The sequence below is a fragment of the Roseibium sp. TrichSKD4 genome (genome assembly GCF_000148725.1).
GTDB lineage: Bacteria > Pseudomonadota > Alphaproteobacteria > Rhizobiales > Stappiaceae > Roseibium.
On the sequence record NZ_GL476319.1, the window covers coordinates 334,024 to 391,382 of the forward strand.

The window sequence follows — 57,359 nt, forward strand, 5'->3', positions numbered from 1 at the left end:
GATGAAACTTCAAATCGCTAAGTCGAGAACAAGAGTCATCGGATAAATGCCCTTGGCACGGTTCCAGGATTGTCATTATGAATTTTTCAGACCTTGAGGAGCTTTGGGATACCCTGACTGAAGCCAGAACACGCACGCGCCCTGAGCGCGAACAGCAGATACTGGATAAAGTAGAGAAATTCGATTCCATTCATTTGCTTGAAGACCTGCTGGAACAGCATTTTCAAACCACGAGTATAAAGGACATTTCTGAGACAGACTTTGACGCTGCCACGACCCTTGCATGGATCTTGATCCGGCGTTTACGGAAATCCGAGAGCGGGTCGGTCCATTGAACAGCGTTTTTTCCCTAAAAGCGGACTATCTGGAAAAGGGGCTGGCCAGAGAGCAGACCGCCGCCTTCTGGAAGGTTTTTTGGGAAAACCGAAAGGGTCACCCGTCGCTTCCCGAATTTTCGTTGAGTTTGCGGTGTCGAATGACCTGCAGCGCTTTTTCCTGCGAAGGTGACGTATCTCCACCCTTGCTGGCAATAGGCCGACACTCATTTGTTGTCGAGTGCTTCGGAGAAGAATGGGCCATGTCTCACGACAGCCCAAACAAAACGCCCGATGACGAACTGGAGCGCCTTGTGGCTCCCGGATACAAGTCAGCTTTGGAAGGTGATCCAAGTCTCGACATCGTGCAAGTATCAACCAGCGACCTCAAGGGGCGCGCCATGAAGCTGCTCTATGAGCGATTGATTGTACCTGTGCGGGTTGGCAAATACCGCCGCGTATTGTGTTGTATGACCGCTCCAATCAAGCCGATCGAATGGTTGCCCAAGCAAGCCTGACCAAATTGTGCGGCTGGTTCCAACACAAATAATCGTCTGTTGGAATGTGTGACGGTGGCCTGATCCAGTCCGTCCCGAACGGCTCGCAGTTCTGATAGCCTTGTGCAGCCGTAAAGCCCTTATGGTGCAGGACATCGGAAATGAAGCAGTAGATATAGTCAAAGTCCCATTTCAAAAACGCCAGAAGCTGACCGATCCGGCAAATGGGACCACCAAGTTTCCGCCCTCCACGCAGATCGGGATGCAACCACATCTCACCGTGATACACGACCCGTCCCGTGATGTGTTCAGTGGCGTAGGCATGATTTACCCCCAGTTCCGGCAGCTCGTCCAGATAAGGATCGCAATAGATGCGCTGCTGTTGGGCCGCCCAATGCTGCTTCAAGGATATACCGGTCAGATGGTCCAGCCGGGCTGCTTGAAACGACAGGATTTCGCCCCGTCGATTGGTGACACAAACCCAGAATGAATTGTCGGGTGTAAAGTCAAAATATCGCGGCGAAAATTGCTCACTCAACCGATGTTCATGAGCCTCATCGCATATCTCGGCCAGATAGTTGAAATCATGCTCTTGGGTGACGGTCAGTCCAAGGTCTTCAACCATGTCAGTATAGATACCAAGTGCTTTCACAAGCTCCATCTGGTTCTTCTTGACGATGTACCCCATCCCTTCCCCCTATAGCAAAGTGGACCAAGCCAGCACTCGGGAAGGAGTTCCTCCCGTCATACTTTCAATTGTTCTTGTTTTTTGGAACCAGATCGGCCGCGCTTCCCGACTTTCGTTAAACGCATGAAGTTCAAAGCAGATTCAATCGCAAATGAGAAGCGACTAGGCCGTGTAGACGTGCATAGATCTGTAAAAAGTACCAGGGTTAGGTTGTAATCCGATACGAAGGCGACTGAAAAGACGCCTCAAACTAGCCTTGCCACTTCTTGCTTCAACACTGGCAGCAGGTCAGTTTCAAACCATGGGTTCTTCTTGATCCAGGCATTGTTCCGCCAAGATGGATGTGGCAGCGGCAAGACCTTTGGCTTGTTATTGGAAGAGCATTCGTCCCAAAAGTCTCGCCAGTGCGCAACGGTTTCTGTGAGCGATTTTTTACGCGATTTTCCAAGATGGTAACCTTGGGCATACTGACCGATTACGAGGATCAATTCGATCTGAGGCAGAGCCTCAAACAGGTCATCATGCCACGCCTTGCGGCACTCGGGCCGTGGCGGCAAGTCTCCCCCTTTTGCATCTAGACCCGGAAAACAAAACCCCATTGGAATGATGGCAAGCTTCTGCGGGTCGTAAAAGATATCTTCCCCGATACCCATCCAGTCTCGCAGGCGATCACCAGATGGGTCAGTAAAAGGCCGGCCACTTTTGTGAACCCGCGTGCCGGGCGCTTGCCCACAAATACAAAGCCGTGCCGTCTCTGAGACCTGCAAGACTGGGCGAGGATCATGCGGAAGCGGCAACTTGTCCGGATTATCTGCACAAATCCGGCATGCCCGAATGTCTTCCACCAACGCTGGCAATTCAGCCAATTTCCTCACCCCCCATTGAACACTTTGATATTGTTACACTTTATTTACCATGTGTCTGAGGACGATCTTAAGAAACTGTGAGTCAAAACAGATGAACCGCATGGGTTGCGGAAAGAAAATGACAACAGTTGCACCGGTTCATGACCTCAGGCTCCACCAAGCAGGACGATACCAAGAACGTCATCAACCTCAAGCGGGCAGAACGCCGGCGCGAGGTTGCTCGGACCTTGAAGAACGTCAAACTGCATCTGGGTGCCCCTGATCCGACAGCTGCCCAATTCCAGATCGAACGCCTGCACCTTTTTGCCGACACACGCATCAGCGCCGCGTATGCCGTGCCCATGTTGGCTCTCATCATCGCAGGCATTTCTACACTCTGGATCCAACCCATTCATGTCGCGATCTGGTGCTCGATCACCATTGGCATGCACGCTTTCATGGTGTTCACCTGCTCCAGTTATGAGCGCGCATCCTCTGAAGACCGCGCCCGTTCACGCTGGTTACCCAGATTCACACTTGGTGATTTTGTGTACGGCGCGTGTTGGGCCAGCTTCTTTTTGCTGCCACACAGCGCAGCGGCAACGGACGGATTTATGGTCTTCCAGTTCGCCGCCATGTTGATTGTGGTCGCCATGAACACAATGCAGGCCGCAACAATTCCGCGCGCTCTGATGGCAAGCACACTGCCAATCACCATCGCGATTTCCGCAAGTTTTCTGCAGCAGCCGTCACCGATCCACTACACATTGGCCGCGATGGCAATTGGTGCGCAGGGCTTCTTCCTGATCCTCGGCAATCAGCTCATCAAGAATGCCAACATGATCCTGGAATATCGCGCCGAGAAAGATCATCTGATTTCCGAGCTGGAAACGGCAAACGCGCTTTCTGATGAATCAAGGCGCCGCGCGGAAGCTGCCAACATGGCAAAATCCCGCTTTTTGGCCACCATGAGCCATGAACTGCGGACGCCTCTCAATGCGATTCTTGGCTTTTCAGAAGTCATGAAGGACGAAGTGCTCGGCCCCATGCAAAACGAGCAATACAAGTCCTACGCCGCAGACATTCACGGCTCTGGCCAGCATCTCCTGAACCTGATCAACGAAATCCTCGACCTTTCACGCATCGAGGCCGGACGGCATGAGTTGCAGGAAGAAGAAATCAGTGTCACGGAAATCGTCGAAGAATGCCTCAACATGATGCAAATCCGAGCAGATGACCGGAACATCACGTTGCACAACCACCTTGAAAAAGAAATGCCAAAGGTCTGGGCAGATGAGCGCGCGGTGCGACAGGTTGTTTTGAACCTTCTCTCCAATGCAGTGAAATTCACCCCGATTGGCGGCGATGTTCGCATCACCGTTGGCTGGACTTCTGGCGGCGGTCAATATGTATCCGTCAAGGACAACGGCCCGGGAATTCCCGAAGACGAAATTCCGGTGGTCATGGAAGCCTTTGGCCAAGGCTCGATGGCCATCAAGAGCGCAGAGCAAGGCACCGGTCTGGGGCTATCCATTGTTCAAGCTTTGGTCAATATGCATGGCGGCAAATTCACCCTGCGCTCAAAGATGCACGAAGGCACAGAAGCCCTGATGACCTTGCCTGCATCCCGCGTCTTGAAGAAAGACGGCACCTTCTCAAACGCTGAAAGCGTTCGCAAATCGGCTTGATTAGCTGTCTCTGAGGCCCAAAGGCCGGCACTTAACTCTCAGACTTCTCAGAAACTCCTGCATCGGCGAAGGTCGCCATGCCGGAATGTGTCTCCAGAGCTGCCTTGACAATGCCCGCGGCCAGCGCGCCGCCAGACCCCTCGCCCAAACGCATGCCGAAATCCAGAAGTGCGGTCTTGTCCATCATCTGCAGGGCGCGTGGATGTGCGGTTTCTGCAGAAACATGCGCAAACAGGCAATGATCCAGTCCTTCCGGATCCATGGCATAAACAACAGCTGCTGCTGCCGTTGCAACAAACCCGTCCACGATTAAAGGAACGCGCTGCAGGCGAGCGGCCACAATCAATCCCGCCATCGCGGCAATCTCACGCCCGCCAATACGGCGCAGGATTTCAAGCGGGTCTTTTTCGCCCTGCAGGCGGCCAACTGCCTCGCGAACAGCCTCTGCTTTGCGTTTCAAACCCTCATCATCAACGCCAGTTCCGCGTCCGACCCAATCCTCTGCTTCACCGCCAAACAGCGCAGTATAAATTGCAGCCGCAACGGTTGTGTTGCCAATGCCCATTTCGCCAAGACACACGAGGTCGATGCCACCTGCCAACGCTTCCATCCCATAGGCCATGGTAGCCGCGCAGTTAGGTTCATCCATCGCATCTTCCTTGGTGATGGACGGTGTAGGAAGATCAACGGCCAGATCAAAGACCTTCAGACCAATGTCATGGACACGGCAAATCTGGTTGATGGCAGCGCCCCCTGCTGCAAAATTATCGACCATCTGCCGATTAACTGCGGAGGGGAATGCGGAAACGCCTTCTTCGGCAACGCCATGCGCTGTTGCAAAAATGGCTACGAGCGGACGGGTGATTTTGGGAGCGCCCTTACCGGACCAACTCGCATACCACTCGACAATCTCTTCCAGCTTGCCAAGTGACCCGGCTGGTTTTGTCAGTTGAGCGTCACGGGCCCTCACTTGCGCCAGCGCTTCTTCATCCGGTCCCGGCATCGCCTTGACGAGATTGCGGATGTCTGAGAAAGGCATTGCAGATTCAGCGAGTGACATCAGGGACTAGCTCCAGCTGGAATGGAAGGCGATTGGCGTTCATGGACAGCCGATCTATAACGGCGAGCGATTAAAAGACAAGCCAAGGGCGGTATGGATGGCCTCTGAAAACGACACCAATGCACAAGAGGACGCCCAAGGCGCAACATCTTCCTGGCGCATGACGACAAACCCGATTGCTCTGTTCTTTGCAGATACAGCAGCCTGCATTCGCTTCTTCTCCCGTATGCCATTGGCTCGCGTGAACAACGTTGACGATCCAATGTCTCTTCCCGATTTCACTCGCGTTGCTCGAGCAGCACCCCTGGCCGGTGTCTTTGTCGCCTTGCCCGCTGCCGGATTGGGACTTGCATTGGGTTCGACATCCTTGCCTCCGCTTGCGACAGCCCTTGTAGTCGTTGCCGCGCTTGCCATTATCACCGGTGCGCTTCACGAAGATGGCTTGGCTGATGTCGCAGACGGCTTCTTTGGAGGGCATACGTCAGAACGTCGGCTGGAGATCATGAAAGACAGCCGGATCGGTGCTTTTGGAACCATCGCGCTGGTGCTGTCTCTCGGGTTAAAGGCAGTCCTGTTAGCGACCCTGATCACACGTTTTGGCGCGGCAGATGCCATGGTGACGCTTTTGGGTGTAGAAGCTATCTCGCGCGCACTCATGGTCTGGCAATGGAGCATACTTCCCCCTGCTCGGCGCGATGGTTTGGCAGCGCGGTTTGGCACACCAAACCTGAACAGCAGAACCTTTGCATTGGCCCTTGGCAGCTTTTGTCTGATCCCATCCCTCATTGAGCTGCCTGTTTTGGCAAACTTGACCGGTCTTGGTCTTTCAATCCTAGCCTCGCTTGCCGTGGCACGGCTGGCCGTTGCCAAAATCGGAGGTGGAACAGGAGATGTGCTCGGTGCCATCCAGCAAATCAGCAGTCTGGCTTTTCTCCTTGGCCTCTTGCTTCTGCCATAATCACCAAGCCAATTACCTGCGCTACGGAATAAGGTTTGCAAGGCGCGCTCAAAATTGCCATTGATGCCTTTGAGTGAAGTGAGGAAGGACTGCAACGTGGTGTTGTGCACGAAAACAAACCATTATTGGCCGAGCAAGGCGATGGCCATGGTCCTTCTCTGTTTCGTGCTGGCCGCATGTGGCAGCCGCCCAACCACAGGTGCTCTGGAAGTCAACCTCGAGCCCGCCCCCGGTGCCAAAACCCACGACATCCTGATTGCCACCACCCGCGAGCGTGATGAAACCCCCGGCACTTTTTTCAATGGCGAACGCCGCGACAAGGGAATGGATTTTGCTCAGGCCAGCAATTCCGTTCCGCCAAGCCATAAGCCCGGACAAATTGAATGGCCCGACAGTGCACCGGGAAATCCAAAAACAGATTTCGTGACCCGGCAAGCCGGATATATAGACGGTGATGACGCCTTCAAGGCAAAGCTGAATGCCCGCCTTGCCCAATTACCAAAAGGGAAACGGACAGTCTTCCTGTTCATCCACGGATACAACACACTTTTCGCAGAGGGGCTATACCGCTTCACCCAATTCGTTCATGATTCCGACTACGAAGGTGTCCCGGTTCTGTTCACTTGGGCGTCTCGCGGCCAACTCCAAGACTATGTCTATGATCTGAACAGCGCCGCGATAGCCCGCGACTCCCTTGAGCGTACGATCCACGCATTGGTGAACAGCAACGCAGAAGAAGTTGTCGTTCTTGCCCATTCCATGGGCAACTGGCTGATGATGGAAACAGCCGCGCGCATTCCGCTCAAAGAGCGTAAGCATTTGGACGGCAAAATCAAACGCGTGATTCTAGCCGCTCCGGATATCGATATCTATGTTTTCAAGGCCCAACTGCGCCGGTTGGGCAAACCGCCCAACCCCTATCTGATTGTCGTCTCAAAGGATGATCGCGCTCTTCGGCTTTCCCGCGCAATCGCAGGCGGAAAGGAACGTGTAGGCGCCTATTCCGATGATGAAGAACTGGCGGAACTTGGCGCAATTGTCGTTGATCTGACCGAACTCGACTCGCTCGATGGTGCCAACCACAGCAAGTTTGCCCAGTTGGCCGGCTATGCCCCGGAATTGGAGGCGCTGTTCAAGCAAAAGTCCATCACGCAGCATAATGACGCTGGAGCTTTGGCCCAGACCGGAGCAGACCTCGGTTCGTTCATTGGTTGCACTGTCCAGACAGCGGTAACACTCCCCATAAAGATCGTCACAGCACCATTCGGTGGTCTTTCCCAATAACATCAGAATTACAATTGAGAATATACCTCTCATGAAGCACAACTTAAAATAATTAATAAAGAGCAAAAAAATACCAATAATACAGTAAATACTTCAACTTCTACATTGATGTTAACGCACTACTCTGAAATGAGTTACCAACAGGTAGAATTCACTACATCACGGGGGCGAGCAAAGTGTGCAACATCAACTGGGAATTACTATTCAACATAAGCAGAACTCTGTCTTCTCGGCGCAATCATAGTTTTGTCGTTTTACTTACCGTGTGTGTCACACTTGGCGCATGCGGCAGTCGTCCGGAAACCGGGGCTCTCGCTGTTAGTCACGACCCAGCCCCCGGCGCGAAAGAGCATACGCTATTGATTGCTACTACCCGGGACCGCGACGCAACACCGGACACCTACTTCAATGGCGAGAGGACAAAGAAGGGGGTGGACTTTGCCAAGGCAACAATCTCTGTCCCACCAAACCACAAACCTGGAAACATTGAGTGGCCATCCTCCCCTCCAGGTAATCCAAACAAAGACTTTGTGGTTCGTTCTGCTTCATATATCGACAGCGAAAAGCAGTTTCTGAATGACTTGAACAGACAACTGGAGAAGCTGCCGCCCAAAGACCGAAATGTTTCTCTATTCATCCACGGCTACAATACAAAATTTGCCGAGGGCTTATACCGTTTCACACAAGTCACTCATGACGCTGACATGCCAGAGGTTCCAGTCCTTTTCACATGGGCATCAAGCGGTCACTTGAGTGATTACATCTATGATTTGAATAGTGCGGCAATTGCGCGAGATTCGCTGGAACGAACACTTGTTCTTCTTTCCAAAAGCCGCGCACGCAACATTTCGATCCTCGCCCACTCAATGGGCAACTTTCTTTTGATGGAGATGGCTGCGAGAATAGATCCAAAAAACAAGCGACTGTTAGAAGGGAAGCTTCGGCTGGTAGTCATGGCGGCACCAGACATCGATATTGACCTCTTTAAAGCAAATCTCAAACGCATTGGTGTCTCAGGCCCACCTTATGTCGTCGTACTTTCCCATGATGATCGTGCACTCCAGCTGTCTCAAACTCTAGCAGGCGGCAAGGAACGTCTTGGAGCCTTTTCGAACGACGATGAACTGGCCAAGCTGGGCGCGGTGGTGTTCGACCTAACCGATATTCAGGGCAATGACGGAACCAATCACGGAAAATTTGCCCAACTAGCTCAATACGCGCCCCAAATTGAAAATCTTATCAAAAACACGCAACTCAAAGACTTGAATATCGACAATTCATCCACGGCAGAGGCTGGTGTCAGCAATCTAGGAAATCTGGTCAGCGGGGCGACCTCTTCCTTCCTGAATTTGCCACTTCGACTGACCACACGGCAAAACCAACTCATTCAAGGAAACTGAACACTTTCTGTCGTTCAAGCCTTGGCATTGCCGCAATGGAGACCCTATATCGGCATTATGGAGTCACCTTGCATTAAATTGTGCCAGATCGATCAAGCCACTCGCCTGTGCCAAGGGTGCTTTCGCTCACTGGATGAAATCGCCGGTTGGTCCCGTATGAGCGATGCCGAGCGCAGTGCCGTTATGGCAGTTCTTGACGAACGCCGTTTGGTCTCCGCAGAGGCTTGACGCATGAGCGGACGCGAGATTGCCCGTTTTGTTGTTCTCGCTGTCATCATTGGTGCCTGTGTGGCAGCTGGCCTTTATGCAGTTGCCAATTGGCCCACCCAACCGGAAGACTTCGACTTTGACGACACCGGCCCCCGTCTCGTCGCCTTGTCTGCCCTTGCCATCGTCTTTCTTGCCAGCCTTGTGTTTGGCCAGCCTAAAGTCCGCGACATACTGAAAGGCATCGTGTTTTGGGGTGGCCTCACCGCCGTTCTCGTCACGGGCTACACCTACCGGGCAGAACTGGTTCAAGGCGGGTACCGGGTTTTGGGAGCGCTGGCTCCGGGCCTAGCGGTTACACAGGAAGATGGAACAATCCTGATCGTGCGCGATGCCACCGGGCATTTTGTGCTGGATGGCAAGGTGAACGAGGCCCCGGTTCACTTCCTGCTCGACACAGGAGCATCTGCCGTTGTTCTGACCTATGAAGACGCGCGCAAGGCCGGTTTTCTGGACACTGAACTGGTCTTTAGAGTGCCCGTTTCTACCGCAAATGGCCGCGCTCTCGTCGCTCCGATCCGGATTTCGGAAATCCACGTCGGCGACGCCACCTTCCGCAACATCCGCGGCTTTGTCGCTCGCGAGGGCGCGCTGGAAAACAGCCTCTTCGGCATGACCGCCCTCGACCGCCTGCAACGCTGGCACATCGAAGGCGACAAACTCGTCATGGTGCCTTGAGGGCGCAGTTATGCCGTTCGCAACCGACATTCTGTGCCGCCCCGGACACTGATCCGGGGCCTTTGTCGCATTCAGATAGCAGATCCAACATCAATTCGGGGATGACCACCTTGGGCGCTGCCCACTCTATCCGTCATGCCATGACTTGATCATGGCATCCATTCCGTTCAAACTCAGATTGTTTCGTGGGCGGTAACATCACGGGGTGGATCACCGGATCAAGTCCGGTGATGACCAATTCAGATTTGCGTTAATCTGGACGAATAGCTTCTCAACTCACAAAGCTTGCAACCGTTAATATTCGCGCGCGCCCCTAACCCAACATCCCGAATAAAAACCGAGCAGCCACCACCAGCAAGAACACGCCGAAGAACACTTCCATCTTTCGGCGGGGCAAGGCGTGGGCAAATTTGACGCCGTAGGGGGCAGCGAAGGTGGTGACGGGGATGATCAGCAGAACGCCGAGAAGGTTGACGTAACCCGCGGAGAACGGCGGCAGGAAATCTGCACCCCACCCGGCCCAGATGAGGCCGATGGTTCCGGGAATGGAAATCATCAGTCCCGTGCCGGAGGAGGTCGTTACGGCCTGATGGATCGGGCGGCCGTAGAGCGTCATGAAAGTGTTGTTCATCGTGACCGTCCGGCGAAGGCGCTCTGGCGCGACACCGATGCGGCCTGTTACGCTGCCTGAGCAGCGTAACGCCAGGGCAGAAGTTCGTCGAGGCGTGTGATTTTGTGGTCGGCGACTTGACCGAGGACCCAGGTCAGCCAGGCCTGAGGGTCAACACCGTTGAGCTTGGCCGTTTCGATCAGGGTATAAGCGATAGCCATGGCTTTGCCGCCGCCTTGGGAGCCTGAGAACATCCAATTTTTGCGTCCGATGGCGACGGGTTTAACGGCGCGCTCGGCGGTGTTGTTATCCAATTCCAGATGGCCGAGCTCAAGGTATGGGCGTGCTTTCGGCATTCGGCCCAAGGCATAGCGGATGGCCTGCGCGAGTGGTGACTTTCCCGAGATTTTGGGCAATTGCGTCTGCAACCATTCTTCCAAGGCGTCAAAGATCGGTTTTGCCCTAGCCTGCCGGATGGTAGCGCGGTCTTCGGGGGGCATGCCCCTGATCTCTTTCTCGATAGCGTAAAGCTCAGCAATCCGGCGGATGACTTCTTCGGCAATGGCGCTGCCCTGCGAGGAGAAGACATCCACGAACTTGCGTCGTACATGCGCCATGCAGGCCATCTCATCGGCTTTGTCGTCACCGAACACACCGTTGAACCCGGAATATCCATCCGCATGGACCCAGCCCTTGTATCCCGACAAATGAGCAACGGGATGCTCTCCTTTGCGATCCACCGTGAACTGATACCATGCACAGGGTGGCGATTGGCCAGACCAGGCACGCTCATCCCGCACATAGGTCCAGACCCGCGCCGTTTTGGTCTTCTTGTTGCCGGGGGCCAGCATTTTGATGGGCGTATCGTCGGCAAAAAGCGCAGGTCCTTGCCGCACCATCCGTCCGATGGCATCGGCAAGAGGTTCCAGCAGGGCCGTCGAGCGACCAACCCAGTCGGCCATGGTCGAGCGGTCCAGATCGACGCCTTCACGGGCAAAGATCTGGCTCAGGCGATAGAGGGGTAAATGATCGGCATATTTGCTTACCAGAACATGGGCCAACAATCCCGGTCCGGGCCGCCCACGCTCAATGGGGCGCGATGGCAGCGGCGCTTGCACAATCGCCTCGCACCATGAACAGGCTTTGCGGGGCCGGATGATCCGCTTCACCTTGAAGCGTCCCGGCACGTATTCCAACTCTTCGGTGACATCCTCACCCAGGGTGCGCAAGTTGCCACCACAACGACCGCATTCATCACCGGGAGAGAGCTCCTCGTCTTCCCGATCCAGATGATCCGGCAAGGGCTTGCGGCTGTGTTTGCGCTTCGGCTTTGGATCAACTCCCTCCTGCGACGGGGCGGGCTGTTTTGCCTGGTCTTCAGCGGCCTCAACAATCTCGGCGTCCTCGAGCAGATCGAGATTGAGCTGATCCAGACCCTCAGACTTGGAGCCGAACCGATGCCGATTGGCCCCGTGCAACTGGTGTTGAAGCTGCTCGACCTTGAGGCTCAGAGCCTTGACCTCGTCGGCCAGAAGGCGGTTCACCGCCCTCAATTCGGCGGGGTCCTCCGGGGTGATATCAAGGTCCTTCAGCATCTTCGATCTTATATCAGATCAAGGGCGTAAGTTGAATCCCGAGAGGCGCGCAAACGCCAATATATTGGCCTATCCGACGCTCAGGGGCCGCCATGTTTTTTGCGGCATCCGCCAGTCTATGCCTTCAAGCAACATCGACAATTGCGCGGGCGTCACGCTGACCTTACCGTCCTTCGCAGCAGGCCAAACAAACCGGCCCTTCTCAAGGCGCTTGCTGAACAGGCATGCGCCCTGTCGATCCCACCAGATGATCTTCAGCAGATCACCGCGCCGTCCCCGGAACACAAACAGATGTCCAGAATAGGGATCAAGCTCCAGAACCTTCTCCGCCTGAGCCGCCAAAGTGTTGAACCCGCGCCGCATGTCCGTCACCCCGGCAGCCAGCCAAACCCGCGCGTTGGACGGCACGGGGATCACGGCATTAGACCTTCAACCAAAGCCAGCACCGTCGGCAGCGCCGTCGTCCCTTCCACCAATACCCGCCGCCCGTCCGACAGCGTGATATCAACCCGCTGAGCCGACAACGGCATATCCGAGGCAAGCGCCGCGATCTGGTGGCCTGGTGCGGCCTGCGGGCCCTCTATCTCCACTGGTAGAAACGCCGCTCCATCAAGGACGCAATCGCTGTCTTCTGGCGCAAACCGCTCATCACGCAGCCAGTTGTGGATCAGGTTCGCATTCATCGCAGAGCGGCGCGCAACCTGCGCAACCGAAACCCCCGGCACTCTGGCCTGCAAACAGATCGACCGCTTCTCGTCATCCGACCAAAACCGCTTCTTGCTGCCCTTCTTCGTACCCAAAATGTGCCTCACAATGTCCATTAACGAAAATGGACATTATCACCCCACTGCGCTCCCCGTCAGAGCGGGAATACCGAACGCTCACGCAGAAGCTGCGGATCGGGTTGCCCGGAATATCACTGCCCAGCCGCCAATGCGGCTGGTCGAACAGCATGCGCAGGCCGAGAACCAGTGCAATCACGCCAAAAATGCCCTTCAGCCCCGCCCCCGACACAGAGGCCGCCACCAGCGAAGCTGCCAGAACGCCAAGCGGCAGCGGGATCAGCCAGCTTTTCAGCAAAGACAAATCCGCCGCGCCTTTTTCTTATGCGCCAGAAATGAGCGGGTGGATGTCGGAATGATAATAGCCAAAGAGGTGGCAACGGAAATGTGCATCCGCACGCTCTCATCCACCTGCAAGAATGTGAGGAACTGGTAGAGCACGGGCACCAGAACCGCGCCCCCACCAATGCCGAACAGACCGGCAGCCAGAAGCGCGGCGCCCAGCCAAAGGGCCTCAAGGGAGAAAATGGCGGTTTCCATTATGGTTGATTCCGGGATGTGACAGGAGGAGCAGCGGATCAGGCCGCGTCATCGGCCCTGCTGCTCTGACCCGTGTTATCATCTTCAAACGCGTCCCGCACCCGATTTGGGGCGGAGACCGCTTCAAGCGCCTTTTGCACGACCTCAATCCCCGCCTCAGGCTTGATCGCCTCAACAGTCAGGATGCGCCGCCACGCCTTTGCCCCGGGCCGTCCATGGAAAAGGCCCAACATATGCCGCGTCATGTGCGGCAGACGCACACCGCGCGCCAGACCGTCCTCGATATAGGGGATGTATTTTCCGACCGCCTGCCAGGGAGACACGTCTTCCACGTCCTCACCGTAAAGCCGCCGGTCGACCTCGCCCATCAGGCCGGGATTGTGATAGGCCGCGCGGCCCAGCATCACGCCGTCCAGCGTGTCCAGAAACGGTTCGGCCTGATCAAGGTCAGCCAACCCGCCATTTAGGCCAATAAATTTCTCAGGAAACCGCGCTTTCAGCCGCAGAACCCGATCATAATCGAGAGGCGGCACGTCCCGGTTCTGCTTGGGCGACAGCCCCTGAAGCCACGCCTTGCGGGCATGCACCCACAGTGCATCGCTGCCGGCAGCAAACACCTTGTCCGCCACCGCATCCAACGCCTCTTCCGGGTCCTGATCATCCACGCCAATGCGGCATTTGACCGTGACGGGAATGGAAACGGCCGCCTTCATCGCGGCAACACACTCGGCAACAAGGTCCGGCTCGCGCATCAAGCACGCTCCAAAACTGCCCGATTGAACGCGGTCCGATGGGCAGCCGACGTTGATGTTGACCTCGTCATAGCCCCAGTCCTCGACAATCTTCGCCGAAGTCGCCATATCTGCAGGATCAGACCCGCCAAGCTGGCAGGCAATCGGGTGCTCCAGATCGGAAAACCCGAGCAGCTTCTCCCGGTCGCCATGGATCACCGCGCCCGTCGTCACCATCTCGGTATAAAGCAGCGCACGCGACGACAACTGCCGGTGAAATGCGCGGCAGTTTCGATCCGTCCACTCCATCATGGGTGCCACGGCAAAGCGCGGTTGATGGTCGGAATAAAGGCGAGACATCTTGGTCATGCCCGCCTCATATCATTCTCGGCGCCATGAGGCAAAGCAGGTGTTTTTGTCGCGATACTAATGAGCTAAATCAATATCAAAAACGATTTGCAAGTTCCAAAGTCACGGCATTTCCAAATTTGACAGTTTTTCAAGATTTTGCCGCAACTCCGCCTTTTGATCCTCAGAAAGATGTCTAAATCCCCATCCGGCCTGCAATATGTCATTTACAATGCGAGCCACCAACTTGGCAATTTCAAGCGTGCCGGAAATCTCAATAGCCCATCCGGTTGGCGAAAAATGTACAAACTGATTTCGGATTTCATCATGTAGTTTTGTCAAACGAGAAAGTTCATGATCACTCAGCGTGATCTCATTTGGGTAAGTGCTACCACCACAGCTATTGGGTTTTCGGATCTTTTTGAGTAAATCCGGAAGCGACATAAGATACGTTTGGGGCGGATCTATTTTTTCATTGACCCTAGATGCTTCAAAGTATTCCAACCATTTCTTTTCATTTTTCTTAGTCACAGCACCTATTGGCTGCGCTGTAGTGGTTAAATGGCAAACGCACGCTCCCTGCAATGCTGAGTGCAGCGCAAGAATCAGCCATTTCCATATTTGCTCATCCTCATTCAATAATGTTGCAAAAGCCAAAGCGTGACGGATCGAGTGAGCCGCATCTTCAGCCTCAGTCACTCTCACCCATTTTCCTTCATTCACCTTTTTATCTCCTAGACAGCTAAGCTGATATCGAAATTGCGCGGAAGAGGACAAACAGTATCCGTTTTTGGCCCCTCAAGCCGATGTCATCGCGCTTTCGAGATCCGCGATCAGGTCGTCGACATGCTCGATCCCCACGGAGAGGCGCAGGAGGTTGTCGGTGACACCCAACATTTGGCGCCGCTCCGGCGGCAAGATGGCGTGAGTCATGTTGGCCGGATGCTGCACAAGGCTTTCCACCCCACCAAGGCTGACGGCAAAGGCGAACAGTCTGAGAGATTGAGCGATCTTTTCCGCCCGCGCCTGTCCGCCCGTGACTTCCATGGAAATCATCGCGCCAAAACCCTTCATCTGGCGTTTCGCAACTTCATGCCCCGGATGGGAGGAAAGGCCCGGATAGATCAGCTTGGCGATGCCGAGACGCTCGACGTTTTCATCGAGATAGACAGCAATTTTCTCGGCATTCTGGTTATGCCGTTCCATGCGAATGGGGAGGGTTTTCAGCGACCGAAGCAAGGTTGAACAGGCAATCGGATCCATGACCGCGCCGGTAGCATTTTGCAGAAAGCGGATCTTCTTCACGATCTCTGGATCGCAATTCGTTGACACAGCGACTACACCGGCAATCAGGTCCGAATGTCCGTTCAGGAACTTGGTAGCAGAGTGCATGACAATGTCGACGCCCTGCTCCAGCGGGCGCTGGCAATAGGGCGAGCAAAAAGTGTTGTCGCAGACGCTCAAGGCCCCGACGCGCTTTGCCTCTTCCACCACGAAGACGATATCGACGATCTCCAGCAGCGGATTGGACGGCGTTTCAAACCAAAGCATGGCCGTATCCGGACGAATAGCCGCCCTCACCGCCTCCTTGTCGGAGAAATTCACGAAGGTAATATCAAGCCCGGCAGACTTGCTGCGCACCATCTCCAAAAGGCGGTAGATGCCGCCATAGACATCGTGATGCGCCACGACATGCGCGCCCGACTCCAGGAGCTCCAAAATAGTAGAGGCAGCGGAGAGACCTGACGGACACGCAATCGCCGTCTCAGCCCCTTCTAAGTCAGCCAGACAGGCTTCCAGAATCAGACGGGTCGGATTACCGGAGCGCGAGTAGATAAAACCGCGATTATCGCCAATGCCACCTTGCACAAAGGTGCTGGATGTATAGATCGGGGTGACCACCGCGCCGGTCTGCGGGTCGGGTTCTTGTCCGGCATGAATGGCGCGGGTTTCAAAGGCGTCCTGATTGCTGGTGCGGCGTGTCAATGGATTGGTCCCCAAACTAAAAATCACTGTCAAAACTGCTTAGATCATAGTTGCAGACGAGGGACAATGAGCGCCAGTCAGAGGCTTTAAACAAAGAAAAAGGGTGGCTGCGCTCCCCGCAACCGCCCTGCCCCTTCGTCTTGGAAGTGTATTACGCTGCCTGGACTTCTGTTAGGAATGTGTCCACCATTCCGCTCAGCGAAGATGCCTTTTCAGACAGCTCGCTTGCAGAGGCAAGCATGGCTTCAGCAGCAACACCTGTGCGTTCTGCACCGGCATTCATTTCTTCCATGCTCTTGCTGACAAGGTCCGTGCCAGAGGCAGCATGGTTGATGCTTTGCGCAATTTCGTGGGTTGCCGCGTTTTGCTCTTCCACCGCACCTGCAATCGCTGTTGCGATTTCAGCAACGATTTCAATTTCCTTCGCGATCTCCTCAATAGAGCCCATGGTCGCGTTGGTTTCTTCTTGAACCGCGCTAATCTGGCTGGCGATATCCTCTGTCGCCTTTGCAGTCTGGTTGGCCAGGCTTTTCACTTCGGAGGCAACAACGGCAAAGCCTTTTCCGGCCTCCCCAGCGCGTGCGGCCTCAATCGTCGCATTCAAGGCCAGAAGGTTGGTCTGCTCGGCAATGCCGGTGATCAAGTTCAGGACTTCACCAATATCCGCCACCTTGCGGGTCAGAGCTTGCATATGCTCGCGGCTGGCTTTGGTCACCTCAAAGGCATGAGCTGTCTTGTTGCTCTGCTCATTGACCTGGCCGCTGATCTCTTGAATGGAAGCACCAAGCTCTTCTGCAGCAGAGGCAACAGTCTGAACATTACCAGAAGCTTCAACAGCAGAGGACATTGCCCCGCTTGGCTGCGACTTGGAATGGTCGGCAGTGTTGGTCAAATCGCTAGCAGTGTTGTGCATATTCGCGGCAGAGTCGGACACTTCGTTGACAATCCCACCCACACCTTGCTGGAAGTCATTGGCGAGGCGCTCCATCATCTGGCGCTTTTCTTCGCGAGACCGTTCTTCTGAAAGACGAGTATTCTCCTGCAGCTCCGCTACCTCCTGAGCGTTCTTCCGGAAGACACCCACGCAGCGAACCATATCGCCAATTTTATCGGTCCGTTTTTCGCCTGTCAGCTGAATATCCAGATCCCCTTCAGAAAGGCGCGTCATGCCGTTTTGCAAGGACTGAAGCGGACGTGTCACAAACTTGCGAACGATAAACAGGGTGACCGCCCCCATGGCAACAGCCACACCAAGCAGCACCCAGACAAGTGTGTTGACGAAGCCGATTTCTGACACCAGCTCGGTCAGCGCTTTTTGCTCAGCTGCGATTGCTGTTGCTGCCAGGTCGTCAAGCTTGTCTTCCAGCGGAGAGAATACTTCATGCTCCAATCCGTCAATTGCCCCCAGAGCCTGCACCTTCTTGGAAGGGTCATAAGCGGCGAACAGCTCTTTGCCACCCGCGAACAGAACCTCAAAGTCAGCCTGAATTTTGTCCAATTTCTTGGTTTCGTCCGGTTTTGCTTCCAAGGGACGAATTTTAGCCATGTATTCACTAAAGGATGCAGCATCCTCCAAAAAGCCATTCGCAGCTAACCTGTTACCGGCCATGTAAGCATTTAGGGCTGACACCATATCGCCCGCCTCATCAACCATTTCCAGGTAGTACTGAACACCGGGCAGGTCGTCTTCAAACATTTCCTGCAAAGTCTCCGTCTCTTGGGCCCCTTTGATCTCGGCTTCTTTCATTTCATTCAGCAGATCTTCCATGGTTTCACCGACCGCAGTCAGATCTGCAACCGTCATGGCAGAGTCAACTTCGATGTCCGGGTTGTAGGTATCAAAGACCTTGGTTTCGACGGCAGACGTATAGCGCTCAAATTCCTGCCGGATCTCGACTGCTGATTGGTCTTCTTTGCCGACAACCTGAGTGTATTCCTTTAGAAAAGCGTCAAATTCTGCCTTATTGGTGTGGAAGCCCCCTACCTCGTCGGATTCAGCACTGACGTACTCCAATACGTTGGAGTTCATATCTCCAAGCTCATCAATGAGTGACAGGGTCAAAGTCGCCTTGGGAACTTCATAGTTTTTCACAGTGATCGCATTTGCACTTGCGTTTTCACCGCTTTGCTGAACCGCAATCGACACGGCGCCTATCATCACGACCAATCCCGCAACGGGTAGAATTATCTTTGCACCTACCGACAGCTTTATTCGAAACATCCCACTTGCCCTGTTTATTAGGTCAAACACAAAGATCGCCCCACCGCGATCAATTACATGAACATGAGATGCTCCTTCAAAATGAATAAAAGTATAATAAAATAGAGTTGTATTATCTACGTGAAATACTCAAGTTTATTACCCTGGATTAATTTGACATAAGTTAAATAAACAGGTTTTTCATATCAAACGGGATTAATATGTTACTTTATGATTGCTACTTTTGATTGCATTTTTGATGACACTACGGAATATTGATCTTGAGAGTATTTAATTCGGGACCTAAACTAACGTCGGAAGCCGCGAGTTGCACCGATCACCCGTAAAGAGCTTGGAATAAATACCAATCACAACCTTTGATCGCCTCAAGCGTGTATCGCTTTTTTCCCAAAGTGAATAAGCTGATCGAAAGGCGAGCATGGGAGGCATTATGAAAATTCTTTTCACCATCACAACAGCTCTTTTAACAGTGACTGCCCTACCCAACACGGCCTTCGCTGAGGCTCAAAAAAAATGTCAGTCGCTGACCAATGTGTTTCTGGATGGTGGTTTTGTAACCTCCGCTCGGATTGTCGAAGCGCAGGACAGCACACCTGCTTTTTGCCAGATTCGCGCACGAGCTCTTCCTGAAATTTCTATTGAAGTCCGCCTCCCCTTGGAGGGGTGGAACGGCAAATTCTATCAGGCTGGCTGCGGCGGTTTTTGTGGAATTCTGGGCAGAGCGGATGCTGGTAAAGGCTGGGTCAACGCCATGCGCCCCGGCCTTGAAAAAGGCTATGCAACAGCAACCTCCGACAGCGGGCACCATGGCCTTTCCGTCGTTGATGCCGCGTGGGCCAACGATAACCCCAACGCAGAACGGGATTGGGGCTGGCGCTCAATTGGTGAAACCAATCGGTTAGCTGGAGAACTTATCAAGGCATTTTACGGGAAACCGCAGGAGCAGGCGATTTTTCAAGGCTGCTCGACAGGTGGCCGGATGGCGCATATGGCGTCGTTAAAATATCCAGACATGTTTGACGGCATCATATCAGGCGCTCCAGCCATGGATTACACCGGGCTGGTTGCCACCAAGATGAGCTGGCTGATGCAAGCCAATATGGATTCAAGCGGCAATTGGATATTGAAACCGGGCAAGGATAGCCTGATCGGGGATGCTGTTATGGCCGCTTGCGATGGGCTGGATGGTAAGGAAGACGGCCTGATTGCGGACCCGAGACTATGCGAACCGGATTTGTCAGCTCTCCAATGCACCGCAGAAGCAACAGATACTTGCCTGACCGAAGCTGAAATGGGTGTTTTGGCCAAATGGCGACAGGGGCCTGTCAATTCCAAAGGGGAACAGCTGTATCCAGGCGGCGTCCCAGCCGGGTCGGAGCCATTCTGGTGGCTCTGGCTGACCGGCAATGAGAAAGGTGCTGGCCGACTGGTCAACGCGTTCACCACCAATTTCGGTGCCTATATGGCGTTTGCCGATGATCCTGGCAAAAACTGGTCTCCGCGGCAGTTTGACTTTGATGAGGATCCTGCGCGTCTGGATACGATGGCAGCGGTCTACAATGCCGACAATCCGGACATCTCTGCCTTTCGGGAAGCTGGCGCCAAAATGATCGTTTGGCATGGCTGGGCCGATGCCATCGTCACGCCTTTCAAGACAGTTGATTGGTATGAGGAAGCGTCAAAACAAGCTGGTGGCGAAGACAAGCTCAAGGAAAGCGTTGCCCTCTTCATGATCCCCGGCATGGATCATTGTGGTATCCTGCCCGGACCAGATGGTACCTCTCAAGGCAGCCTTGACCCTTTAACGGCTCTTGAAAGCTGGATGGAAACAGGCACACCGCCGAGCAATATTTCTAAAAATTGAAGTCTCCCCCTGAGCCTGTCACCAAGGCTCAGGGGCCATCGTTTCCCACCAAGAAAACGTCAGTATTTTGCAAGCTTGGGCTTTGCATTGGGCGGGGGAACATTCGCATTCGCCCCGTTCAAGTGGCGCGCCTGCGCAACCGCGCGGCAAATGATCCGCCGACGACGCTCACGGCGCGTTTCTGGCTTTGACTGTTTTTGATCTTCCCCGCGAATGCTGAACAGCCCCGTGACTGCATCGACAGTGCGCGCCTGGAAGAAACGCATATCAACATGATGAAGATCGTAGCCTGTCGCCAGCTTCAGGAACTTTGTGAAACCGCCTTCAACGCTGGACTTCAGACCATCCTTGAATTTCTGGATGCTGTCTGCCCCTGATTGAACGGTCGCGCGATTTAGCTCTTGCAATTTCGTCTGCAGGTTTTGAACCGGATTTTCTTGCGGAAAGACTGCCCAAGTACCGGTTGTGTCGCTCATATGGCCCGTTGTTTTCGTAATGAGCGTCGGGCCGATTGGTGCCTTAAAGGACATTGTGGCCTCTTTGTCGTCATTGGATGGGGGTGATGCCTCCGGAACGCAATCAACTTCTTCTCCAGGCACGCAAAATATTTCATCTATGCTTACAAATTCAGCGTCCAGCCTCTCATTGAGACCAAGCGCCCACAACGCGTTCACAAATATTCCGAGGCTGACCGAGGGGTCACCTCTTTCGAGCCGCGAAATCGTTGTTGGGGCAACAAAAAGACAGGTGGCAAAATCGTCTTCGCTCAATCCAAACCGGATACGAGCTTCGGCGATCTCGCGGCCCCAAACCGCAAGCATTTCATGTATATTCTCTGGAGTACTCTGAGACGCATGGGCAAAAGTAGCCATGTGTATTTCCGAAGACAGGGGTTGCACAGTTTTTTATTTTGCACCCAAACCGTAGCATCGGCTGTCAGACTCTTCGAAATGGAGTCTCGAAGTTATGAACATTTGAGAATCAGCGCGCAGTACTTTGCTACTACTGAGACCCATCAAACAAAGACTCTGCCCTGTCAAAATAGCGGCGAGCCTGTTTGGCTTCCGGACCTCCGAGCGCTTCAAGACGAACCAAGGCAGCCTCAGCAAGGGAACGGTCTTTGGCCAAAACACCTGCTTGTAGAACACGTCGCAACACTAAAGGGGAGTTCGGCCGAAGCTTCAGCAGCACATGCGCAGGGGCGACCATCTTTTTGTATTCCTCGGCTTGCTGGAAGGCAGTTAAAAGCGAAAGCCGAGAATTTAGCGAATTGGGCACTTGTTTGAGCGCGGCCTGATGCAGCGCGATGGCTTCCGGAAGGTGGTTTTGGCGGCCGAGCGTATCACCTGCTTCCTGAAAGAGACCGTAATTTTCAGACGAAAGACACAGCTCCGCCAATTCATCGGCCTGCCCGTTGGTCAAAGCAGCCTTTCGCTCCTTTACCGCTTCAAGCTCCACCTTACATTTGCGCAAGGTAGCCCCTAACTTCTCAAAGGTGCTGTAGGCATATGGAGACCCGCGCAACAGGATCAACTCGGCAACATCGTCCAAGGGAATGGCCTCGAACCGTCCCTGCCCGCCACTCGTTGCAATACCAATCAAATCGCCCTCAGCGTTCACCAACGCACCCCCGCTCACTCCCGGCTGCATGTGGGCTGTGACATGAAGACGACCAAGCGGTGCGCTATCTGCAGGCGCTGAAATCAACTCTCCCTGCGGAAACACCCGAACCTTTCTCTGGCTGATATCCGCTCCAACGGAATGAAATGGACCACTTAAACTGTCGGGGTCACGCACTTTCAAAATCAAGCCATCCTTAGGCAATCCTTTGACCCGAATGAGAGCCAGATCCCCCTCATAAGCTGACGGCAAAACTTCACCGGTCAATTCGCCAGTAGGCGTGTAAACGGTGACCTGCGTTTGATCCGCCGTTATGTGACGATTTGTGACCAGCAATTCCTCACCAATCCGCACGCTGCTGCCTATCGGATCAAAAGCTGACACCGGGAAAACGGCTTGGCGCGTTTTGCAAACGGCTGCCAGATGCGGGCAATCATCATTTGCAGCCTGGCGGTCAGTTTGTGGCTCCCGTTTCGCGGTTTGATCTGCAAACTGCAGCACCGCCGTTTGTTCTTGGCCATCGCGTACGAAAACAACTTCCGCCTGATCTCCCGGTGACACACTGGCAAGAGCTGAGAGCACATCGCGAGGAAATGTTACGGCCCTCCCCCGCACATTGACCAGCAAGTCCCCAATTCGAAGCCCGGCGTTTTGTGCTGGCCCACGTTCTTCCAGGCCAATCACCAAAACGCCAGCGCGTTTGGCCAGATCACTCCGCGGAGGCACGTCCAGTCCCCACCCGGCTGACACGAACTTAACAGCGCCACCATCTGACAATTCCCCAGCAACCCGTATCAGCAGCTCGGAAGAAACCGCAAAGTTGACCCCGATATTCATGCCGGACTTGGAGGCAAAAATCGCAGACATCATCCCCAACAGATGGCCTTGAGAATCAACAAGCGCACCTCCAGAACTCCCCGGATTGGCAGCTGCATCCGTTTGCAGGAAATCTTCAACCGGATTGAACCCGGCATTGGAAACATGCCGCGCTGAAATCACACCGCAGGTCACCGACAGATCAAGCCCGTAGGCGTTGGAGATCACACAAGCCGGACTGGCCAGCGCCGGACTATCAGCAACAGGCAAAACCGGGAGATCAGGTTCAATTTCAAGAAGAGCAATATCGGTTGGTTTGTCGATGCCGAGCACACTGGCTGGCACGATGCGTCCATCATGAAGGCGAACATCCACCCGTTCGGCAGGCTCGATCACATGGTAGGCCGTGACGATTTTTCCGCCCTTGGCAATCGCAATGCCAGACCCTTCGGGGGCCGCTCCCAGCGGTGTTCCGCCCCCTGCCTGCGGCTTGTCCGGCCAGACCGGCAACACCGACACCACGGATTGAAAGACGGTTTCGGGAACAGCAGCTGCCGGGCGACTGAACAAAGCCCCGACTATGAGCACCACGAAGGCAGTTACGGCCACCACAAGTCGTGAAACACGTTGCACCGCCATCCGGTACTCTCCCAAATTCCATCGATGATATTTCAGAAGAAGATAGTGCAATTGTACCAGATGGGCAGTCAATTCATGACGATTGGAATGACAGTGCATCACTTCGCAATTGTGAAAAGCACCCAGCTTCAAACGTCCCATTAATAATCCACATCGACGCGGCACTTGGTCTCTTGCCGCAGCGCAGCAAGTAGGCTACCCTAGCCCCGTAATTACCCGTAGTTGGTGGTTGTTGAGCGTGATTTGCCCTCCTCCCGCAGACCGCTTGATCGTCACGACTTCGGGGAGAAGCTTCATTTTTGATTTCAGGAGTACACCATGCTCGGCAAGAACGTACCGCTTGTCACCTTCCGCACCCGCGTGCGCGATGAGTCTATCGAAGGCCCGAACCCATTCCGTTGGGAAGACAAGACCAGCGACGACTATTTCAAGGGCAAGCGCGTTGTTCTGTTTTCACTGCCGGGCGCGTTCACCCCGACCTGCTCCACGTACCAGCTGCCCGATTTTGAAAAACTCTATGAAGAGTTCAAGGCAGAAGGCATTGATGAAATCTACTGCGTTTCCGTCAACGATGCTTTCGTCATGAACGCTTGGGCGAAGGCGCAGAACATCGACAATGTCAAAGTCATTCCGGACGGCTCTGGCGAATTCACCCATAAGATGGGCATGCTCGTTGCCAAGGATAACCTCGGCTTTGGCATGCGCTCCTGGCGCTATGGCGCAGTCATCAATGATGGCGCGGTTGAACTGTGGTTCGAAGAAGAAGGCTTCTCCGACAACTGCGAAACCGACCCATACGGTGCGTCTTCCCCGCAGAACATTCTGGACACCCTGCGCGCAGCAAAGTCCAAGGCAGCCTAACGTCTGCCACTATAAAAATTGAGAAATGCCCTGACCAAGTGTCAGGGCATTTTTGTAAGCTCTAGGGTCAGGACCCAAAGGCTAAAAGGCCCCGGAACAGTATTCCAGGGCAGAGTTTGGTTGAACAATCAGGCTTCCGTCTGCGATCTGCGTCCTGAGCCGATTGACAGCTGGTTCGATGTCCGCAACCACAAACTGGTTGTTCTCATCCACCGCCCAATCAACCCCATTATGAGCAAGCGCCAATCGCGTTACCCCCGGCTCCCACCGACCTGAAGCAACATCCTGCAAAGTGCGGTAGACAGCCTCATCGATCCGTTTAATCGCTGACGTCAGGACCTTGCCCGGGACATAATCATTCCGGTTCATGTCCACCATGATGACAAAACCTGCTTTTTCTCGGACAGCTTCTGCCACCCCTTCCGCGGCTCGGCCCGCTGGCGCAAAGAGAACATCAGCTCCAGCATCCAACATGAGATCAGCGACAGACCGGGCCTTCTCCGCATTTCGGAATGCATCCAAATTGTCTCCCAGAAAAGAAGACAGAATTTCCACGCTTGGATTGGCGTGCATTGCACCGACAGCAAATCCACACATGAGACGCCGAACTGCCAGAAGGTCCATGCCACCAATCGAGGCAACTTTATTTGATTTGGTTTTCAGACCTGCAGCAAAGCCAACAAGAAATCCCGCTTCCTCGTCAGCGAACATGATGGAGCGGACGTTGGCCAGACCCTCAACATGTCCGTCAATGAGTGTGAATTTGGTCTTGGGAAACGCCAGCGCAGAAAGGCGCACAGCGTTTTCGTTCGTCTGACCCAACACGATAATGTGTTCCAGACCGTGTTCAGCAAGAGCCCTCAAGGCGACGATGGCTTCGTCATCACTCATCGCGACCCGTTCACGCATTAAAACGTGAAGCTCTTCCTGCGCCCGTTGCACGCCAATGCTCGCGAGCTCATTAAAAGCTCCGTCGAACTTGTAACTGTTGTAGACAATCGCGTTGGTCGCATCGGCTTTGGCCATAAGCGGCAGCATAAAACAAGACAGGAACGTGAGAGCGAGCCGCGAAATTCGGGCAAAGGATAGCATGGCATCACCGTAAATGATCAGAACCGCAAGAACGTTGTCCGTTCTCCAGTCCGAGTTCCTGCCCCCACAGCCTCAAACCAGGGTCAATCAGTTGAACCCATCCTCGCTTTGAGAGAAGAATTTACGGTTCTTTAAGACGGATGGAAATTGTCAAATTTCTCTGGTTTCGACCGATTTGGCTGAAAATGCGGATACGTTTTTCGCAGAAAACTGTATTTGGGCCTGAACTTCAGCCGGAACCAATCAACGGCGACTATCCAGCAATGTAAGCACCGACGCCAAGCAAAACTCCAAGGCAAAGCAAGTTTTCGATATATAGTCCAGAGACATAACCGCACCATTTTTTGTTGTTCTTGGTGCAGCCATCTATCGGATTCTCAGAAGGCTGAAAACTAGTCCAGGCGGTACTCCCCCTGAAGTTGGAATTTGCAGCTGACACCCCGCTAAGGAATTGATGCAAACTCGATTCAAATTCAAACGAGTTTGTCCTTTGGGAGACTTCAGAGTCTCTCCTGCTCTTCCAGTTTGACATCGTCAGACCGCAGCTCCAGCCACATCGCATTCAAGATAGCCAAACAACACGCAAGCGGCATACCGAGGGCCCATGCAAAATACCACATACTCTTTGCTCCTCAGTAGGCCGTGTGATTGTTATCTTCGATGGTGCGCTCATCCACTTTGCCCCATAGGACGCGATAAACCCATGCAGTGTAGGCAAGCACGATGGGCAGGAAAATCACCGTCGCGACCAGCATGTTAAACAGCGTGGCGTGACTGGAAGCCGCATCCCAAACCGTGAGCGATGCATTCGGTTGAACAGAGCTTGGCAGAATGAAGGGAAACATCGAAACGCCGACAGTTGAGATAATGCCGAACACCGACATTTTCGACGCAAAGAAGGTCAGCTTTTCAAACCGTGATTGAAGGCCGATCAAAGCCCCGAACGCCCCAAGGAACCCCAACGCGGGCGCAATCCAGAAAATGGAGTGGGCGTGGAAGTTTCGCATCCAGGCTGATGGGTCGCGTGCAACTTCCGTCCAAAGCGGGTTGGCAGGCATATTCGGGTCAACATCAGACGTGATGCGATAGCCAACGATGTAGCCATTCATAATCAGCCACCCACCGAGGGCGAACAAGCAAAGCACCATGATAGCCGCAAAGCTGCCATAGCGCCGCCCGCGCTCAGCCACCACACCATCTGCTTTGAGACCAAGCCACGCACCGCCATGCATCACCAGCATGGACAGCGACAACAGCCCGCAGAGCAGTGAAAACGGTGAGAACAGGTCAAAGAAAGACCCCTCATATGTCATACGAAGGTCAAGATCGAGGCGGAACGGCACACCCAGCAGCACATTGCCAACGGCAACGCCAAAAACAAGGGCCGGAACGCTGGAGCCGATGAACAACGCCCAATCCCAACCAGAGCGCCAGTTCGGATCCGGACGCTTGGACCGATACTTGAAGGCCACCGGTCGCAGGATCATCGCCGCAAGCACGATAAACATGGCCAGATAAAAGCCAGAGAAGCTGATGGCATAAAGCGGAGGCCAGGCAGCAAAGATTGCCCCTCCACCCAAGATAAACCAGACCTGATTGCCTTCCCATGTCGCACCAATCGTGTTGATGGCAACGCGTCGTTCCGTGTCGGTTTCACCGAGGAAAGGCAACAGGGTTCCCACTCCCATGTCAAAACCATCTGTGACGGCAAATCCAATCAGCAGAATGCCGAGCAACAGCCACCAGATCATTTTCAAAGTGGAGTAATCGATAAGTTCGTGAAGGATCATGACACTTACTCCGCAGCTGCCGGGAAGGCTTGTGAGACGGGTGCAATCTGAGGGCTACGCGGCGTTTCACCGTCCTCCGGCCCTTTTCGGATTGCCTTGAGCATCAAACTCACCTCAATCACCAAAAGCGTGGAATAAAGCGCGATAAACACAGCCAGAGTGATCATCACTTCCCAGACACTCAAGCTCGATACCGCTGCAGATGTGGGCAGCATGCCTTCGATGATCCAAGGCTGGCGGCCGTATTCAGCCACGAACCACCCCATTTCGCAGGCAATCCAGGGGAAGGGGATGGACCAAACGGCAATATGCAAGATCCACCGATAACGCGTTCGCAGATCATCCAGCCGCCCAGAGGAAGAAAAGTAGAAGATCACTGCGGTAAGGAGGATGAAAAAGAACCCGCAAGCCACCATGATCCGGAAAGCATAAAACATTGGCCAAACATTGGGCACTGCGGACCAAGCGGCCGCATCAATCTGCTCATTGGTGGCTTCCAATGGGGTGTCGGTAAAGGGCATCAGCAGATAGGCGTAGCCCAGCGTATGCTGGTTCTGGATGAACGTCTCCCGCACATCGGGGTCAACATCTTTGGGATTGGCCCGAATTTTCTGAAGCGCATCCCAGGCAATGGCCCCTTGTCGGATACGGTCCTTGGACTCCTCAACCAGCTCCTTGATGCCCGGAATTTGGGTATCCAGCGAGCGGGTGGCGATCAGGCCCATGACATAGGGAACCTCAATGGCAAAGAGGTTATCCCGTTTTTCCATGTCCGGGATGGCAATCACATTGAACGACGCTGGCGCGGGCTCGGTCTCCCACATCGCTTCAATCGTCGCCAACTTCATCTTTTGGTTTAAGTTTGCCTCGTAACCGCTTTCATCACCTAGAACGACAACGGACAGCGCCGAAGCAAAACCGAAGGCCGACGCAACGGCGATGGAGCGTTTTGCAAGGTCGAGATACCGGTTTTTCAAGAGATACCAGGATGAAATGCCGATCACGAACAGCGCCGCCGTCACATATCCTGCTGACACCGTATGCACGAATTTGGCCTGCGCCACCGGGTTAAAAAGTACCTCGTAGAAGCTCGTCACTTCCATGCGCATGGCATCCGGATTGAACATTGCCCCTACCGGGTGCTGCATCCATCCATTGGCAATAAGGATCCAGAGTGCTGAGAGGTTTGTGCCGAGCGCCACAGCCCAGGTGGCAGCAAGGTGCTGGCGCTTTGTCAACTTGTCCCAGCCGAAGAAGAAAAGCCCCACAAAGGTGGCTTCCATGAAGAATGCCATCAGCCCTTCAATGGCCAGTGGCGCACCGAAAACATCACCCACATATTGGCTGAAATAGGCCCAGTTCATACCAAACTGGAACTCCATCGTTAAACCGGTTGCGACACCCAGCACAAAATTGATGCCGAACAGGGTGCCCCAGAACTTGACCATGCGCTTCCAGATCTCTCGACCCGTCATCACATAGACCGTTTCCATCACAGCCAGCAGGATGGACAACCCAATCGTCAGGGGAACGAACAAAAAATGATACAGCGCAGTCATCGCAAACTGGAGCCGAGAAAGCTCAACGACGGAGAGTTCCATCCCATTTCCTTTTATCAGCCAGCAGGTAATGCATAAAATACATCAGGGTCAGGGCACAAGGACACCCAAGATTGCAACAAATCACACGATGTCCAAAAAGCTGCAATAGCATAGCCACCTCTTACGGAAGTTGGCTATAATTTTTATGGCAGCTTTCAAATTAAGGCAGCAGGCATCAAGATTGAATGATTTGCCCGCCTTCGGTCAGTGCGAGAACTCGGTCCGCTCGGGCTATTTCCGACGCCTTATGTGCAATCATGAGAACAGCCGCCTCTCCTTTGAAAGCGAAAAAGCGGGCCAGAACATCTTCTGCCGTGTCAGGATCAAGCCCTTCGGTCAGTTCGTCCAGAACCCAAAGCTTTGGCGTCGTGAGATAGGCACGCGCCAGACCGAGCCGACGTTGCTCCCCCCCTGAAAAGCCAAGCCCTCCCTCGCCGATAATGGCCTGAAGCCCCTGGGCACTTTCCTTGCCCCTGTCTGAAAGCGCTGCCGCTTCCAAAGCCTCCCACAACTCTTCATCAGACGCGGCCGGGTTCGCGATCCGCAGGTTCTTGGCAATCGTTCCATGGAAGAGATAAGGCCGTTGGCTCAGCACCGTCACATGTGCCCTTAAATCAGCTTCACTCCAGTCTTGAAGGGGCAGCCCAAGAAGCCGAATTGTACCGCTGGCAGGCAAAAGTAAACCAGAGGCAAGGCTGGAAACCGTGCTCTTGCCGCAGCCGCTGCGCCCCGTAAGGGCAACCACTTCCGACGCTGCAACGGAAAAAGACAAATCCGTCAGAACCGGTTCTTCAGCAGCCGGATAACGATAGACAACGTTTTCAAAAACCAAGGCCTGGTCGGAGCCCGCCTTGTCCGCCTGAACGGACACCTGGTCGGAAAAATGCTGATCGAACCGCGAGGCTTCAGTTACCCCTTTGAAAATACGGTTTGACGCAAGGCGGGTGCGCGCGAGGCTCAAGGCCCCCGGCAAAACAGCTGCGAATACCTCAGGCAATGCAAGGGCAAACAAAAGCCCGCCAATCACATAAGCAAGGGTGAGTTCCCCGCTGAGCGCAAGTTGACCCAACATCACCAGAAGCGCCGCAAACAACAGTTGCCCGGCCAAAAAGGCGTAAGCACTGAGCTGACCGGATCTGTTCCCTTGTTGGGCCTCAACGTCTTTCAAGCGATCAGATGCGGTCTCTACACTGCCGGAAGCTGCCTCCATTCCCCCGTAAATGGAAAGGTCTCGCCGACCAGCAACCAGATCGACAGTTCGAACGCGGATAGCATCAACAGCAGCTTCCTGACGACGAGCAGTATTGCGATCTCGCCGCCCAGCTGGCACGCGGCAAAGTGCGACAACGATGACAAGAAACCCTCCAAGCGGCAACAAGGCCAAAATGGTCAGCGCCCCCAGCGCAACAGCCGCCAGAACAGCCGTCAGAATGGCCACCACTATCGGCACAACCAGTCGCAGGTAAATCGCATCCAGAGCCGTCACGTCCGAGGTCAAACGGTTCATGACAACTGCACTGCGGGTCAGTTTACGCCCAAGCAGGGCTTCTGCCGCAGCCCCCTTGAAAACCTGAACCCGCAAATTGGCGAGAAACCGAAACGTCGCATCATGGGTCAGCAGCCGCTCACCGTACCGCCCGGCTGTGCGCGCAATTGCCAGCCCGCGGATAAGAGCGCTGGGGACGAATATGTTCAGGAAGACACCTGTCAGTCCGGCAACAGCGGCAGCTGTGATGAACCAACCGGCGACACCAAGCAGCGCCAGCCCCGCCACAACCGGAATGAGCGCAATCAAAAAGCCAGAGATAAACCGCATCCGGTCATGCGCAAACTGCAGTTTGATAATGTTCAGGAGCGCGGTCATGCCGTACTCCTTGTCAGGACGATGTGCTGATCTGCAAGATCAAGCAACTTGGGATCATGCGTGACGATAAGCATGGTCCGGGTCTTTCCGAGTTCACGTAACCCTGAGATCACATCACTTGCGGTTTCTGCATCAAGGCCGGCGGTTGGCTCATCTGCCAGAAACAGTTTGGCATCGGTGCGAAGCGCTGCCCTTGCCAAGGCAACCCGGCGGGCCTCGCCAACCGACAGGCCAAACCCGTCATCCCCAAGTTGGGTCTTGAGACCGGCCGGTAGTCGCGCCAACAGTTGCCCTGCACCAGCCAATTCCAGTGCGGCTTGCATCTCGTCCTGACTGGCATCGCTTTTTGCCAGCCGAAGGTTTGCTTGCAGAGAACCATGGAAAAGCCGTGGAGCTTGCCCCAGCCAGGCAAGCAATTGACGCCATTTATCGTTATCAAGGGAGCGAAGGTCCGTGCCATCAACGCTGATCAAACCTGCATCTGGAGTGTGAAACGCCAGAAGGCAGTCCAACAGCGTTGTTTTTCCAGCGCCACTTTCCCCAGTGATAACCAATGTTTGCCCGGCAGGCAGATCGAAACACACATTGTCCAGGACAGGCTTCGCTCCATGCGCGAAACTCAAGCCAGTGACTTGAATATGCGGCGCGCTCAAGCCACCGGCAGATTGTTCATTCGAAGAAGAGTTGGACGCCGGGCTGCTCAACTTCGTTTCCAAAGCCGGATGACCCGACGCCCCCGCGAGCCCCTCCATCAGGCCGCGTAACTTTTCGCTCGCCGCAAGTCCGGCAGCGCGATCATGATAGGCGAGTGCGTAGGATCTTAAAGGGGCAAAAAACTCCGGCACAAGCAACAAAATGAAGAGCCCGGAAAAATACCCAAGCGGCGCACTCCAAGTCCCGATGGAAATATCCCCCAACAGGGAAAAGCCGACATAAACTGCAACAAAAGCAATCCCCAGAGCGCTGAAGAGCTCCAACACTGTGGAGGACAGAAAGGCTATGCGCAGCACCTGCATCGTCCCCCGCCGGAAACGCTCGCCACTTGCTTCTACATCATCAACGGTACGCTGCAGGGCGCCGAACAAGCGCAATGTTTCCAGACCCCGCACCCGATCCAGCAAGGTGCTTCCAAGGCTCGCCATTTCTTCTTGCTGGCGCGAACTCGCCGCCTTTGCCCGCATGCCAATGAGCGCCATGAAGAACGGAATAATTGGTCCGCACACGAGCAGGATCACCGCCGCTAACCAGCTGAACGGCACAATGCACGCCAATATGACGAGCGGGACGACCTTGACCCGAAACATCTGCGGATAGAACCGGCTGATATATGGCCCCAACGCATCGACGTGTTCCGCCAAATGGACGGAAACCGTTCCACTGTCTGGCATGGGAGCAGCTGGTGAAGTCGATGTAATTGTGTTGAGAAATTCTTTGCGGATGCGCTGCTTCGCGCTGCGAGCAACATCACTCGCCTGCTTTGCGGAGGCCCATTGCAACCAGGCCCGAACATACGCAAGAAGACAAAAGCCAATGGCAGCATATGTCAGGTCGGCAACACCAATCTCGAAACCTTCTGACGCCACGTGCTCACCGGCAAGCCCATAGTGCAAAAGCCCTGCGGCCACCCAAGCGATTATCCCGGCTTGCGCCACCCAAATCACATCACTAAGGCACACCAAAAGGCCAACTTTTTTCAATGCACCTCTGTCAGATGGGGAAAGCGGCCAGTTTTTATCTGTAGTTGGAGTTGCGTCTTCCTCAGCAATCTCATTTGCTAAAGGCGTTTCCATTCCAAGTGTCCGAGCGTTGGCAGATGACGTCATCCAGGCAGCCTTGCCACCCGTAAATGTGCCACATCCAGCGTCGCGCCCCTGCCCTCACTCGTCATTTCAGGCTCGTACTCCAAACCGGTTTTCCTGTCCCGAAGGGGGAAACTAATCAATCCAGTCAAAATATTCTACCCCGTATGGGGGACAAAGCACGTACGAAAAAAATCAAATATTCCGCATAGTTACCCATTAGAATCGGTGGTGTACAAAAATCTGACATGTGATTTAGATGCCCAAATCGAAGGGGCTGAATTTCAGCCAGTCATTTTTGATGATTTTGCTTTCGATTCATTTTGTCCGTCAGCGCTTGTCCACGAGGGCTGACAGGTTCGAAATTCTCGTTAACTTGGCCGGCGTTTCGCCGGCCTTTTTTTATCCAAAAAGGAATTGGGAACAAAAACTCATTGCTGACAGAACGCTGTCAGCAGGCCCTTGCTAAACAGTCTCGGCCTGAAACGGGCATAGATAATAAACAAGGAAACCAATTAGATGACCAAACCATGCCTCGAACTCGTCGTTTACAAAGTCCAAAACGCCGAGGACGCACGCCGGGTCCGCCGGGAAGTTCAGAACTTCGTCAAATCCTATGATGGCTTCCTGTCCTGGGCTGCCTATGAAGGCAGCGAGGATGCGAACCAGTTCACCGATGTGGTCATGTGGGAGAGCCTGGAGGCTGCTAAAGCGGGGTCAGAAAAGTTCACCAGCGACGCACGCTGCAAGGCCGTCATGGAACAAATCGATGCCATGGTGACAATGTGTCACTACTTTGAAGACCAGACAGTTTATGGCCAAAAGGCCACCGAAGCGGCCTAATCCAGTAACCCTTCGCCCAAAAACAAAAAAGGCGATGCACCAGCACCGCCTTTTTGAGTTTACACGCCGCCGGTCTGCGCCGGCTTGGTGGGCTCGGTTATTTCATTGTCGGAATAGAAAATTCCGCACCTTGCCGGATGCCGGACGGCCAGCGTGAGGTGACAGTCTTGGTCCGGGTGTAGAACTTGAACGCATCCGGACCATGCTGGTTCAGATCGCCAAAGCCGGATTTCTTCCAGCCGCCGAAAGTGTGGTAGGCGAGCGGCACCGGGATCGGCACGTTGATGCCGACCATGCCGATGTTGATCCGGTTGGCAAAATCGCGCGCCGTGTCACCATCGCGGGTGAAGATCGCAGTGCCATTGCCGTATTCGTGGTCCATCGCAAGACCGATAGCTTCCTCATAGGTTTTGGCGCGCACGGTCGACAGGACCGGACCAAAGATTTCGGTCTTGTAGATGTCCATGTCCTTGGTGACGTGGTCGAACAGATGCGGACCGACAAAGAAACCGTTCTCATAGCCCTGCATGGAGAAGTTACGGTTGTCGACAACCAACTTCGCACCCTGATCAACACCGGAGTTGATCAAGCGCAGGATGTTTTCCTGCGCGGCTTTGGTCACGACCGGCCCGAAGTCAATGTCGTCCCCAGCGGTCCAAGGACCAACTTTGAGTGCTTCAACACGCGGAACCAGTTTTTCGATCAGGCGATCAGCGGTCTCATCGCCAACCGGAACGGCAACGGAAATCGCCATGCAGCGCTCACCTGCTGCGCCATACCCGGCGCCAACGAGCGCATCTGCTGCCTGATCCAGATCCGCATCCGGCATGATGATCATGTGGTTTTTGGCACCACCGAAGCACTGGGCCCGTTTCCCGGTTTCGGCAGCCCGGTGATAAATGTAATGAGCGATCGGGGTAGAGCCGACGAAGCCAACAGCCTGAATGATGTCGTCGTCAAGGATCGCATCGACGCTTTCCTTGTCACCATTGACGACGTTCAAAACGCCATCCGGCAACCCTGCTTCTTTCAGGAGTTCTGCCAGCATCATCGGAACGGACGGATCGCGTTCGGACGGCTTCATGATCATTGCGTTACCAGCAACAAGGGCCGGCCCCATCTTCCAGAGCGGGATCATGGCCGGGAAGTTGAACGGGGTGATACCGGCAACAACGCCCAGCGGCTGACGCATGGAATACATGTCGATGCCCGGCCCTGCACTGTCGGTGAATTCACCTTTGAGCAGATGCGGCGCGCCGATGCAGAATTCGATCACTTCCAGACCGCGCTGTACGTCGCCCTTGGCGTCGACAAAGGTTTTGCCGTGTTCGGAAGACAGCTTTTCGGCCAGCTTGTCCATGTCGCGGTTGAGAAGATCAACGAACTTCATCATCACGCGGGCGCGCTTCTGCGGGTTTTGAGCGGCCCACGCAGGCTGCGCAGCAGCAGCGTTTTCAACGGCTGCACGAAGCTCAGCCTTGGTTGCCAGAGCGACTTGCGCCTGAACCTCACCCGTCGCCGGGTTATAAACGTCGACGTAACGGCCGGACGCGCCTTCGACGTGTTGGCCGCCAATGAAATGACCGATCTTCTGCATGTGCTGATCTCCCTTATCTGAAGGCGAAACGGGAAAACTCCTCCTCCCGCAGCCAAATATCTGATTTTGTTTTGCCTTGCATTTTTATCGATTACAAGGCCGTATATCCCGCATCCGTTGTGCGTTTTTTATAGCAACACCATTTGTATCGTGACACGTTGAAGGCTTGGATGAATACAAAATGCGAGTATCCAAAGCTAACCAAGGTGAACTACGCGCCCGAAAGAGCCGACTGGAAAATCGATGACCAAGAAGAATGAGCAGACTTCCGAACCGTGTATTTGGCTTGTACATGGGCATATAGATCCTTCGAATGCACGTGCTTGGCGAGCTTTGGAGACTCTGGAATCTGGCGGGAAAACTCCGGAACCCATCTTGAAATCAATGCGTCAATCTTCAGTTGGCTGGTTTCTGCCACGAGACCGTTTCCCAGAAGCCCTTTTTCCAAGCCCTGACCAGTTTCCGCTAGCTCATACCGAAAGAACAGCCCAAATTTTTTCCAACGGTTTCATTATGTTGGCTAGTGAAAGTGCTGAAGTCGTGCGGAGTTTTGATATGGGTGAAGGTGCGCTTTATCCAGTACGGCTCTGGCATCCCGACCGCGAAACGCAAGTCCCCGGAGACTTCTTTTATCTCAGTCAGGGGAACAAGAAAGATGCCTTTCTGAGAGAGCGATCTGAAGGGTTCGATCAAATGGCCCAAGACATGTTGAGTGTTCACTGGAGGAGACCCAAACCGGCCAAATTGGTCTTTTCCAAAGAGGCATTGGGAGGTCCTGACCTGTGGTGGGACGAGACAATTTACGGTGATTTTTTCATCAGTGACCGGCTCAAAAGCGCGCTGGACGAGCGAGACCTTTCTGCCGACTGGCACTTTATGCGCTGCCCGGTCATATCCGACGACTGAATTTCATCACGGCATTGCTGTTTCAGGAGTTGTTACAGTGCCTTACACACTGACCTTCGAGATTGAACATGAACTGGGATGATGTCAGGGTTTTCCTGAGTGTTGCACGAACCGGGCAAATCCTGGCTGCGGGTCGGCGGCTTGGCCTAAATCACGCAACGGTTGCCCGTCGCTTGACCTCTCTGGAAGAGGATCTCTCCGTCAAACTGTTCGAGCGCTCCACCTCCGGCTGCGTTTTGACCGACAAGGGCAGCCGGTTTCTGCCGCGCGCAGAAGCCATTGAGGCGGAAATGCTGGCGGCGGAAGCCGAGATTGCCGATGACGAGGTCAGCATTTCGGGAACTGTCCGTATCGGCGCGCCGGACGGCTTCGGCGTTGCGTTTCTAGCGCCCCGCCTTGGCCAATTGACAGAAAAACACCCGGACCTAACAGTTCAACTGGTCCCCGTCCCGCGATCCTTTTCCCTGTCTCGGCGAGAAGCTGATATCGCCATCACCGTAGAACGGCCAGAGCATGGTCGCCTGATTGCCCGCAAACTGACCGACTATTCACTCGGCCTTTATGCCTCCAGCTCCTATCTGGACACCTGCCCTCCCCCTGAAACGCTCAAGGACTTGAAGGACCACAGCCTGATTGGCGCAGTGGAAGATCTGATTTATTCGCAGGCCCTGAACTACGCGGCTGACTTTGCAAAAGACTGGTCAGCACGTTTTGAAATCGCCTCAGCGCTTGGCCAGACCGAAGCGGTCCGTGCAGGTGCCGGAATTGGCGTTCTGCACAGTTTCATCGCTCGATCAGATCCTGATCTGGTCAGGCTCTTGCCGGATATTGAGGTAAAACGGGCCTATTGGACGGTGTCTCATGAAAGCACTCGCCCCTTGCGCCCCGTTACGGCAACGCTTGAGTTCCTGAATGACCTAGTTCTGAGTGAACGCGAGATTTTCGCCTAGCCGACCATGAAAGCAATCATGACCGGGACTGATTGAAACCCGACGCCGGTTACAAAATAGCCTGTGCCTACATATTCTGTTCTGAGCGATTTAATCTGCTCGCCAAAGGCTGACCCGAGGGAGAAGCCTTTCTTCATGTCTTTCGGCAACCCAAATCCGGTCGCCTCAAGCCTGTTTCCCGATCTCGACCGAAGCGGCAGAAAGCTCCCGCTTGCTGGTAGAAAACCCTCAATATAGTCCTGATAACTCTGAGACCCGGGAACCCAGTTACTCAGTTGCCCCGCATTCTGAGCCGGGTTCATAAACTTACAAAAAACAGGCTTGGCATCAGGAATAGCAACGGTCGCAAAACGGGCTGTTGGTTCGCCTTCCTCCGACGCCTCAATTTCACTAAGGACCTTTGGAAACCGGGAGGCCAAAGCCATCCGTTTTCCGGCCACCATGTGTTTTTCCATTTCGGAAAGGAGATGGGGAAAGTCGTGCTTCAGGCTCGCGACCGAGTTTGCGCGCCGATGACGAGGTTCAATTTCCGGAGTCCGCATAATTCACACTCCTCTGAATTGTTTAAAGTGATCATACCACCAAACAGCAGCCGGTTGTATGGTAAACAAATACCTACCCGCCTACGTAGTAATAAATCGCGAGCACAATTATTTAAAAACCAGCATACGAAATTAAATTCAAACACTTAAAGAAAACCCGACCAATGGCCGGGAACTCAAAAACGGTAGAAAATTTGGAAGCGACCAATTGCGGGTGCTAAAATTCACAACTATCCGAAATCGGTGCGCTAACTATACCAATCATCCGTTGCAACCATTGCGGTTCGGTCAATATCCTTGATATCGGTGTTGCGGCGAATGACATCAGCAAGCCGTGTATTATGCACCCAACTCGCCATTTGTGGACTGAGTGACCACTCATAAAAGTTGGGATCACCAGCGCGCAGCCGGTTGAACTGATCATTGATCAGGATCGCAAAGCTCTCCCCGACAAGGGCATTGCCAATCGGTTTCTCTGCCAGCCCGCCAATCCACATGTCCACCTGATCGGGATGGTCATAAACAGATGCCAGTTTTTGCGCGATGTGAGGCGGAAAAATCGGATCATTGAAACTCGTTATGCGGCGCAGCCCCATCGCCTCTCGCGCATCATTCCAACTGGGCAGCCCGTGGTCCCGTCCCCTTTGAATATTGAGTGCAGCAAGGTCCAAACCGCCTTCACCGGGGCGCCCGAACAGCGCAGATCGCAGATCTTCAACGATAAACGGATCAAGCGCCTGCGCCACATTGCGCGACTGACCTCGCAAAACCCCGTCCACACCGTTTTCTTTGATCAGATCCGGATTCATGAAAGCATCGCGCAGCGCCACATTGCGAACACTTCCGTTCGCATCGGTAATCGGAATGGTGCTGTTCACCATGGAATGCCCAAAACGATAGGCCGCCGTAGCAAACGCATTTGAAATCTGCGGATCAACGCGCGCTCCCGGCTGCAACTGACGACCCGCCTGATTTGAGCCAAGCATCAAGGGCAAGAACTCATTGTAGGTGATGGACTGAATCTGACCGGTGACGATCTTTCGCGCTTGCTGGAAAATCTGCTCGTCACTCAGTTTCGGGTTCTGACAGGCAAGCTGGTCGGCAATGCGGTTGTGCTCGCGCATGAAAATCGTGTGAAGGGAGGTCAGACTCGGCTGCTCGTTGACGCGCTCGTCCCCGGCAACAAATCGCCCTTTCTCATCCACTGGCAGCAGATTTCCAGCGCTGGTACGGAGTTTGCCGCCTTCAAAGGACCGCAAGTGGTCGGTTTCTTCTTTACTGGAGCCATACACCATCGAGCCATCAATCAACCCCGTGATGGAGTTAATTGGCGCGCCACCACCTTTTCCTTTGGTTGTTTGAGAACGCTCAAACGGAATTGTCACATCGCCCCGGCCTTGCGGGTCAAAAGCCGGATCCCCCCTTGGCACGGCAATGTCGGCGCGCCGGTTCTTATCCGTTGGAACGAGGGTTATGTCATGGTCCAAAAACTGACCCCACGCCCAAAAGAGGTCGGAAAGCCCTTTTGAATTGCGAATATCGCCATCTTGGCGAACAACAGCGTTGGAAATCTCGCGCGCACTGGGAAGGGTTGGGTCAGTCAAACGATCGCGCCCAAGGGAAGGGTCAAACAAGCGCAGCAACGGCTGTCCCGGCGCGGCCGAGGTCAGTGGCAGGTAATAACCGCCAACCGGCAAAAAAGCCTTGATGTAATCTTGATAGCTTTGCCTGCCAGAGAACCAATCATTGAGTGGATCGGAATTTTCCTGCGGCCCGCCAAACGGCCAAAAGGCAACTGTGCCGCTTCTGACCGGTTCAATGAGTTGGGCACGAGGCTTATAGTATTCAGGAGAAGGAGGCGGACAACCACAGTTCCCATCGTAGCGAATGTCCGAAGAGGATGCGATTTTGATTTTGTTCAAAAGCTCTGACAAATCCGAAATGAGAGACTGAAACTCCCACTTCAGCGTATCAACTTGCCCCTGATTAACCGGTCGCCAGTTGGCATCCCCTATCCGATACATGGCGAACACTCTCCCCAAATGGACTTCCCCACAAGCAGAATGCCTTAATTTTGAGCAAATTTTTATGATTAATAAATACTGAACAGCCTACGTAGTACGCACTCAGGCGACCCCGTATTTTACATGAGTGCATTCAATATTTTATTGAACTGTCCCCATCTCTGGGAGTCGAAATGCCCTGCACGAAAGCGTCAACTTGGCTGCGAGACGTCAGCCGATAAACGGAAAGATGCGGAGATGGGTTATCATGGATTGTGCCCAGTTTTTCTCGGGATGATTTGCGGGTCCTCAAAATAAACAAAATAAATTCAATGGTCTGCCTGTTGAACCGTTCAGGACAACCCTCCGGCAAATCTGGCCTGGTTTTCCCGTAATGCTTTATTGATCTCCAGAGAACTCTCCACAGCCGGACCACAACAGGCACATCAAGCCAAATGAAAGTATCTGCGCGGGCAACACGCTCCGGGTAAGTAGGAGAATGTCCGCCTTCGAAAATCCAGACGTCCTTCATATGAACTTCGTGGGTAAGGCGGTCCTTTTCCTCGCGCGTTCGTTCCACCCATCCATCCTGCCAATGGATTTTGTCCATATGGAAGACGGGTAAGCCTGTTTTATCTCCCAGCATCCGCGCCAAAGTGCTCTTGCCCGAGCCGGGCCCGCCGGTAATCATAATCCGCTTCATAAGAAATCTGCCTCAAATAAATATCCAAATTCTATGTCCGAAAATGCGACGACGGTACCGGAAACAGACTGTTCAATAGACGCATCCGAACTTAACCCCTATCTAAAATTTCAAGAGACAATTTTTGAGGGAAAGGATGTTGAAATGAGCTGGTTGAATTGCCCCGATCCAATTGCTGGCGATGCGGCAAGTTGCGATCCGATTGAGACCATCGTCATGCCCCGGACCTCTGATCTGGGCGGTTTTTCCGTTCGCCGGGCGCTTCCGACAGCAAAAAACGGATGGTTGGCCCGTTCATATTCTTTGATCAGATGGGCCCGGCCGAGCTTCTGGTTGGCGGCGGCATTGACGTGCGCCCTCACCCGCATATTGGCCTCGCAACGGTTACATACCTATTTGAAGGCGAGATGTATCACCGCGACAGCCTTGGAACCGAAATTGCCATTAATCCCGGCGCATTGAATTGGATGACTGCTGGCAAGGGCATTGTTCACTCTGAGCGGGAGCGTCCGGAACGGCTTCAGGCCAAGCGTCCGCTGTTCGGCTTGCAAAGCTGGGTTGCCCTCCCAAAGCATCTGGAAGAAACCGACCCAAGCTTCCAGCAATTTGGAACCGAGGAGCAGCCAGAGTTTGCAGACGCCGGAGCATCGGTCAAACTGATTGCTGGTGAAATTTTCGGCCACAAGGCTCCTGTGCGTACTGCAACAGACATGTTCTATGCGGATGTGCGGTTGGAACCGGGCGCAAAAATACCTCTGGACGCCGGATGGGAAGAGCGCGGTCTTTATACGGTCGGCGGACAAATCTCGATTGCGGGCCAAACCTTTGACCCTGCACAGCTGCTTGTTTTCAAGCCCGGGGATCACTTGATCATCGAAAACAACAGCCCGACCGAGGCGCGTTTTGTCATTCTGGGCGGCGAACCGATGGATAGCAAACGCTACATCTGGTGGAATTTTGTTTCCTCTTCCAAGGAACGCATCGAGCAGGCAAAGGAAGACTGGCGACAAGGCCGGTTTGATACTGTGCCGGGAGACGCAGAAGAGTTTATTCCGCTTCCCGACCGCCCGGGACCATAAGAGCGGAAAACGAAGATCAAATTCAAAGATCGGATGGCGGATCTGGTGGAGTGACACAGCCTCCAGACGCCGCCATCCACAAACAATGCTCACTCTTTAGTATCCGGCATTGGTTCTGCCACTTGCAGAAACCTGTTTCATCGTCATAAATCCAACCCACGAAAGTATACGCGGGTAAAAAACCCGCATCACCAGTGGAGAGGGACCATGCGGCTTGGCATTGACTGGGGCGGAACGAAAATCGAGATCATCGCACTTGATGACGCAGGCGAAGAGATGTTTCGCAAACGTGTTCACACTCCGCGCGATGACTATAACGGCTGCATTGAAGCGGTTGCCGGATTGGTGGCTGCAGCTGAGAGCTCTACCGGGCAGACGGGTACTGTGGGCTTTGGCATTCCAGGCTCCATCTCCCCGGCAACAGGTCTCGTTAAAAACGCGAATTCCACCTGGATGAACGGCAAGCCGCTGGACAAGGACCTTCAAGAGCGCTTGTCCCGCCCGGTTCGTATTCAAAATGACGCGAACTGCCTTGCCGTATCAGAAGCAACCGATGGTGCCGCTGCAGGCGCCCATTTTGTCCACGCACTGATAGTCGGCACAGGCTGCGGGTCAGGCATCGCCGTTGATGGCAAGGCCCATCGCGGCGCGAACGGAATTGGCGGTGAATGGGGTGCTATTCCCGTGCCTTGGATGAAAGACGAGGAATTTCCGGGGCCAACCAATTGGATCGGCCATCGCGGCTGCATTGATTTCTGGTGTTCTGGAACTGGCTTCCAGACGGGTTATCAGCAGGAAACCGCTACAGACCTAAAAGGCCCGGATATCATGGAGCTAAAGCGGGCTGGCGATCCGACGGCTACAAAACACTACGAGATTTACGTTAGCCGCCTTGGGCGCGCGATGGCAATGTCAGCCAACCTGATCGACCCGGATGTGTTCGTTCTGGGCGGCGGCATGTCAAACATCGACGAGCTCTACAACGATCTGCCCACGGCCATAGCCCCCTATATCTTCTCTGACGCTTATGAAGTCCCAATCCGCAAGGCAAAACATGGCGACAGCTCTGGCGTACGCGGCGCTGCCTGGCTTTGGAACGATTGAGGTAATCGCCGACTTTACGGAGGAACAACATGCTGCGGATTATATTCGGCCTGGTCTCACATGGGGCAGCCTTGGGTGTCGGCTTTGCCCTTGGCATTTACATGCTCCCGATCCTGACTGCCCCACCTTCTCCTGACACCGCAGCACTAGAGCAGATGGCAGAAGGCGCAGTTACACCGCCGAGTTCGGTGAAGACTTGCGGGGTCACGATTTCCTGCATTGGGGAAAAGGCACAGTTAGCCTGACCTCGGAGCAGATCGTGCACACGGGCGAACTCGCTCCTGGACCTGATTACATGGTCTATCTTGTTCCAGAGTTCGTTGAACACGAAGACGAGTTTTTGCCGCTCAAAGAGCAAAGCCAGGTCATTGGACCGGTGAAAACCTTTGAGGGCTTTGTGCTCGATATCCCAGCTGACGTGGACATTGAATCCTACACAACCGTTGTCGTGTGGTGCGAGGCCTTCTCAGAGTTCATTGCCGCCGCAAAGTACAAGTGAGCAGTCTCTTTTCGAGGGCGTAGCCTCTTCTACTGGCATTTTGACTAAGAAGGTTTTCCTGCGCTAAAACTACATATTTTCTTGTGTGCGCAATAGAACTTTGCCATCTCGAACCAAGGCAGCTTCGCCTTGGTAAGTGCCTGAGGGCCAACGGTCGCCGCGTAGCTTCTTACCCACAAAACTCACCCAATGGGCCTTGTTTTTCGGCAAGGGATCGTTGTCAGCACGCACTTTAAATCCATCGGGGCCGGTCACCGTCATTAAAATCCGATCACCCTTTTGCACATTGATAAAGCGGGCAAAAAAAACCAACGCAGCTGACGTTGCTTTGGCAGGCTCTACGCCTCCAGCTTCGAGATCAATCGGTTTGACCACGCTCCCCGAAAAGCCACTTTCCAAAAGCGCGCCTTGCGCATCCCTCAGCAAAGGCCGGATATCATCCAACCACAGCCCATTGCCTCCGAGCGGCTGGGCCAAACCGGTTACACAATCTGATTTGCGCTGCTTGCCTGCATCCACCGTTCCCAAGAATGGATCAATTGGCCGACCATCTTTTCGGACCGACAAGTGAAGATGTGCAAACTCGGCAAGACCGGAATAGCCGACCTTCCCCAGAAACGCTCCGCGCTCGACCTTCTGACCAGGTTTCACGGCAACTGAGCCTCGCCGCATATGGCAATACTGGGTTTCCCAGCCATCGCCATGGTTAATAACAAGGCCATTTCCGCATTCGGTGCCTTTGACGGCAGCTCTGTCCAGCTCGCTTTGTATCAAGCGATCAGAGACAGAGTTTCTTATTCCCGTCACGGTTCCGGAAGCCGCAGCCAACACATCTGCCGTTTGGCCAATGTTCAGAACGCGAAAGTCGGTCCCCTTGTGTCCGTCATAAGCTGCCGTCCCACACATGACATCCAGCACTCCGGGCCCCGGATCAAGATCCACGTAGTTTTGCACGAAACACTCACTGCCAAGGTCACACGACACGGGAACGGTGAGTTTCAGATCAGCCTCGCCAGCCAGAGCGGTCGACGGCAACCCACCCACCCCAAAAGCCGCACAAAGAATTGCGGCAAAGTGGCCCAACTGAACACCAAATTGGCGGGTTTTCATGTCTCTCGATCCCCTACGGAATGGCCAATCAAAATGGCTTGAGTTGCCTTTTTGCGTATCTTCGATAACGGTCATACCAAACTGCATGCTCTGAACGGGTGGAACAAGTCGAATGTTGAAATGGATTATGAGCGTCATGCTCGCTGTAACCGTGGCCGCTCCGGCCATGGCCCAAGACGGATTGAAGATTACAGATATTGAAATAGGCAGCGGAGAAACCGCCGATGTCGGGGAAACTGTGGTGGTTCACTACACCGGCTGGCTGATGGACGGCACCAAATTCGATTCCTCCGTCGATCGGAGAACACCCTTTTCCTTCACCCTTGGCGAGCGGCGCGTCATTCCCGGCTGGGAACAAGGTGTTGAAGGCATGCAGGTTGGCGGCAAGCGCGAACTGATCATTCCACCGGAGCTTGGATATGGCACGGCTGGTGCTGGAGGCGTCATCCCGCCCAATGCGACTTTGAAGTTCGAAATCGAGCTGCTTGAGGTCAAGGGCAAGAAATACTCCGATCTGAACAATGAAGAACTGAAAGCCAAGATCGCATCCGGTGTTCCCGTTATCGATATTCGTAGGCCCGACGAATGGAAGGAAACCGGGGTTTTACCCGGCAGCCACCTGCTGACCTTCTTTGACAAGAGCGGAAACCCCAATCCGGAATTTGGCAAAGGCCTCCAATCCATTATTTCCAGCCCGGCAGATGAGGTTGTGCTGATCTGCCGAACCGGCAATCGCAGTCAGGTTCTCGCCAACTATCTGGCGGAACAGGCTGGTTTTACGAACGTTGCGAATGTTGAAAAAGGCATGACGGACTGGATCGCGTCCGGCGGAAAGGTGTCCAAAGCCGAGCTCCCCGAAGGGTGCTGGCTCTGCTGAGAGCAGATCACCGCTTCCAGCTGACGCAAAAGATACCGATGCCGATGGCGGCCACAGCTGCCATTTGGAGGAGACCGGGCACCTCCTGAAACACCAGATAGGCAAGCCCAAGACCAAGGACCGCTGCAACCGATCCGATCTGGCTGAGATAGACTGGTCCGGCCAGTTTCTGCAGCTGAAACGACAAGACATACTGAAACGCAAAGACAAGCGACTGCGCCACCAAGAGCCCAATTGCTGCTCCCGTCAGATGTTCAGGATATTGCGGCAAGCCCCAAAGATTGGTGGCAAACCAAAGAACGCAAAATCCCACAGCAACCATTCCGGTGGACAAGGTCAGATTGCTGATGCCTTGCGGCCACTTCACAGTCCGGTAGATGTTTCCGACGGCCAGGATCACCGGCACCATCAAGGCAGCCAGCGCCCAGCCTTGCGCTGAAGGTGCGAAATTTTGCCCCGCTGTCGCCAACAGCACGCCGCCTACAACCCCAGCAAAGACGCCAAGAACACGCAGCACGGCAACCTGCTCCAGCTTCAACAGGACTGAGAACCCGTAGGTCAGCACCAGCGGGAACGCAAAACAAAGCGACATGAACCCGGCACCGACATGTGGGGCTGCGGCGAAGGAAAGCGCACTCGGAAGCGCAAACAAAAGACCTGCCACACCCAAATAAACTGCCAGCTCCTTATTGCTCGCGCGTGTTTGGGCGCTTCCTCTCTGCTCTCCACGTCTTGAGATATGCTGGAAGGTCAGCAGTCCACCTTGCAAAAACGCGCTGCCCAAAAACGCCCACTGCAACAAGACGATTGGCGACCAACCGACACGCGGCGCAGCCTTTGCAAAAATCGTGGTCACGGCGAGCAGACCACCAACAATGAGGAGCAGTCCAACGGCGTGCGAGGCACTTGAACGATCAGATGAAGATGGCATTGCAACATCGGCCACAACAAATTTCCTTTTAAAAACAAATTCGGGTCAACAGAGCGAGTGCTCAAATCAGATAGGACACATTTATCTTTGTTTCAAGATACTTATTTTAAAGAATCTTGCGGAAGGCAGGCTAATCCATTAAGAATGGCCTTAAGACTCGAGGTTATGGGCATCCTGAGACGGGAGAAGATTTGGTGGCCAAGACGACAGATGAAGAGCAAACATCCACCCAACCTTTGAACGCATTGGATCGTTTGGACCGTGCCGGTGTGGCAAAGGCTCAATGGCAACGCGAAATGCCTGAGCTGAAAGATGAGTTGGACCCCATGGTCCTGCTGGGGCGCCTGTCTGAAGCCTACCAAGTGATGAGCACTCAGTATCTCCTGCCCTCCTATAAAAAAGCAGGCCTGAAACATGGCGATTTTGATGTTCTGGCGACTCTGGTCCGCTCAGGCCCGCCCTATGAATTGACCCCTACGGCCCTCTATCGGTCGACCATGATGAGTTCGGGCGGTATGACGGCCCGCCTCGACAAGCTTGAGAAGGCAGGCCATATCGAGCGCCGCTCCCATCCTGATGACAGGCGCGCCCTGTTCGTGTGCCTGACCCCTTCTGGTCTCAAGCTGATCAAGGACATGATGCCAGATTATGTCGGTGATCAACAGCGCGCAGTAGCCGGGCTGAGTGCCGAGGAGCAACGCGTTCTGTCCAACCTGCTGGAAAAGTGGATTTGGACTGCAGTCGATTAGCGCCAGAATTGTCGATCAATAAAGTTCTTCGAAGTCACCTGATTCCAGCGCAACCTGCAGAGCCATGTTCAAGTCCCGCATTTGGGTTTCCGATACCGTTTGCCTTGAAAAAATAAAGTGCAGGTGTTCCGGAAATCCCTGGCCTGCGTCAAAGAAGGAAGTGTCATATCCTAGCGCTGCACATCGCGTGGTTATGACATCGTCAGATGCGATAATTCCGTGAATCCGCCATTTATGCGCCAGATGGAGCAGCTGGTCATATTCTGAAACGAAAACCACTTGGCTTTGATAGGAAGGGTCCCGAATTATTTGCTCAATACCGAGAGGATACCGATATCCCCTCATAACACCAACACGTCCGCCACTGGCGATTAACCCTGATAGGGTACGCGCGCCAGATGGTGTTTCTGACGGCACATAAAGTTGGTGCACGAAGTCCCTGTAGGGACGCGAGTATCGTGCGAACAGCGCCCTATCTGTCGTGAACTTCGCATAAGGCACCACATCCAAGTCGCCGGTTTTCAAAGCCTGTATAGCTCGTTTCCACGGCAAAGACAGGAACTCAACACGACAGCCAACGCTGGCAGCGGCAGCTCGCAGAACTTCTGCATCAGGCCCAACGACCTCTCCAGTCGAAACATCGGTATAGAGATAAGGCGGCTCCTCCCCCACCCAGGAGGTCAGCACACATGGGGCATCCTGACTTGCCGCTTGCGTACCTGTGCAGACTAAAAACAAAAGTCATAAGAGGCGCGCTCGAACCCACACCATCTCGATCCTAAACTCTGAAATTTGATATTAAGCGGCTATGTATAAGACAGCCAACAATAAGTATATTAAATAAGAAAAACCAATAAAATATAAACGAAACAAATAAAAATAGAAAATACGAAATACAACGACAAAAATATCAATCAAGCTACACATGAAAAACTACATAATACAAATTGATAAAAGAAACGGGCCGAAACCGGCCCGCTTCCATGATCCACAATGGGTATCGGATTAACCGACCAGACCACCATCTTCACGGGTAACTGCGATGATGGCGGAACGCGGAACTGCATTGCCGCCTTCCGGCCAATGGCTGTCGCCACGCTCACCCGGATGCTGGATACCGACAAACATGGTGCGGCGATCGGCAGACCAGGTCAGACCAGTCACTTCACACTCTTTCGGACCAACTAGGAAGCGGCGGATTTCGCCCGTGACCGGGTCACCAGCCAGCATCTGGTTGTTGCCCTGACCAGCAAAGTCACCTTCATTGGAATAATTCCCGTCTGTCTGGATCCACAACAGGCCATTGCTGTCGAATTTCAGACCATCCGGAGAGTTGAACATGTTGTTTGCGTTCACATTCTCCGACCCAGCATTCAGGTCATTATGCGCTGTTGGGTTTCCGGCAAGAACATAAAGGTCCCACGCGAAACCAGATGCAGTGTGATCACCGCCATCTGGGCGCCAACGTACGATCTGGCCAAACTTGTTGGCTTCTCGTGGGTTCGGCCCACCAACTGGCGTTTCATCACCACCGGCATTGGTCTTGATGCCACGGTTCTTGTTGTTGGTCAGAGCACAATAAACCTCAGGAGCGTTCGGGTTGGCTGCAACCCACTCGGGACGGTCCATTGTGGTGGCACCAACAGCAGAACCGGCTTGACGTGTGTGGATGCAGATTTCGGCCTTGGAAGACATGCCAGTTGATTCCGGGGTCAGCTCAAGCCATGTGCCTGTGCCGTCTTCGTTGAACTTGGCAACAAAGAGTGTTCCATTTTCCATAAGGTCATCGGTAGATGCGCCCGGCGCATACTTGCCATCGGAAACGTAGCGATAAAGGAACTCACCACGCTCATCGTCGCCCATGTAGACAACAACACGGCCATCATTATTGACGACGGCTTCAGCGTTTTCGTGCTTGAAACGGCCAAGAGCAGTTCGCTTTTTCGGCACGGAGTTTGGATCCGTTGGGTCGATCTCGACAACATAACCAGCGCGGTTTGGCTCATTCGGGTTTTTCGAAACATCGAACCGGTCGTCGATCTTGGCCCAATTGTAACCCCAGTCTTTTGAAGAAACGCCATAGCGCTTCAACTCGGGAGAGACTTCATGCGCTTCGTCCGCTGCAGAGAAGTAGCCGTTGAAGTTTTCCTCACAGGCAAGATACGTGCCCCAAGGGGTCATGCCATTGCCGCAGTTGTTCCAGGTACCAAGGGCCTGAGTACCAGACGGATCAGCGTCGGTTTTCACAAGGTCATGGCCTGCTGCCGGGCCTGTTAGAGCCATCACGGTTTTTGGTGTGATGCGGCGGTTGTATGGGCTGTCCTTGACGTATTGCCAAACACCGCCAATCGGCGCGATTTCGACAACAGACACGCCGTGCGCCATCATGCCCTTTGCGATATCGTCTTCATCGACAATGCGCTTTTCAACTGCGCTTACAGAGATGATGTCGCGGTTTGTGTACTCGTTGTTCACGACCAGCAATGTGCGACCTTCATGCATGAAGACGTCCATGCCATCGGTGTTGTCGCCAAACGCCCGCGCTTGCGTTTCAGATGTTCCACGCGTCGCATGGTCGAACTCTGGAACGTCTGACCAAAGGGGATCGCCCCAACGAACCATCACGTCAGCTTTGTAACCGGCAGGAACTGTAACAGCATCCTCACCGTTGGTCGGAATGGCATCGAACGCAAAGCGGTCCGCCGCAGCTTCCGAAACGGAAAACGCAGTGTTACCAGCAAGAGCAGTAAAGCTGCCAAATGCAAGAACGCCGCCCAAGAACCCACGGCGGCTGAGCGCTGCTTCTACAACGCGATCAAAATCGTTTTCTTCCGGACGCGGATTTACGATTTCATCAAACTCATCAAAAGATAGATCGTGATTATCTTCAGGCTGCATGACGGTCTCCCATGGCTTTCGACCTGTTAAGTCAATGGCTTGTTTTGAAGGCGGCTAAACGTTCACCGACACCAAACTTCACAAAATCATGCATTCAATCCGCGTTACTTGTTTCGAACGCAGCGGAACAAAACCACGACGGATGACTCAACATGATCTGGGCGACTTTAAGTACGTATTTTTCTCAATTTGATGACAGTTTAAACAACCAACTTGCGCCTAGCCTTCAAAAGGGTACGACACAAATAAAAATTTCCCTACGTAATTTTTGAAAGGCACAAAGCTCTTGCGAAAATTCGTTGCCAGTCAAACGGACTTCGTTTAAGCAGTTTTCCCATGAACAGGATCATGAACACAATTTGGTGGTGGCGGGACGCAACATAGGCGGCCAGCGATTACCCATGCCCGTTCGGGATCCAAAATCAAAGGCCGCCGTGGAACCTCCCGGCGGCCTTTGATTTTTGATTTCGAAAAACGCTGTCGGACCCGACCGGTCGAAACGACAAGAGACAGGAATTCGCAATGCCCGCTTTGGCTGACCAGCAGTATATTACGGATGGTGGCATCAAGATCATCCGGCGCTCCCGACCTGCCGATTATGAAAAAGGAACCTCAGACTGGATCGATCGGTTGGATTCTGAGCGCGGTGCAGTCCTCTCCTCCTCCTATGAATATCCGGGCCGTTACACCCGCTGGGACATGGCACTGGCCAATCCGCCTATTGCGATTGAAACCGCCGATCGCAATGTGGTTATCAAAACCCTGAACGAGCGCGGCAAGGTTATTCTGCCTGCCATCGCAAATGCTTTGAAGTCCCATGAAGACGTGGCTACGTTTCAGGCGAGCGACGAGCGCATTGAGCTGACCGTGAAGAAACCGGACCGAGCTTTCCGGGAAGAAGAACGCTCCCGCCAGCCGTCCAGTTTCTCAATCATCCGCGCCCTGCGTGATCTGTTTGCCTGCGCTGACGATCAACTCGGGCTTTACGGCGCTTTCGGTTACGACATTGCTTTCCAGTTCGAACCGATTGACCTGAAACTGAAACGGCCCGATGACCAACGCGATATCGTCCTGTTTCTGCCAGATGAAATCCTGATCGTCGATCACCACGGCAAACGCGCCTATGTGCTGGAATACGATTTTGAAATCGACGGAAAATCCACTGATGGCCTGCCCCGCGACGCCGAAAAACGCCCCTATCATCCAGCAAACGAAGATCCAGGTCGCGGTGATCATGAGCCGGGCGAATATGCCAAGCTGGTTCACAAGGCCAAGGACTATTTCAAGCGCGGCGATCTTTTTGAAACCGTTCCGGGCCAAACCTTTTATGAGCCCTGCGCTAACCCGCCATCTGCTGTTTCTCGCCGCCTACAACAGATCAACCCGGCTCCGTACTCCTTCTTCTTCAATCTGGGAGATGCGGAATATCTGGTTGGGGCGTCCCCGGAAATGTATGTCCGGGTAACTGGTGGCCGCCGGGTCGAAACCTGCCCGATATCCGGCACCATTCGCCGTGGCAAAAACGCCATCGAGGACGAGGCGCAGATCCGCAAACTGCTGAATTCGGCCAAGGACGAAGCAGAGCTTACGATGTGCTCTGATGTGGACCGCAACGACAAGAGCCGCGTCTGCGTTCCCGGTTCCGTCAAAGTGATTGGTCGTCGCCAGATCGAGATGTACTCGCGTCTAATCCACACGGTGGACCACATCGAAGGCATTCTGCGCGACGATATGGATGCGCTGGACGCCTTCCTCTCCCACACTTGGGCAGTGACTGTGACCGGCGCACCGAAACGCTGGGCAATGGAATTCATCGAAAATCAAGAGAAAAGCCCGCGTGCCTGGTATGGCGGCGCGATTGGAGCCGTTCTTTTCAACGGCGACATGAACACCGGCCTGACCCTGCGCACAGTGCGCATCAAGGATGGCGTTGCACAAATTCGCGCAGGGGCCACCCTGCTCTATGATAGCGTTCCAGAGGACGAGGAAGCCGAGACCGAACTGAAGGCCGAAGCCATGCGCGCCGCCGTTCGTGAGGCAGATCTTGCAACCAAAGCCACCGACACCACGCGTCAGGAAAAGCCGGGCAAAGGCATCAAGATCCTGTTGGTCGATCATGAAGACAGCTTTGTGCACACGCTGGCCAATTACTTCCGCCAGACAGGTGCAGAGGTGATCACCTTTCGCTCACCGGTTGCTGATAGTGTTTTTGAAGAGGTCAAACCCGACCTTGTGGTGCTTTCACCGGGACCGGGCAATCCGAAGGATTTTGATTGCGCTGCAACGATTTCCCGCGCCCGTTCGCATGACAAGCCGATCTTCGGCGTTTGTTTGGGCCTGCAAGCGATTGCCGAGAGCTTTGGAGCGGAGCTGGGACAACTGGATGTTCCAGTTCATGGCAAGCCCTCCCCGGTCTCTATCGCCGGAAACTCCATGCTGTTTGATGGGCTGGAGGCTCCTGTAATCGTTGGTCGTTATCATTCACTCCATGCGAAACGTAACACGCTGCCAGAGGACTTCCGCGTCACCGCCCAAACCGAAGACGATGTCGTCATGGCGATTGAGCACACGTCAGAACCGATTGCTGCCGTTCAATTCCACCCGGAATCCATCATGTCGCTGGATCAAGAGGCCGGTCACCGGATCATTCAGAACGTCGTGACTAAGCTGGTCAAGGCAAAGGCAGCGCAGGAACCGGCATAACCAGAAACGCGAGGGTGCCTCCGGGTGCTCTCGTCGCTCCTGCCGTGACAAAGCATCAAATCAGTGTCTTGCGCTCCAGAAAATCTGTTTCCTTGTAGGAAATCGACGGATTGATGGCGCGCAACGCATCCAGAACATCCTCAATCTTGGGGGTAAGCGTCCCACCGAAGTCGAAATTGCGATTGAGGGAAACTGTTCGGCTGGCCGTTTGCAGCTCTACTTCGATCCATTGCCGTGCGTTTTTGGCGACCATACCCTTCTTCTTGAGTTCCACCAGTTTGATCTCTGAGATTGGAAGCTGCCCCTCTTCGAGATTCTTTCCTTCTTTGACCCGCCAAAACATCTGGTCTCCCTCGATCCAGAGTTCCTGTGAGGACGGCGTCAAACCGAGTTTTATCCCCCCGCTGATCAGAACAATCGGAACGATAATATTGAGGTAAAATGGAACGCTGGCCTTAATGAGAAACGCTGAAAGGACACCGAGACCCGCCAAAACCCAACCGATCCAACGCTTGTCCGATTTCCGCAAGACTTTTCTTGTCATCATCACACATCCAGCCATTGGAAACAGTTTGGCTGCAGACTAACCTGACCCTAAGCAGTCCGCTACCCATCCAGATCCACATCGCCCAAGAACCAGAGATGACAACCGGTGCCAGACGAAATCTCCATTCTTAAGGCTGACACAGAGGCCGATCTCGCCGATATACGGCGGCTCTTTCGAGCCTATACAGATTGGCTTGGAATTGATCTCAGCTATCAAGGGTTTGAAGAAGAGCTTGCCGGACTTCCGGGGAAATACGTCACTCCTGACGGGGCGCTGTTTCTGGCTCGAAACAGAAATGGTGGGGCCATGGGCTGCATTGCCATGCGTCCCCTTGAAGTATCCAGCATATGCGAAATGAAACGCCTCTATGTTGCCCCGGAAGGACGGGGCTTGGGAATCGGCAAACAGCTGGTCGAGGCAATCATCCAAGCTGCCCAAAAAGCCGGTTACAATAAAATGCGGCTGGATACCCTGCCCACAATGCTGGGCGCCCTAAAGCTGTATCGAAACGCCGGTTTCAAAGACATTCCTGAATATTACGAGACGCCCATTTCTGAGACCGTATTTTTGGAGCTGGATCTTACCGCTTGACGCACACGATATCACGAGCAGCTGGCGGGCCGAGTTTCTGGCTCACTTTCCGCCACTAACACCTCTGCAGGCAATTCAGCGATCCGAACAGCGGGGCGCCCCCAGAACCGCTCGCCCAGCCAACGAAAATCTTCTTCCTCCACACGGCGAGTGCTGAGATCGCGTTCCGGGGGAATGCTAAGAATACCATCCTCCCCCGCCTCACCAATGGCAAACCGGAACACATAGCCGGGTGTCATCCCCATTCTGAGGTCGGAAACGATGACCTTGTCCTCCACTTGCTCTGCCCGCAGATATCCACGGCTGAACCAATTGAGTTTTTGATATGACTCTCCGCCTTGAAGACAACTCACGAGTTCCGGATGGCGCGGGTGAGAATAGATTTCAGCGGACTGGTCGGCGTCATCAAGCAGTGAAATATAGAGGTTATGGTAGCGCTCTTCTTCCAGACCGATCACCTTCCAAAGAACAGTATTAAACGGCGCGGCAATGGCCAGAACCTTGTCCGTTTGAAGGCCGCGCTCTGCAAAAATGTCTTTGGCCTTCTGCGTAACATACTGCTGCAGCCCTATGGTCAAGGCCATGTATCCGCTGGTGATTGCCAGAACAATTGCAGTCACCCGGCCCAATCTTTGAGACCACTCTCTACGACAAAGCGCCCAAATGGCGACACCCAAAATGGGCAGCGAGTAGATCGGATCAATGATGAAGATCGAGCCGACACAGACCGGGTCCGGATATATGGGCCAGAACAACCGCGTCCCGTAGATCGTCATCGCATCGATGATCGCGTGGGTCGCGAGGATCAAAAAGACAGCCATGTAGACTTGAGTGCGCGCCTCCCGCAGTCCTTTGAAGAGACGGACCAGCCCCTCCCCAATCACGGGAGCTGCCAGCGCATGTACAAAAACCGAATGAGACCAGCCTCGGTGATAGACAAAACTATCAATCGGATCGGAAAACGGAATAAGAACGTCAAGGTCCGGTAAGGTGCCCAACGCACCGCCAACAAGCGCCGCCTTGCGGGGGCCGATTTTCTTTCCAAGGCAAACAGTCGAGACCGCAGCGCCTAAAACAAACTGCGTGATTGAATCCATATGCGGTCCGCGGTCCCGAGCTGATCAATGATACGGCAGAATGTGGGGGTGCAAGCGAAAAAGGCAAGCCATATGGCTCGCCTTTCTCCACCTCTCTCGGGCCGTCGGTCTGTTGGTCTATTAGAGTTGATCGAGAAACCCAAGAACCGCGTTGATGGTCTGCTGATGGGCAAGTCCGCGTTCTCCACCCTCAGGATCATCGCAGATTGGGTCTTCCCCCTCTTCCGCCAAAATCGCCTTCCCGGCTGGCTTGCATTCGGCCAGAAAACTAAAGTGGTTGGCCGGAGCAATTCGAACAAATTCCGCCTTTGGTAAACGGCGCGCCAAGCCCGACCCTTCTTCTGTCACATCAACAGCTTTCCAATTGTCGTTTTGAAACCCGAGACTGATCAGGAGAACGGGCTCTGTAACTTTTTTGAGGCTTTCAGGATCAAGGCCAACCGTGAACCCCGGATCGACTGACACCGGTGCTGCAAAACGCGGATCTTTGAAGTCGCCCTCAAATTGCTCCGGATCAACTTTTGAAAAATCGACACCGCCCTTGCGATAAAAGTCGCAGCCAACCCTGTCCGAGTTCTCGTCACAAAACGCCTTTGTGAGTACGCGATCAAACCGCAGGCCAACACTTTGCAGAGCCGTGGCTCCGCCAAGGGAAAACCCGAGGCTCGCAATGCGTGTTCGATCCACGTGCTGCCCGAAATAGGGATCAGCCAAAACCTGGTCCAGCGCAGCGCTGAGATCCTTCACGCGCTGCCCCAGACGGACTGAGCGACGCGGAGAGCTGTCACCGGAGGTGCTGCCGGGATGATTGACCGCCAGAACCATATATCCGGCCTCGACCAGCGCGCTGGAGAACCAGCCCAGACCATCCATATTGCCGCCAGAGCCGTGCGACAAAACAATAAGAGGATGACGTCCGTCTTTAACACGTGGGCCCATTTGAACCGCCGCGCCCTTGAAGACGATGTTGTCGCCGATCATGCCTCGATAGGTTCTGTTTGCCGCCGGATACCAGATAGACCCCTGCACAGGCCATGCCCTGTGGGTGACTTGAACATCAAATCGGTCATAGCCAGGAAGGGCTTGGGGCGGCTGAGCGGCAGCACTCAACGAAACAAACAGTGAACCGGCGCACAAGGCACCGAGCAACAATGAGGAAAAGCGGCGGGAGAACGAAGGCATTTGGTGCATCCTTGACTGAAATAACTACAGTATCAAACTGATGCGCTCGATGAGAAAAGGCGTCCCAATTCCGAAATCAGGTCGACCTGAAACCAGATATAGGACATAGCATAAAGCCCAACTCTCGTGACCTTGCGTTGACAAATGCCTGCATTTCCGATCCCGCTTTTTACTGCCTCCTTATTGTTCTTTCTGGGCCTTAAAGCCTGGCGGGAGCGGGAAACCGCTCCCTCCGTGTTGGTCGTGATCTTTGCCTGTGCCAGTCAGTCCCTGATTATTTCGCTTCACTACCACTATGACGTCGAATGGCTCCGTTCCGTTCAGCCTGTCACCGCCTTGATGATCCCACCTCTGACATATCTTGCCTATATGTCGACCTCGATCCGGCCACTGGAGGGAAAACGGGACTGGCCTCATCTGCTTCCGCCGATCTTTGCCTTGATCAGCCGGTTTTGGTGGCCCGCGGCCATCGACGGCCTGATCATCCTTGGCTTCTCCGGGTATGGCCTTGCTATGTTGTGGCAACTGAGGTCCGGCTCCGACAGCCTCTCGCTGACGCGCCTCGGGGATGATACCCGCCCCTTGATACTCTGGCGTCTGGTCGCAATTTCCCTGATTGGATCCGCATTCAGCGACCTGATGATTGTCGCTGCCTTGAACTTCGACGCCGGCTGGCTGCACCCATGGATCGTATCGATCTACTCAACCGGGATAATCCTCGCGATTGGGCTTCTCAGCCTCTCCGACGTGCTGAAACCGCCGCCCCAAAAAGAGCTACCAGCGGCGCCGGAAACCGAACCGGAAAAACGGGGAACAGCAGTTGAAACTCCCGAAGATCAGGCGATCATTGCGCAAATTGAGAAGATCATACGCGAGAAAGAAGTCTTTCTGGACCCGGACCTGACACTCAAAAAGCTGTCTCGCCAATTGACGCTTCCAGAAAAACAGATCTCCGTCGCCGTCAACCGTGCAAAAGGTGAAAACCTCGCACGTTACATCAATGCCTACCGGATCAATTATGCCTGCGATCTGCTGGTAAAGGGCGAAAGCATCACGGCAGCCATCTATGCGAGCGGGTTCAACACCAAGTCGAATTTCAATCGCGAGTTTCTGCGGGTCAAAGGCTGCGCGCCCAGCGACTGGCTATCCCAGCATTGATGCAATAAAAAAGGCGAGCTGTGGCCCGCCTTTTCGCAGTTTTCTAATGTAGCAAGATGGCTCAGTCTACTTCGCGCACCGCGCCCTTGGCAGCTGATGTTGTCATGGCCGCATAGGCGCGCAGAGCCTTGGTGACCTTGCGGGTCCGCTTTTCCACTGGCTTCCAGCCGTCCTTGCCCTTGGCATTCATCGCAGCACGCCGCTCCGCCAGAACCTCATCAGACAAATCAACTTTCAAGACGCGGTTCGGAATGTCGATGATGATCGTGTCGCCCTCTTCGACCAAGGCAATGGTACCACCTTCAGCTGCTTCCGGCGACATATGACCGATCGACAGGCCGGATGTGCCGCCAGAGAACCGACCGTCGGTGATCAACGCGCATTCCTTGCCAAGCCCCTTGGATTTCAGGTAACTGGTCGGATAGAGCATCTCCTGCATACCCGGTCCGCCGCGCGGTCCTTCGTAGCGGATCAACACAACATCGCCAGACTTCACCTTGTTTGTGAGGATGGCCGAAACAGCACTGTCCTGGCTCTCGAAAATCCGGGCTGGACCGGTGAATTTCAAGATGCTGTCGTCAACACCTGCTGTTTTTACAACACAGCCATCTTCGGCAATGTTGCCGTAGAGAACAGCCAAACCACCGTCGGTCGAATAGGCGTTTTCCTTGTTCCGGATGACACCGTTTTCGCGGTCCTTGTCCAGATCATCCCAGCGGCGTTCCTGGCTGAACGCAACTTGCGTCGGCACCCCGCCCGGTGCGGCCTTGTAGAATTGCTCCACGCTGTCTGACGACGTTTGCATGACATCCCAACGCTCAAGAGCATCTTTCATGGTCTTCGAATGAACAG

Annotated in this window: 53 protein-coding genes and 2 pseudogenes (1 of these 55 running past the window's edge); 22 read left to right on the forward strand and 33 right to left on the reverse strand. The window is 54.1% G+C overall.

The features are described 5' to 3' along the window. The first annotated feature begins 77 nt into the window (after positions 1–77). Complete coding sequence (locus TRICHSKD4_RS30330) at positions 78–335, forward strand: hypothetical protein (RefSeq protein WP_009468304.1); 258 nt, start codon at positions 78–80, stop codon at positions 333–335. Between the two features lie 242 nt (positions 336–577). Next, a complete protein-coding gene (locus TRICHSKD4_RS31265; RefSeq protein ID WP_208993124.1) occupies positions 578–832 on the forward strand; it encodes a hypothetical protein in 255 nt (84 codons plus the stop codon). On the opposite strand, the gene TRICHSKD4_RS17890 is transcribed toward TRICHSKD4_RS31265, so the two are convergent. Further along, the gene (locus TRICHSKD4_RS17890; protein ID WP_009468306.1) at positions 798–1,499 is read right to left on the reverse strand and encodes a hypothetical protein; all 702 of its coding nucleotides are present in this window, start codon (positions 1,497–1,499) and stop codon (positions 798–800) included. The genes TRICHSKD4_RS31265 and TRICHSKD4_RS17890 overlap by 35 nt on opposite strands. 245 nt (positions 1,500–1,744) lie before the next feature. Next, on the reverse strand, positions 1,745–2,365 hold the full coding sequence (locus TRICHSKD4_RS17895; protein WP_009468307.1) for a uracil-DNA glycosylase family protein: 621 nt from the start codon (positions 2,363–2,365) through the stop codon (positions 1,745–1,747). Between the two features lie 140 nt (positions 2,366–2,505). On the opposite strand from TRICHSKD4_RS17895, the gene TRICHSKD4_RS17900 reads away from it, so the two are divergent. Continuing rightward, positions 2,506–4,032 (forward strand): HAMP domain-containing sensor histidine kinase, encoded by a 1,527-nt coding sequence (locus TRICHSKD4_RS17900; RefSeq protein ID WP_040617088.1) that lies wholly within the window; start codon positions 2,506–2,508, stop codon positions 4,030–4,032. A 31-nt stretch (positions 4,033–4,063) separates the two neighbouring features. On the opposite strand, the gene cobT is transcribed toward TRICHSKD4_RS17900, so the two are convergent. Then, positions 4,064–5,092: a nicotinate-nucleotide--dimethylbenzimidazole phosphoribosyltransferase gene (cobT, locus tag TRICHSKD4_RS17905; RefSeq protein WP_009468309.1), complete on the reverse strand. Its 1,029-nt coding sequence runs from the start codon at positions 5,090–5,092 to the stop codon at positions 4,064–4,066. Between the two features lie 97 nt (positions 5,093–5,189). Between cobT and cobS the strand changes: the two genes are divergently transcribed. From cobS to TRICHSKD4_RS17925, 5 genes are all read left to right on the forward strand, one after another. Next, positions 5,190–6,050, forward strand: a complete 861-nt coding sequence (gene cobS / locus TRICHSKD4_RS17910) for an adenosylcobinamide-GDP ribazoletransferase (RefSeq protein ID WP_009468310.1) — start codon at positions 5,190–5,192, stop codon at positions 6,048–6,050. A 147-nt stretch (positions 6,051–6,197) separates the two neighbouring features. Then, positions 6,198–7,334: an alpha/beta hydrolase gene (locus TRICHSKD4_RS17915; RefSeq protein WP_208993125.1), complete on the forward strand. Its 1,137-nt coding sequence runs from the start codon at positions 6,198–6,200 to the stop codon at positions 7,332–7,334. Between the two features lie 176 nt (positions 7,335–7,510). After that, positions 7,511–8,734: an alpha/beta hydrolase gene (locus TRICHSKD4_RS17920; protein ID WP_009468312.1), complete on the forward strand. Its 1,224-nt coding sequence runs from the start codon at positions 7,511–7,513 to the stop codon at positions 8,732–8,734. Positions 8,735–8,791: 57 nt separating this feature from the next. Continuing rightward, positions 8,792–8,962 (forward strand): DUF1289 domain-containing protein, encoded by a 171-nt coding sequence (locus TRICHSKD4_RS29525; RefSeq protein WP_139052224.1) that lies wholly within the window; start codon positions 8,792–8,794, stop codon positions 8,960–8,962. 3 nt (positions 8,963–8,965) lie between these two features. After that, on the forward strand, positions 8,966–9,679 hold the full coding sequence (locus TRICHSKD4_RS17925) for a TIGR02281 family clan AA aspartic protease (RefSeq protein ID WP_009468314.1): 714 nt from the start codon (positions 8,966–8,968) through the stop codon (positions 9,677–9,679). Positions 9,680–9,992: 313 nt separating this feature from the next. On the opposite strand, the pseudogene TRICHSKD4_RS17930 reads toward TRICHSKD4_RS17925, so the two are convergent. The 10 genes and pseudogenes from TRICHSKD4_RS17930 to TRICHSKD4_RS28365 form a co-directional block, all read right to left on the reverse strand. After that, positions 9,993–10,310, reverse strand: a pseudogene (locus TRICHSKD4_RS17930) (TSUP family transporter); the annotation flags it as partial. Between the two features lie 47 nt (positions 10,311–10,357). Further along, a complete protein-coding gene (locus TRICHSKD4_RS17935) occupies positions 10,358–11,884 on the reverse strand; it encodes an IS66 family transposase (protein ID WP_009465942.1) in 1,527 nt (508 codons plus the stop codon). A 69-nt stretch (positions 11,885–11,953) separates the two neighbouring features. Then, positions 11,954–12,301: an IS66 family insertion sequence element accessory protein TnpB gene (tnpB, locus tag TRICHSKD4_RS17940; RefSeq protein ID WP_009465831.1), complete on the reverse strand. Its 348-nt coding sequence runs from the start codon at positions 12,299–12,301 to the stop codon at positions 11,954–11,956. Then, positions 12,298–12,684, reverse strand: coding sequence for a transposase (locus TRICHSKD4_RS17945; protein WP_009465943.1), 387 nt, complete (start codon positions 12,682–12,684; stop codon positions 12,298–12,300). The genes tnpB and TRICHSKD4_RS17945 overlap by 4 nt, the downstream gene beginning before the upstream one ends. Continuing rightward, positions 12,641–12,970 carry a hypothetical protein gene (locus tag TRICHSKD4_RS32395; RefSeq protein WP_371256844.1) on the reverse strand — a complete coding sequence of 110 codons (330 nt, stop codon included), beginning with the start codon at positions 12,968–12,970 and terminating at the stop codon, positions 12,641–12,643. The genes TRICHSKD4_RS17945 and TRICHSKD4_RS32395 overlap by 44 nt, the downstream gene beginning before the upstream one ends. After that, on the reverse strand, positions 12,958–13,206 hold the full coding sequence (locus TRICHSKD4_RS32400; protein ID WP_009468319.1) for a TSUP family transporter: 249 nt from the start codon (positions 13,204–13,206) through the stop codon (positions 12,958–12,960). The genes TRICHSKD4_RS32395 and TRICHSKD4_RS32400 overlap by 13 nt, the downstream gene beginning before the upstream one ends. A 38-nt stretch (positions 13,207–13,244) precedes the next feature. Continuing rightward, complete coding sequence (dusA, locus tag TRICHSKD4_RS17955; protein WP_009468320.1) at positions 13,245–14,306, reverse strand: tRNA dihydrouridine(20/20a) synthase DusA; 1,062 nt, start codon at positions 14,304–14,306, stop codon at positions 13,245–13,247. A 102-nt stretch (positions 14,307–14,408) separates the two neighbouring features. Beyond that, positions 14,409–15,008 carry a hypothetical protein gene (locus TRICHSKD4_RS17960; protein WP_009468321.1) on the reverse strand — a complete coding sequence of 200 codons (600 nt, stop codon included), beginning with the start codon at positions 15,006–15,008 and terminating at the stop codon, positions 14,409–14,411. Positions 15,009–15,083: 75 nt separating this feature from the next. Then, positions 15,084–16,271, reverse strand: coding sequence for a PLP-dependent aspartate aminotransferase family protein (locus TRICHSKD4_RS17965; RefSeq protein WP_040617205.1), 1,188 nt, complete (start codon positions 16,269–16,271; stop codon positions 15,084–15,086). 151 nt (positions 16,272–16,422) lie between these two features. Continuing rightward, positions 16,423–18,429 (reverse strand): methyl-accepting chemotaxis protein, encoded by a 2,007-nt coding sequence (locus tag TRICHSKD4_RS28365; protein ID WP_247642838.1) that lies wholly within the window; start codon positions 18,427–18,429, stop codon positions 16,423–16,425. A gap of 493 nt (positions 18,430–18,922) precedes the next feature. Here TRICHSKD4_RS28365 and TRICHSKD4_RS17975 point away from each other — a divergent pair, with 493 nt between their 5' ends. Next, complete coding sequence (locus tag TRICHSKD4_RS17975) at positions 18,923–20,356, forward strand: tannase/feruloyl esterase family alpha/beta hydrolase (protein WP_009468325.1); 1,434 nt, start codon at positions 18,923–18,925, stop codon at positions 20,354–20,356. Positions 20,357–20,415: 59 nt separating this feature from the next. On the opposite strand, the gene TRICHSKD4_RS28370 is transcribed toward TRICHSKD4_RS17975, so the two are convergent. Beyond that, positions 20,416–21,228, reverse strand: coding sequence for a helix-turn-helix transcriptional regulator (locus tag TRICHSKD4_RS28370; protein ID WP_009468326.1), 813 nt, complete (start codon positions 21,226–21,228; stop codon positions 20,416–20,418). Positions 21,229–21,358: 130 nt separating this feature from the next. Then, on the reverse strand, positions 21,359–23,431 hold the full coding sequence (locus TRICHSKD4_RS28375; protein WP_009468327.1) for a trypsin-like peptidase domain-containing protein: 2,073 nt from the start codon (positions 23,429–23,431) through the stop codon (positions 21,359–21,361). Between the two features lie 318 nt (positions 23,432–23,749). On the opposite strand from TRICHSKD4_RS28375, the gene TRICHSKD4_RS17990 reads away from it, so the two are divergent. Further along, a complete protein-coding gene (locus TRICHSKD4_RS17990; RefSeq protein ID WP_009468329.1) occupies positions 23,750–24,292 on the forward strand; it encodes a peroxiredoxin in 543 nt (180 codons plus the stop codon). 81 nt (positions 24,293–24,373) lie between these two features. Here the strand turns inward: TRICHSKD4_RS17990 and TRICHSKD4_RS17995 are convergent, their stop codons facing one another. From TRICHSKD4_RS17995 to cydD, 6 genes are all read right to left on the reverse strand, one after another. Then, entirely contained in the window at positions 24,374–25,384 is a 1,011-nt protein-coding gene (locus TRICHSKD4_RS17995) for a BMP family ABC transporter substrate-binding protein (RefSeq protein WP_009468330.1), read from the reverse strand. Between the two features lie 500 nt (positions 25,385–25,884). Then, positions 25,885–26,004 (reverse strand): cytochrome bd-I oxidase subunit CydX, encoded by a 120-nt coding sequence (gene cydX, locus TRICHSKD4_RS29535; RefSeq protein WP_009468333.1) that lies wholly within the window; start codon positions 26,002–26,004, stop codon positions 25,885–25,887. Positions 26,005–26,016: 12 nt separating this feature from the next. After that, on the reverse strand, positions 26,017–27,174 hold the full coding sequence (gene cydB / locus TRICHSKD4_RS18005) for a cytochrome d ubiquinol oxidase subunit II (protein WP_009468334.1): 1,158 nt from the start codon (positions 27,172–27,174) through the stop codon (positions 26,017–26,019). Positions 27,175–27,179: 5 nt separating this feature from the next. Beyond that, complete coding sequence (locus TRICHSKD4_RS18010; RefSeq protein ID WP_009468335.1) at positions 27,180–28,775, reverse strand: cytochrome ubiquinol oxidase subunit I; 1,596 nt, start codon at positions 28,773–28,775, stop codon at positions 27,180–27,182. Between the two features lie 175 nt (positions 28,776–28,950). Further along, entirely contained in the window at positions 28,951–30,639 is a 1,689-nt protein-coding gene (gene cydC, locus TRICHSKD4_RS18015) for a thiol reductant ABC exporter subunit CydC (protein ID WP_009468336.1), read from the reverse strand. Further along, on the reverse strand, positions 30,636–32,429 hold the full coding sequence (gene cydD / locus TRICHSKD4_RS18020) for a thiol reductant ABC exporter subunit CydD (protein WP_040617210.1): 1,794 nt from the start codon (positions 32,427–32,429) through the stop codon (positions 30,636–30,638). The genes cydC and cydD overlap by 4 nt, the downstream gene beginning before the upstream one ends. A 528-nt stretch (positions 32,430–32,957) precedes the next feature. Between cydD and TRICHSKD4_RS18030 the strand changes: the two genes are divergently transcribed. Then, positions 32,958–33,281 (forward strand): hypothetical protein, encoded by a 324-nt coding sequence (locus tag TRICHSKD4_RS18030; protein ID WP_009468339.1) that lies wholly within the window; start codon positions 32,958–32,960, stop codon positions 33,279–33,281. Between the two features lie 97 nt (positions 33,282–33,378). On the opposite strand, the gene TRICHSKD4_RS18035 is transcribed toward TRICHSKD4_RS18030, so the two are convergent. After that, positions 33,379–34,878 (reverse strand): CoA-acylating methylmalonate-semialdehyde dehydrogenase, encoded by a 1,500-nt coding sequence (locus tag TRICHSKD4_RS18035; protein ID WP_009468340.1) that lies wholly within the window; start codon positions 34,876–34,878, stop codon positions 33,379–33,381. Positions 34,879–35,433: 555 nt separating this feature from the next. Here TRICHSKD4_RS18035 and TRICHSKD4_RS30335 point away from each other — a divergent pair. Then, positions 35,434–35,784 (forward strand): hypothetical protein, encoded by a 351-nt coding sequence (locus tag TRICHSKD4_RS30335; RefSeq protein WP_009468343.1) that lies wholly within the window; start codon positions 35,434–35,436, stop codon positions 35,782–35,784. A gap of 68 nt (positions 35,785–35,852) precedes the next feature. Further along, on the forward strand, positions 35,853–36,734 hold the full coding sequence (locus TRICHSKD4_RS18045) for a LysR family transcriptional regulator (RefSeq protein WP_009468344.1): 882 nt from the start codon (positions 35,853–35,855) through the stop codon (positions 36,732–36,734). Here TRICHSKD4_RS18045 and TRICHSKD4_RS18050 read toward each other — a convergent pair. The 3 genes from TRICHSKD4_RS18050 to TRICHSKD4_RS18060 all read right to left on the reverse strand — a co-directional run bounded on the left by TRICHSKD4_RS18050 (position 36,731) and on the right by TRICHSKD4_RS18060 (position 39,982). After that, complete coding sequence (locus TRICHSKD4_RS18050; RefSeq protein ID WP_009468345.1) at positions 36,731–37,276, reverse strand: hypothetical protein; 546 nt, start codon at positions 37,274–37,276, stop codon at positions 36,731–36,733. The genes TRICHSKD4_RS18045 and TRICHSKD4_RS18050 overlap by 4 nt on opposite strands. A 248-nt stretch (positions 37,277–37,524) precedes the next feature. Then, positions 37,525–39,300 carry a peroxidase family protein gene (locus tag TRICHSKD4_RS18055; protein WP_009468346.1) on the reverse strand — a complete coding sequence of 592 codons (1,776 nt, stop codon included), beginning with the start codon at positions 39,298–39,300 and terminating at the stop codon, positions 37,525–37,527. Positions 39,301–39,433: 133 nt separating this feature from the next. Continuing rightward, positions 39,434–39,982, reverse strand: coding sequence for an AAA family ATPase (locus TRICHSKD4_RS18060; RefSeq protein ID WP_009468347.1), 549 nt, complete (start codon positions 39,980–39,982; stop codon positions 39,434–39,436). Positions 39,983–40,126: 144 nt separating this feature from the next. Here TRICHSKD4_RS18060 and TRICHSKD4_RS18065 point away from each other — a divergent pair. The 4 genes and pseudogenes from TRICHSKD4_RS18065 (at position 40,127) to TRICHSKD4_RS31275 (ending at position 42,664) form a co-directional block, all read left to right on the forward strand. Then, positions 40,127–41,061, forward strand: a pseudogene (locus TRICHSKD4_RS18065) (pirin family protein). A 207-nt stretch (positions 41,062–41,268) separates the two neighbouring features. Next, the gene (locus TRICHSKD4_RS18070; RefSeq protein WP_009468349.1) at positions 41,269–42,165 is read left to right on the forward strand and encodes an ROK family protein; all 897 of its coding nucleotides are present in this window, start codon (positions 41,269–41,271) and stop codon (positions 42,163–42,165) included. 29 nt (positions 42,166–42,194) lie between these two features. Continuing rightward, on the forward strand, positions 42,195–42,410 hold the full coding sequence (locus TRICHSKD4_RS31270) for a hypothetical protein (RefSeq protein WP_208993126.1): 216 nt from the start codon (positions 42,195–42,197) through the stop codon (positions 42,408–42,410). 14 nt (positions 42,411–42,424) lie between these two features. Beyond that, positions 42,425–42,664 carry a DM13 domain-containing protein gene (locus TRICHSKD4_RS31275; RefSeq protein WP_009468350.1) on the forward strand — a complete coding sequence of 80 codons (240 nt, stop codon included), beginning with the start codon at positions 42,425–42,427 and terminating at the stop codon, positions 42,662–42,664. 69 nt (positions 42,665–42,733) lie between these two features. Here TRICHSKD4_RS31275 and TRICHSKD4_RS18080 read toward each other — a convergent pair whose 3' ends face one another. Beyond that, the gene (locus TRICHSKD4_RS18080) at positions 42,734–43,774 is read right to left on the reverse strand and encodes a M23 family metallopeptidase (protein ID WP_009468351.1); all 1,041 of its coding nucleotides are present in this window, start codon (positions 43,772–43,774) and stop codon (positions 42,734–42,736) included. Positions 43,775–43,886: 112 nt separating this feature from the next. Between TRICHSKD4_RS18080 and TRICHSKD4_RS18085 the strand changes: the two genes are divergently transcribed. Further along, complete coding sequence (locus TRICHSKD4_RS18085) at positions 43,887–44,651, forward strand: FKBP-type peptidyl-prolyl cis-trans isomerase (RefSeq protein WP_009468352.1); 765 nt, start codon at positions 43,887–43,889, stop codon at positions 44,649–44,651. Between the two features lie 7 nt (positions 44,652–44,658). Here TRICHSKD4_RS18085 and TRICHSKD4_RS18090 read toward each other — a convergent pair whose 3' ends face one another. Further along, positions 44,659–45,597 (reverse strand): DMT family transporter, encoded by a 939-nt coding sequence (locus TRICHSKD4_RS18090; RefSeq protein WP_009468353.1) that lies wholly within the window; start codon positions 45,595–45,597, stop codon positions 44,659–44,661. A gap of 179 nt (positions 45,598–45,776) precedes the next feature. Between TRICHSKD4_RS18090 and TRICHSKD4_RS18095 the strand changes: the two genes are divergently transcribed. Continuing rightward, entirely contained in the window at positions 45,777–46,331 is a 555-nt protein-coding gene (locus tag TRICHSKD4_RS18095) for a MarR family winged helix-turn-helix transcriptional regulator (RefSeq protein ID WP_009468354.1), read from the forward strand. Between the two features lie 15 nt (positions 46,332–46,346). Here TRICHSKD4_RS18095 and TRICHSKD4_RS18100 read toward each other — a convergent pair whose 3' ends face one another. Next, positions 46,347–47,018, reverse strand: coding sequence for an ABC transporter substrate-binding protein (locus TRICHSKD4_RS18100; RefSeq protein WP_009468355.1), 672 nt, complete (start codon positions 47,016–47,018; stop codon positions 46,347–46,349). A gap of 318 nt (positions 47,019–47,336) precedes the next feature. Beyond that, on the reverse strand, positions 47,337–49,229 hold the full coding sequence (locus tag TRICHSKD4_RS18105; RefSeq protein ID WP_009468356.1) for a PhoX family phosphatase: 1,893 nt from the start codon (positions 49,227–49,229) through the stop codon (positions 47,337–47,339). Positions 49,230–49,751: 522 nt separating this feature from the next. On the opposite strand from TRICHSKD4_RS18105, the gene TRICHSKD4_RS18110 reads away from it, so the two are divergent. Beyond that, entirely contained in the window at positions 49,752–51,932 is a 2,181-nt protein-coding gene (locus TRICHSKD4_RS18110; protein ID WP_009468358.1) for an anthranilate synthase component I, read from the forward strand. A 55-nt stretch (positions 51,933–51,987) separates the two neighbouring features. Here TRICHSKD4_RS18110 and TRICHSKD4_RS18115 read toward each other — a convergent pair whose 3' ends face one another. Further along, positions 51,988–52,479, reverse strand: a complete 492-nt coding sequence (locus TRICHSKD4_RS18115; protein ID WP_009468359.1) for a transporter for efflux — start codon at positions 52,477–52,479, stop codon at positions 51,988–51,990. Positions 52,480–52,584: 105 nt separating this feature from the next. Between TRICHSKD4_RS18115 and TRICHSKD4_RS18120 the strand changes: the two genes are divergently transcribed. Continuing rightward, complete coding sequence (locus tag TRICHSKD4_RS18120) at positions 52,585–53,070, forward strand: GNAT family N-acetyltransferase (protein WP_009468360.1); 486 nt, start codon at positions 52,585–52,587, stop codon at positions 53,068–53,070. 11 nt (positions 53,071–53,081) lie between these two features. Here TRICHSKD4_RS18120 and TRICHSKD4_RS18125 read toward each other — a convergent pair whose 3' ends face one another. After that, the gene (locus TRICHSKD4_RS18125; protein ID WP_009468361.1) at positions 53,082–54,167 is read right to left on the reverse strand and encodes a metal-dependent hydrolase; all 1,086 of its coding nucleotides are present in this window, start codon (positions 54,165–54,167) and stop codon (positions 53,082–53,084) included. Between the two features lie 120 nt (positions 54,168–54,287). Next, on the reverse strand, positions 54,288–55,349 hold the full coding sequence (locus TRICHSKD4_RS18130; protein ID WP_009468362.1) for an alpha/beta fold hydrolase: 1,062 nt from the start codon (positions 55,347–55,349) through the stop codon (positions 54,288–54,290). A 144-nt stretch (positions 55,350–55,493) separates the two neighbouring features. Here TRICHSKD4_RS18130 and TRICHSKD4_RS18135 point away from each other — a divergent pair, with 144 nt between their 5' ends. Next, positions 55,494–56,507: an AraC family transcriptional regulator gene (locus TRICHSKD4_RS18135; protein ID WP_009468363.1), complete on the forward strand. Its 1,014-nt coding sequence runs from the start codon at positions 55,494–55,496 to the stop codon at positions 56,505–56,507. 61 nt (positions 56,508–56,568) lie between these two features. Here the strand turns inward: TRICHSKD4_RS18135 and ilvD are convergent, their stop codons facing one another. Next, positions 56,569–57,359: the 3' portion of a dihydroxy-acid dehydratase gene (gene ilvD, locus TRICHSKD4_RS18140; RefSeq protein WP_009468364.1), read on the reverse strand. 1,054 nt of this gene lie beyond the right edge of the window; the window shows 791 of its 1,845 coding nt (coding positions 1,055–1,845); its start codon lies beyond the right edge, outside the window; the stop codon is at positions 56,569–56,571.

What these genes read in the sequence shown, in the direction of transcription:
- TRICHSKD4_RS30330 (WP_009468304.1), top strand. Translation starts at nt 78, where the DNA reads ATGAATTTTTCAGACCTTGAGGAGCTTTGGGATACCCTGACTGAAGCC.
- TRICHSKD4_RS31265 (WP_208993124.1), top strand. Translation starts at nt 578, where the DNA reads ATGTCTCACGACAGCCCAAACAAAACGCCCGATGACGAACTGGAGCGC.
- TRICHSKD4_RS17890 (WP_009468306.1), bottom strand. Translation starts at nt 1,499, where the DNA reads ATGGGGTACATCGTCAAGAAGAACCAGATGGAGCTTGTGAAAGCACTT.
- TRICHSKD4_RS17900 (WP_040617088.1), top strand. Translation starts at nt 2,506, where the DNA reads ATGACCTCAGGCTCCACCAAGCAGGACGATACCAAGAACGTCATCAAC.
- cobT (WP_009468309.1), bottom strand. Translation starts at nt 5,092, where the DNA reads ATGTCACTCGCTGAATCTGCAATGCCTTTCTCAGACATCCGCAATCTC.
- cobS (WP_009468310.1), top strand. Translation starts at nt 5,190, where the DNA reads ATGGCCTCTGAAAACGACACCAATGCACAAGAGGACGCCCAAGGCGCA.
- TRICHSKD4_RS17915 (WP_208993125.1), top strand. Translation starts at nt 6,198, where the DNA reads ATGGTCCTTCTCTGTTTCGTGCTGGCCGCATGTGGCAGCCGCCCAACC.
- TRICHSKD4_RS29525 (WP_139052224.1), top strand. Translation starts at nt 8,792, where the DNA reads ATGGAGTCACCTTGCATTAAATTGTGCCAGATCGATCAAGCCACTCGC.
- TRICHSKD4_RS17925 (WP_009468314.1), top strand. Translation starts at nt 8,966, where the DNA reads ATGAGCGGACGCGAGATTGCCCGTTTTGTTGTTCTCGCTGTCATCATT.
- TRICHSKD4_RS17935 (WP_009465942.1), bottom strand. Translation starts at nt 11,884, where the DNA reads ATGCTGAAGGACCTTGATATCACCCCGGAGGACCCCGCCGAATTGAGG.
- TRICHSKD4_RS32400 (WP_009468319.1), bottom strand. Translation starts at nt 13,206, where the DNA reads ATGGAAACCGCCATTTTCTCCCTTGAGGCCCTTTGGCTGGGCGCCGCG.
- dusA (WP_009468320.1), bottom strand. Translation starts at nt 14,306, where the DNA reads ATGACCAAGATGTCTCGCCTTTATTCCGACCATCAACCGCGCTTTGCC.
- TRICHSKD4_RS28365 (WP_247642838.1), bottom strand. Translation starts at nt 18,429, where the DNA reads ATGATAGGCGCCGTGTCGATTGCGGTTCAGCAAAGCGGTGAAAACGCA.
- TRICHSKD4_RS17975 (WP_009468325.1), top strand. Translation starts at nt 18,923, where the DNA reads ATGAAAATTCTTTTCACCATCACAACAGCTCTTTTAACAGTGACTGCC.
- TRICHSKD4_RS28370 (WP_009468326.1), bottom strand. Translation starts at nt 21,228, where the DNA reads ATGGCTACTTTTGCCCATGCGTCTCAGAGTACTCCAGAGAATATACAT.
- TRICHSKD4_RS28375 (WP_009468327.1), bottom strand. Translation starts at nt 23,431, where the DNA reads ATGGCGGTGCAACGTGTTTCACGACTTGTGGTGGCCGTAACTGCCTTC.
- TRICHSKD4_RS17990 (WP_009468329.1), top strand. Translation starts at nt 23,750, where the DNA reads ATGCTCGGCAAGAACGTACCGCTTGTCACCTTCCGCACCCGCGTGCGC.
- TRICHSKD4_RS17995 (WP_009468330.1), bottom strand. Translation starts at nt 25,384, where the DNA reads ATGCTATCCTTTGCCCGAATTTCGCGGCTCGCTCTCACGTTCCTGTCT.
- cydX (WP_009468333.1), bottom strand. Translation starts at nt 26,004, where the DNA reads ATGTGGTATTTTGCATGGGCCCTCGGTATGCCGCTTGCGTGTTGTTTG.
- cydB (WP_009468334.1), bottom strand. Translation starts at nt 27,174, where the DNA reads ATGATCCTTCACGAACTTATCGATTACTCCACTTTGAAAATGATCTGG.
- TRICHSKD4_RS18010 (WP_009468335.1), bottom strand. Translation starts at nt 28,775, where the DNA reads ATGGAACTCTCCGTCGTTGAGCTTTCTCGGCTCCAGTTTGCGATGACT.
- cydC (WP_009468336.1), bottom strand. Translation starts at nt 30,639, where the DNA reads ATGACCGCGCTCCTGAACATTATCAAACTGCAGTTTGCGCATGACCGG.
- cydD (WP_040617210.1), bottom strand. Translation starts at nt 32,429, where the DNA reads ATGGAAACGCCTTTAGCAAATGAGATTGCTGAGGAAGACGCAACTCCA.
- TRICHSKD4_RS18030 (WP_009468339.1), top strand. Translation starts at nt 32,958, where the DNA reads ATGACCAAACCATGCCTCGAACTCGTCGTTTACAAAGTCCAAAACGCC.
- TRICHSKD4_RS18035 (WP_009468340.1), bottom strand. Translation starts at nt 34,878, where the DNA reads ATGCAGAAGATCGGTCATTTCATTGGCGGCCAACACGTCGAAGGCGCG.
- TRICHSKD4_RS30335 (WP_009468343.1), top strand. Translation starts at nt 35,434, where the DNA reads ATGGGTGAAGGTGCGCTTTATCCAGTACGGCTCTGGCATCCCGACCGC.
- TRICHSKD4_RS18045 (WP_009468344.1), top strand. Translation starts at nt 35,853, where the DNA reads ATGAACTGGGATGATGTCAGGGTTTTCCTGAGTGTTGCACGAACCGGG.
- TRICHSKD4_RS18050 (WP_009468345.1), bottom strand. Translation starts at nt 37,276, where the DNA reads ATGCGGACTCCGGAAATTGAACCTCGTCATCGGCGCGCAAACTCGGTC.
- TRICHSKD4_RS18055 (WP_009468346.1), bottom strand. Translation starts at nt 39,300, where the DNA reads ATGTATCGGATAGGGGATGCCAACTGGCGACCGGTTAATCAGGGGCAA.
- TRICHSKD4_RS18060 (WP_009468347.1), bottom strand. Translation starts at nt 39,982, where the DNA reads ATGAAGCGGATTATGATTACCGGCGGGCCCGGCTCGGGCAAGAGCACT.
- TRICHSKD4_RS18070 (WP_009468349.1), top strand. Translation starts at nt 41,269, where the DNA reads ATGCGGCTTGGCATTGACTGGGGCGGAACGAAAATCGAGATCATCGCA.
- TRICHSKD4_RS31270 (WP_208993126.1), top strand. Translation starts at nt 42,195, where the DNA reads ATGCTGCGGATTATATTCGGCCTGGTCTCACATGGGGCAGCCTTGGGT.
- TRICHSKD4_RS18080 (WP_009468351.1), bottom strand. Translation starts at nt 43,774, where the DNA reads ATGAAAACCCGCCAATTTGGTGTTCAGTTGGGCCACTTTGCCGCAATT.
- TRICHSKD4_RS18085 (WP_009468352.1), top strand. Translation starts at nt 43,887, where the DNA reads ATGTTGAAATGGATTATGAGCGTCATGCTCGCTGTAACCGTGGCCGCT.
- TRICHSKD4_RS18105 (WP_009468356.1), bottom strand. Translation starts at nt 49,229, where the DNA reads ATGCAGCCTGAAGATAATCACGATCTATCTTTTGATGAGTTTGATGAA.
- TRICHSKD4_RS18110 (WP_009468358.1), top strand. Translation starts at nt 49,752, where the DNA reads ATGCCCGCTTTGGCTGACCAGCAGTATATTACGGATGGTGGCATCAAG.
- TRICHSKD4_RS18115 (WP_009468359.1), bottom strand. Translation starts at nt 52,479, where the DNA reads ATGATGACAAGAAAAGTCTTGCGGAAATCGGACAAGCGTTGGATCGGT.
- TRICHSKD4_RS18125 (WP_009468361.1), bottom strand. Translation starts at nt 54,167, where the DNA reads ATGGATTCAATCACGCAGTTTGTTTTAGGCGCTGCGGTCTCGACTGTT.
- TRICHSKD4_RS18130 (WP_009468362.1), bottom strand. Translation starts at nt 55,349, where the DNA reads ATGCCTTCGTTCTCCCGCCGCTTTTCCTCATTGTTGCTCGGTGCCTTG.
- TRICHSKD4_RS18135 (WP_009468363.1), top strand. Translation starts at nt 55,494, where the DNA reads ATGCCTGCATTTCCGATCCCGCTTTTTACTGCCTCCTTATTGTTCTTT.